Source organism: Streptomyces albus subsp. albus (assembly GCF_000719865.1).
GTDB lineage: Bacteria > Actinomycetota > Actinomycetes > Streptomycetales > Streptomycetaceae > Streptomyces > Streptomyces albus_E.
Genome location: NZ_JOID01000035.1, coordinates 1 through 54741, shown reverse-complemented (window position 1 = coordinate 54741; position 54741 = coordinate 1). Strand labels below are relative to the sequence as shown.

At 73.7% G+C, this 54741-nt stretch carries 41 protein-coding genes; 15 read left to right on the top strand and 26 right to left on the bottom strand.

The window, feature by feature from the left end; all coding sequences use genetic code 11:
* Positions 1-251 precede the first annotated feature (251 nt).
* Positions 252-1391, bottom strand: a complete 1140-nt coding sequence (locus IF83_RS0126750) for a PP2C family protein-serine/threonine phosphatase (protein WP_030548468.1) — start codon at positions 1389-1391, stop codon at positions 252-254.
* Positions 1392-1541: 150 nt separating this feature from the next.
* On the opposite strand from IF83_RS0126750, the gene IF83_RS0126745 reads away from it, so the two are divergent.
* On the top strand, positions 1542-2771 hold the full coding sequence (locus tag IF83_RS0126745; RefSeq protein WP_030548467.1) for a GNAT family N-acetyltransferase: 1230 nt from the start codon (positions 1542-1544) through the stop codon (positions 2769-2771).
* Between the two features lie 112 nt (positions 2772-2883).
* Here the strand turns inward: IF83_RS0126745 and IF83_RS0126740 are convergent, their stop codons facing one another.
* From IF83_RS0126740 to IF83_RS0126730, 3 genes are all read right to left on the bottom strand, one after another.
* A complete protein-coding gene (locus tag IF83_RS0126740; RefSeq protein ID WP_030548465.1) occupies positions 2884-3693 on the bottom strand; it encodes an Fpg/Nei family DNA glycosylase in 810 nt (269 codons plus the stop codon).
* A 19-nt stretch (positions 3694-3712) separates the two neighbouring features.
* Positions 3713-4201, bottom strand: coding sequence for a ribose-5-phosphate isomerase (locus IF83_RS0126735; RefSeq protein ID WP_030548463.1), 489 nt, complete (start codon positions 4199-4201; stop codon positions 3713-3715).
* A gap of 194 nt (positions 4202-4395) precedes the next feature.
* Positions 4396-4992, bottom strand: coding sequence for a biotin transporter BioY (locus IF83_RS0126730; RefSeq protein WP_030548461.1), 597 nt, complete (start codon positions 4990-4992; stop codon positions 4396-4398).
* A gap of 460 nt (positions 4993-5452) precedes the next feature.
* Between IF83_RS0126730 and IF83_RS0126725 the strand changes: the two genes are divergently transcribed.
* Positions 5453-6883, top strand: a complete 1431-nt coding sequence (locus tag IF83_RS0126725; protein WP_030548460.1) for an amino acid permease — start codon at positions 5453-5455, stop codon at positions 6881-6883.
* Positions 6884-7033: 150 nt separating this feature from the next.
* On the opposite strand, the gene IF83_RS0126720 is transcribed toward IF83_RS0126725, so the two are convergent.
* Positions 7034-7672 (bottom strand): mycothiol-dependent nitroreductase Rv2466c family protein, encoded by a 639-nt coding sequence (locus IF83_RS0126720; RefSeq protein WP_030548458.1) that lies wholly within the window; start codon positions 7670-7672, stop codon positions 7034-7036.
* A gap of 185 nt (positions 7673-7857) precedes the next feature.
* Between IF83_RS0126720 and pepN (IF83_RS0126715) the strand changes: the two genes are divergently transcribed.
* A complete protein-coding gene (pepN, locus tag IF83_RS0126715) occupies positions 7858-10458 on the top strand; it encodes an aminopeptidase N (protein WP_030548456.1) in 2601 nt (866 codons plus the stop codon).
* An 83-nt stretch (positions 10459-10541) separates the two neighbouring features.
* Here the strand turns inward: pepN (IF83_RS0126715) and IF83_RS0126710 are convergent, their stop codons facing one another.
* Both IF83_RS0126710 and IF83_RS0126705 read right to left on the bottom strand, forming a co-directional pair.
* Positions 10542-11759, bottom strand: coding sequence for a serine hydrolase domain-containing protein (locus IF83_RS0126710; protein ID WP_030548454.1), 1218 nt, complete (start codon positions 11757-11759; stop codon positions 10542-10544).
* Between the two features lie 202 nt (positions 11760-11961).
* Positions 11962-13710: a TIGR03767 family metallophosphoesterase gene (locus IF83_RS0126705; protein WP_030548452.1), complete on the bottom strand. Its 1749-nt coding sequence runs from the start codon at positions 13708-13710 to the stop codon at positions 11962-11964.
* 450 nt (positions 13711-14160) lie between these two features.
* On the opposite strand from IF83_RS0126705, the gene IF83_RS0126700 reads away from it, so the two are divergent.
* From IF83_RS0126700 to IF83_RS0126690, 3 genes are all read left to right on the top strand, one after another.
* Positions 14161-17469: a S8 family serine peptidase gene (locus tag IF83_RS0126700; protein ID WP_030548450.1), complete on the top strand. Its 3309-nt coding sequence runs from the start codon at positions 14161-14163 to the stop codon at positions 17467-17469.
* A gap of 89 nt (positions 17470-17558) precedes the next feature.
* Positions 17559-18584: an aspartate-semialdehyde dehydrogenase gene (locus IF83_RS0126695; protein WP_030548448.1), complete on the top strand. Its 1026-nt coding sequence runs from the start codon at positions 17559-17561 to the stop codon at positions 18582-18584.
* 191 nt (positions 18585-18775) lie between these two features.
* Entirely contained in the window at positions 18776-19960 is a 1185-nt protein-coding gene (locus IF83_RS0126690; RefSeq protein ID WP_051723449.1) for a UDP-N-acetylglucosamine--N-acetylmuramyl-(pentapeptide) pyrophosphoryl-undecaprenol N-acetylglucosamine transferase, read from the top strand.
* 3 nt (positions 19961-19963) lie between these two features.
* Here IF83_RS0126690 and IF83_RS0126685 read toward each other — a convergent pair whose 3' ends face one another.
* From IF83_RS0126685 to IF83_RS0126655, 8 genes are all read right to left on the bottom strand, one after another.
* Positions 19964-20407, bottom strand: a complete 444-nt coding sequence (locus IF83_RS0126685) for an arsenate reductase/protein-tyrosine-phosphatase family protein (protein ID WP_030548445.1) — start codon at positions 20405-20407, stop codon at positions 19964-19966.
* On the bottom strand, positions 20404-21543 hold the full coding sequence (locus IF83_RS0126680; protein ID WP_030548444.1) for a DegT/DnrJ/EryC1/StrS family aminotransferase: 1140 nt from the start codon (positions 21541-21543) through the stop codon (positions 20404-20406). Before IF83_RS0126680 ends, IF83_RS0126685 begins: the two co-directional genes overlap by 4 nt.
* Positions 21540-22562 (bottom strand): ATP-grasp domain-containing protein, encoded by a 1023-nt coding sequence (locus IF83_RS0126675; protein ID WP_078843906.1) that lies wholly within the window; start codon positions 22560-22562, stop codon positions 21540-21542. The genes IF83_RS0126680 and IF83_RS0126675 overlap by 4 nt, the downstream gene beginning before the upstream one ends.
* The gene (rfbB, locus tag IF83_RS0126670; RefSeq protein WP_030548440.1) at positions 22562-23578 is read right to left on the bottom strand and encodes a dTDP-glucose 4,6-dehydratase; all 1017 of its coding nucleotides are present in this window, start codon (positions 23576-23578) and stop codon (positions 22562-22564) included. Before rfbB ends, IF83_RS0126675 begins: the two co-directional genes overlap by 1 nt.
* Positions 23579-23700: 122 nt before the next feature.
* Positions 23701-24021 carry a hypothetical protein gene (locus tag IF83_RS32585; RefSeq protein WP_158711111.1) on the bottom strand — a complete coding sequence of 107 codons (321 nt, stop codon included), beginning with the start codon at positions 24019-24021 and terminating at the stop codon, positions 23701-23703.
* A gap of 89 nt (positions 24022-24110) precedes the next feature.
* Positions 24111-24557 carry a hypothetical protein gene (locus IF83_RS31395; protein WP_051723448.1) on the bottom strand — a complete coding sequence of 149 codons (447 nt, stop codon included), beginning with the start codon at positions 24555-24557 and terminating at the stop codon, positions 24111-24113.
* A 120-nt stretch (positions 24558-24677) separates the two neighbouring features.
* Positions 24678-25073 (bottom strand): ATP-binding protein, encoded by a 396-nt coding sequence (locus IF83_RS33895; protein WP_051723447.1) that lies wholly within the window; start codon positions 25071-25073, stop codon positions 24678-24680.
* Positions 25074-25463: 390 nt separating this feature from the next.
* Positions 25464-26687: a helix-turn-helix domain-containing protein gene (locus tag IF83_RS0126655; RefSeq protein WP_030548434.1), complete on the bottom strand. Its 1224-nt coding sequence runs from the start codon at positions 26685-26687 to the stop codon at positions 25464-25466.
* Positions 26688-27010: 323 nt separating this feature from the next.
* Between IF83_RS0126655 and pepN (IF83_RS0126650) the strand changes: the two genes are divergently transcribed.
* Entirely contained in the window at positions 27011-29623 is a 2613-nt protein-coding gene (gene pepN / locus IF83_RS0126650) for an aminopeptidase N (RefSeq protein WP_030548432.1), read from the top strand.
* 262 nt (positions 29624-29885) lie between these two features.
* Here pepN (IF83_RS0126650) and IF83_RS0126645 read toward each other — a convergent pair whose 3' ends face one another.
* From IF83_RS0126645 to IF83_RS0126630, 4 genes are all read right to left on the bottom strand, one after another.
* The gene (locus IF83_RS0126645) at positions 29886-30128 is read right to left on the bottom strand and encodes a hypothetical protein (RefSeq protein WP_030548430.1); all 243 of its coding nucleotides are present in this window, start codon (positions 30126-30128) and stop codon (positions 29886-29888) included.
* A 49-nt stretch (positions 30129-30177) separates the two neighbouring features.
* Positions 30178-32424 (bottom strand): 4-alpha-glucanotransferase, encoded by a 2247-nt coding sequence (malQ, locus tag IF83_RS0126640; RefSeq protein WP_051723446.1) that lies wholly within the window; start codon positions 32422-32424, stop codon positions 30178-30180.
* Positions 32425-32700 carry a hypothetical protein gene (locus IF83_RS0126635; RefSeq protein WP_030548427.1) on the bottom strand — a complete coding sequence of 92 codons (276 nt, stop codon included), beginning with the start codon at positions 32698-32700 and terminating at the stop codon, positions 32425-32427.
* A 263-nt stretch (positions 32701-32963) separates the two neighbouring features.
* Entirely contained in the window at positions 32964-34433 is a 1470-nt protein-coding gene (locus tag IF83_RS0126630; protein WP_030548419.1) for an amidase, read from the bottom strand.
* Between the two features lie 404 nt (positions 34434-34837).
* Between IF83_RS0126630 and IF83_RS0126625 the strand changes: the two genes are divergently transcribed.
* Positions 34838-37789 carry a beta-N-acetylglucosaminidase domain-containing protein gene (locus IF83_RS0126625; RefSeq protein WP_051723451.1) on the top strand — a complete coding sequence of 984 codons (2952 nt, stop codon included), beginning with the start codon at positions 34838-34840 and terminating at the stop codon, positions 37787-37789.
* A 68-nt stretch (positions 37790-37857) separates the two neighbouring features.
* Here the strand turns inward: IF83_RS0126625 and IF83_RS0126620 are convergent, their stop codons facing one another.
* Positions 37858-38394: an HNH endonuclease gene (locus IF83_RS0126620; RefSeq protein WP_030548415.1), complete on the bottom strand. Its 537-nt coding sequence runs from the start codon at positions 38392-38394 to the stop codon at positions 37858-37860.
* A 269-nt stretch (positions 38395-38663) separates the two neighbouring features.
* Between IF83_RS0126620 and IF83_RS0126615 the strand changes: the two genes are divergently transcribed.
* The 7 genes from IF83_RS0126615 to IF83_RS0126585 all read left to right on the top strand — a co-directional run bounded on the left by IF83_RS0126615 (position 38664) and on the right by IF83_RS0126585 (position 47476).
* On the top strand, positions 38664-39761 hold the full coding sequence (locus tag IF83_RS0126615) for a mechanosensitive ion channel family protein (RefSeq protein ID WP_394297384.1): 1098 nt from the start codon (positions 38664-38666) through the stop codon (positions 39759-39761).
* A 61-nt stretch (positions 39762-39822) separates the two neighbouring features.
* Entirely contained in the window at positions 39823-41118 is a 1296-nt protein-coding gene (locus IF83_RS0126610) for a 6-phospho-beta-glucosidase (RefSeq protein WP_030548412.1), read from the top strand.
* A gap of 155 nt (positions 41119-41273) precedes the next feature.
* A complete protein-coding gene (locus IF83_RS0126605) occupies positions 41274-42215 on the top strand; it encodes an N-acetylglucosamine kinase (protein ID WP_051723450.1) in 942 nt (313 codons plus the stop codon).
* A gap of 200 nt (positions 42216-42415) precedes the next feature.
* Complete coding sequence (locus IF83_RS0126600; protein WP_030548409.1) at positions 42416-43726, top strand: coiled-coil domain-containing protein; 1311 nt, start codon at positions 42416-42418, stop codon at positions 43724-43726.
* A gap of 101 nt (positions 43727-43827) precedes the next feature.
* Positions 43828-45120 (top strand): PP2C family protein-serine/threonine phosphatase, encoded by a 1293-nt coding sequence (locus tag IF83_RS0126595; protein ID WP_347877127.1) that lies wholly within the window; start codon positions 43828-43830, stop codon positions 45118-45120.
* A gap of 800 nt (positions 45121-45920) precedes the next feature.
* Entirely contained in the window at positions 45921-46985 is a 1065-nt protein-coding gene (locus tag IF83_RS0126590) for an FHA domain-containing protein (protein WP_347877126.1), read from the top strand.
* A gap of 80 nt (positions 46986-47065) precedes the next feature.
* Positions 47066-47476 (top strand): globin, encoded by a 411-nt coding sequence (locus tag IF83_RS0126585; RefSeq protein WP_030548405.1) that lies wholly within the window; start codon positions 47066-47068, stop codon positions 47474-47476.
* A 58-nt stretch (positions 47477-47534) separates the two neighbouring features.
* Here the strand turns inward: IF83_RS0126585 and IF83_RS0126580 are convergent, their stop codons facing one another.
* The 6 genes from IF83_RS0126580 to IF83_RS0126555 all read right to left on the bottom strand — a co-directional run bounded on the left by IF83_RS0126580 (position 47535) and on the right by IF83_RS0126555 (position 54323).
* Positions 47535-48191 (bottom strand): response regulator transcription factor, encoded by a 657-nt coding sequence (locus tag IF83_RS0126580; RefSeq protein WP_030548404.1) that lies wholly within the window; start codon positions 48189-48191, stop codon positions 47535-47537.
* Positions 48143-49516, bottom strand: a complete 1374-nt coding sequence (locus tag IF83_RS0126575; RefSeq protein ID WP_051723444.1) for a sensor histidine kinase — start codon at positions 49514-49516, stop codon at positions 48143-48145. The genes IF83_RS0126580 and IF83_RS0126575 overlap by 49 nt, the downstream gene beginning before the upstream one ends.
* Positions 49517-49660: 144 nt before the next feature.
* Positions 49661-50497, bottom strand: a complete 837-nt coding sequence (locus tag IF83_RS0126570) for a hypothetical protein (protein WP_030548402.1) — start codon at positions 50495-50497, stop codon at positions 49661-49663.
* Positions 50494-50964 (bottom strand): thioesterase family protein, encoded by a 471-nt coding sequence (locus IF83_RS0126565; RefSeq protein WP_030548401.1) that lies wholly within the window; start codon positions 50962-50964, stop codon positions 50494-50496. The genes IF83_RS0126570 and IF83_RS0126565 overlap by 4 nt, the downstream gene beginning before the upstream one ends.
* Before the next feature lie 2 nt (positions 50965-50966).
* A complete protein-coding gene (gene ettA / locus IF83_RS0126560; protein WP_030548400.1) occupies positions 50967-52631 on the bottom strand; it encodes an energy-dependent translational throttle protein EttA in 1665 nt (554 codons plus the stop codon).
* A gap of 276 nt (positions 52632-52907) precedes the next feature.
* Complete coding sequence (locus tag IF83_RS0126555; protein ID WP_030548399.1) at positions 52908-54323, bottom strand: Cys-Gln thioester bond-forming surface protein; 1416 nt, start codon at positions 54321-54323, stop codon at positions 52908-52910.
* Positions 54324-54741 lie beyond the last annotated feature (418 nt).

The following is a 54741-nucleotide window of genomic DNA, read 5'->3' as shown; positions in this document are numbered from 1 at the left end:
GGATCAAACCACCCAGATCATCCGAAGACCCCTGCGTATTCGACACCAGAGACGACAGCGCCGTGCTGCCCATATCGAACTTCACCAGCTCACCCCCGTGGATCGGCACTCGACACGACTACGTCTACATGTACTACCACGTCCAGAGGGGCACAACTGGTTCCCGAATCGGGTGGCCTGACGGGCACTCGCGTAGCGTCCGGGCGGCCCCCGGCGTCCCGCGGCCGGAGCCCGGGGGCCGGAGAACGGGGTCAGTCGCGGCAGATCATCAGCAGGGCGCGGTCGTCGTTGACGTCCTTCGCCACCGCCTCGATCAGATGCCACGCGGCGCCGTGGAAGCCGGAGGCGACATAGCGGTCGGCCTCGCCGGTCAGCCGGTCGAGCCCTTCGCTGAGTTCGCGCTCCGAGGACTCCACCAGGCCGTCCGTGAAGAGCATCAGGACGTCGCCCGGGCACAGGGTGCCCTTCACCGGCTCGAACTCCGCTCCGTCGTACACGCCGAGCAGCGGGCCCTCGGCGCCCTTCTGCTCCCAGCGTCCCGTCCCGGCGCAGAAGTGCAGGCCCGGTGGATGGCCCGCCGAGATGAGTTCGTAGTCGCCGCTGTCGAGGTCCAGGACGAGGTGGATGGAGGTGGCGAAGCCCTCGGTCCAGTCCTGGCGGAGCAGATAGCCGTTGGCGGCCGGGAGGAACTGGTGCGGCGGGAGCGAGCCGAGCAGGCCGCCGAAGGCGCCGGAGAGCAGCAGGGCGCGCGAGGCGGCGTCCATGCCCTTGCCGGACACGTCGGTGAGGACGACCTCCAGGGTGCGGCCGCCGTTCGTGCGGGCCGCGACGACGAAGTCGCCGGAGAAGGACTGGCCGCCGGCCGGGCGGAGCGCCATCTCCCGGTGCCAGCCCCGCGGCAGACCGGGCAGCTTGCTCTGGACGCGGATGCGTTCGCGCAGGTCGAAGAGCATGGTTCCGCCGCGTCTCCAGGGCACGCCGACCCGGCTGCGGAACTGGGCGATGATCAGCCCGGAGAAGCCGACCGCGCCGACGACGAGGATGTCTCCGGGAGTGACCACGGGGACGTTCGCGTACTCCTCGATCACCGAGGCCTCGACGATGAGCGCCGCGGCCGCCGCCGCGTACATCACCAGCACGCTGGACGGCCGCAGCAGCAGCCCGGCGGCGACGATCGGGAGCACCAGGGCGGAGGGCGGGCACCACAGGGGCGCCGCCATGGTCCCGGCCGCGATGGCGGGGACGCTGAGCAGCAGGGCGACGAGGGCGATCCAGTCGGAGCCGTCGCCGCGGAAGTAGTCCACGGCGGCCTTGCGCAGCCCGATCCGGACCCGGTGCGTCCTTCTGCGCGTGCGGGCCGTGAACGTCTCCACTCTCACCTCGTGTGCCATTTCACCGGGACCTTATCCACCCGTTCGGCGGCGCGTCGATTCACGGCGCGTCGGAATCCGAGGATCGTTGCGCCCACCCCGCCTCCGTGCGCTCCCGACGCACCCGAAACCCGCTCGCCCGTTCGGAACCCCGCTGGTAGTGATGGGCTCATGACCACAGAGACGCGGGTACTGCGACCCGCGGAATGGGATGAATGGTACGGGCGGCTCGAACTCGCGTTCGGTGGCGTCCCCGATGCTCCGAAGGAACGTGAGCTCTGGCGCGAGCTCACCGAGTGCGACCGTTCGATCGGCGTCTGGGAGAACGGCAGTTGTGTCGGCACGGCCGGCGCCTTCAGTTTCCGGATGACGGTGCCGGGCGGGGCCCTGGTACCGACGGCCGGGGTGACCATGGTGAGCGTCCTGTCGACGCACCGCCGCCGGGGGATGCTCACGGGCATGATGCGGCGCGTGCTGGACGACGTGCGCGGCCTCGGTGAGCCGCTCGCCGTACTCACCGCGTCCGAGCCGGGCATCTACGGACGGTTCGGCTACGGCGTGGCGTCCCAGGAGCTCGCCCTGGAGATCGACACGGAACGGGCCGGACTGCGGGTGCCGGACCACACGGATGACGTAACGCTGCGGCTGGCCGCGCCCGGTGACGTCCAGGACGCGTGCGAGGCGGTCTACGCCCGGCGGGTGCCGGCCCGGCCCGGGATGCTCGCCCGGTCCCCGGGGTGGGAGCGGCTGCCGCTGCTCGACCCGCCGGTGAACCGGGCGGGTGGCTCGCCGCTGCAGTGCGTGCTGGCCGAACGGGACGGCAAGACGGCCGGCTACGCGCGCTACGCCCTCAAGCCCGAGTGGGGACCACAGGGCGCGGACGGCACCGTCGTCCTGCGCGATCTGGAAGCGCTGGACCCGGAGGCCTCCGCGGCCCTCTGGCGCTTCCTCTTCGGCATCGACCTGACCACGCGGCTGCGGGCGCGGAACCGGCCGGTCGACGAACCGCTGCTGCACCTGGTGTCCGACGTCCGGCGCTGCTCGCCGCGGCTCCGTGACGGACTGCATCTGCGCGTGGTGGACGTGGGCGCGGCCCTGGAGGCGCGGACCTACGCCTGTCCGGTGGACGTCGTGCTGGAGATCACCGACGCCTTCTGCCCCTGGAACGAGGGGCGCTGGCGGCTGTGCGGCGACGCCAAGGGCGCCACCTGCGCCCGCACCTCGGACCCGGCGGAACTCTCGCTCTCCGTACAGGACCTGGGGTCGGCCTATCTGGGCGGCGTCTCGCTGGCGGCGCTGGCGGGCACCGGGCGGGTGCGCGAGCTGCGCCGGGAGGCCCTCGGCCGCACGGCGCGCGCCTTTCTCGGCGAGGTCGCGCCCTGGCTGCCGCACGGCTTCTGAGCGGAAGGGCGCGACGGTGCCGGTGCCGGCGCGGACGTGCGGCGGAAGCCGTGCCGGGCCGGCGCGGCGCGGGGCGGACCGTCCCGCCTGCCCGCCGCGGCCCGGCGCGGGCTCAGCCGGGCTGGCAGCCGGGGCACCAGAAGAGGTTGCGCGCGGCCAGTTCGGCCGTGCGGACCTCGCCGCCGCAGATGTGGCAGGGCATACCGGTGCGGCGGTAGACGTAGACCTCGCCGCCGTGGTCGTCGACGCGGGGCGGGCGGCCCATCGCCTCGGGGGTGTGTTCGGGGCGGACGGTGTCGATGCGGTTGTTCCTGACACCCTCGCGCATCAGCATGACCAGATCCGCCCAGATCGCGTCCCATTCGGCACGGGTCAGATCGCGGCCCGCGCGGTACGGGTCGATGCCGTGCCGGAAGAGGACTTCGGCGCGGTAGACGTTGCCGACGCCGGCCACGACCTTCTGGTCCATCAGCAGGGCGGCGACGCTGCTGCGGCTGCGGCTGACGCGCAGCCAGGCCCGTTCTCCGTCGTCGCCCGGGCGCAGGGGGTCCGGGCCGAGCCGGTCGTGTATCGCCCGCTTGTCACCGTCGGTGAGCAGGGCGCAGGTGGTGGGGCCGCGCAGGTCCGCGTACGCCTCGGGGGTCGCCAGGCGCAGCCGTACGGTCTCCGCGGGCGGCGGCGCGGGGGCCGTCCCGAAGCCGAGTTTGCCGAAGAGGCCGAGATGGATGTGGATCCAGGTGGCGCCGGGGAAGCCCAGGAACAGATGCTTGCCGTGGGCCTCGGCGGTCTCCATCACCTGGCCGTCGACGAGGGCGGCCCCGTCGGCGAACTTGCCCTGCGGGCTGGTGGCGCGCACGGCGCGGCCGCCGAACCTGGAGAGGTGGTCGGCGGCCAGCCGGTGGATGGTGTGCCCTTCGGGCATGTGCTGCTCGGTTCCCCGCTCAGTCCTGCCGCGGGTGGTGGGCCGGGATGTCGGGGAGCTTCCCGGTGGTCTCGTAGGCGCTGAGCATCTCGATGCGGCGGGTGTGCCGCTCCTCGCCCGAGTACGGGGTGTTGAGGAAGGTCTCGACGAACTTCACGGCCTCGTCCCGGCTGTGCATGCGGCCGCCGACGCTGATGACGTTCGCGTTGTTGTGCTCCCGGGCCAGCTCGGCGGTCTGCTCGCTCCAGACGAGCGCGGCGCGGACGCCCTTGACCTTGTTGGCGGCCATCTGCTCGCCGTTGCCGGAGCCGCCGATGACGATGCCCAGGCTCTCGGCGTCGGCGGCGGTCCGCTCGGCGGCGCGGAGGCAGAACGGCGGGTAGTCGTCCTGGGCGTCGTAGATGTGCGGGCCGCAGTCGACGGGCTCGTGGCCGCCTGCCCTGAGCCACTCCACGAGGTGGTTCTTGAGTTCGAAACCGGCATGATCGGAGCCGAGGTACACGCGCATGGGAAGCAGTGTGGCACGGCCGCGCCGAAGCGTCGTCGAGGGGTGGGCCGAGGGGGTGCCGCCCCGGTGCCGGGGCGCGGCCCGGCGGGGGACGGCGGGGGACGGCGGTACGGACGCGGCGGTACGCGGACGGGCCGGGCCCGCGGCCGCGGTGAGGCGGCGCGGGCCCGGCCCGGCTCCGTACGGGACGCGGGTCAGCCGCGGCGGCCGGCGAGCTTCCAGGCGGCCGGCAGGGCGCCCATGGCGAGGGCCGCCTTCAGTGCGTCCCCGATGAGGAAGGGCAGCATGCCGACGGCGACGGCCTTGCCGAAGGAGAGGTCCGCGGCCAGGGCGAGGTAGGGCACACCGACGGCGTAGATGATGAGCGAGCCGAGGGCCATGGTGCCCGCGGTGCGCAGCACGCCGCGGTCGCCGCCGCGCCGGGCCAGCGCGCCGACGACGGTCGCGGCGAGCAGCATGCCCAGGACGTAGCCGAAGGTGGCCGAGCCGGCGCCGCCCGCGAACCACGGCATGCCGGCCATGCCGACGAGCGTGTAGAGGGCGAGCGAGAGGAAGCCGCGGCCGGCGCCGAGCGAGGCGCCGACGAGCAGCGCGGCGAAGGTCTGGCCGGTCACCGGGACCGGGGAACCGGGCACCGGGACGACGAGCTGGGCCGCGGCGCCGGTGAGCGCGGCGCCGCCCACGACGAGGGCCGCGTCGCGCAGCCGGGCGCGGGTGGCGGTGGCCGCGGGCAGCAGGTCGGCGAGGACCGCGCCGGGGCGGCGGGTGCGGGTGACGGCGGCAGTGCTCATGGGTGCTCCGCGGGGTGAGGACGGCGGTGGGACAGGGTGACGCTAGCCGACGGGTCAACGATCGTTCACCATGAGCCGCCGACAAAGGCGGGACGGGAGGCTTGGTAGGTTTCCCATAACGGGCCGGTGACGCCTGGCCCGAGGGATCGCGGGCCCCGCGGGGCGCGTCCGTGACGCTCGTCACGCGGACCCGCCGGAGAGAGCGGTGTCCGGCGTGGGTCGCCCGCGGAGGGCGGAGGCGCGGGAGGCCGGACGGACCTGTGGGGATCCGCCAAAACGGTCCCGTCCGGGCCGGGGGCACGGCCCCCTGCCGAACGGCTCCGCGGCGGAGCGGCGGCACCACGGAGGGTCAAGTCGGCGTCCGGATATCGGTATGTGACCGGCGTGATTTTGTGCTGAGCGGATCACGCCAGGACACTGAGGCCGCCCCCGACCCCTCGCGTACTGGACATCACGGCCCATGAACCGGACCTCCCTGCCCTCCGCGCCCGCCGGCGCCGGGGCGGCCGGGGCCACGGAGCGCGGCACCCCGCTCTCCGGCGGCCTCAAGCAGCGCCATCTGTCGATGATCGCCCTGGGCGGGGTGATCGGAGCCGGGCTGTTCGTCGGCTCGGGCGCCGGCATCGCCGCCGCGGGCCCCTCGATCGTCCTCGCCTACGCGCTGTCCGGCACGCTGGTGCTGCTGGTCATGCGGATGCTGGGCGAGATGTCCGCCGCCCACCCGGCCTCCGGCTCCTTCTCCGTGCACGCGGAACGGGCCATCGGCCGCTGGGCGGGCTTCACCGCGGGCTGGATGTTCTGGACGCTGCTGTGCGTGGCGGTCGCGGCCGAGGCGATCGGCGCGGCCGCGATCATGACGGGCTGGCTGCCGGGGACCGAGTCCTGGATGTGGGTGGCCGTCTTCATGGCGCTGTTCTGCGGCACCAATCTGGCGGCGGTCGGCAACTTCGGCGAACTGGAGTTCTGGTTCGCCGCGCTGAAGGTGCTCGCCATCGCCGCCTTCCTGGTCCTCGGCACGCTGGCGATCCTGGGCCTCCTCCCGGGCACGGACGCCCCCGGCACGGCGCATCTCACCGGCGACGGCGGCTGGTTGCCGAACGGCGTGGACGGCTTCCTGGTCGGCCTGCTCGCCTCGGTGTTCGCCTACGGCGGGCTGGAGACGGTGACCATCGCCGCAGCCGAGTCGGAGCGGCCCCGGCAGGGTGTCGCCCGTGCCGTGCGCACGGCGATGTGGCGGATCGCCCTCTTCTACGTCGGCTCCATGGCCGTGATCGTCACGCTGATCCCGTGGAACGACGCCTCGGTCGTCAGGCCGGGCCCGTATGTGGCCGTGCTCGACTTCCTGGCGGTGCCGGCCGCAGGGCAGATCATGAACGCCGTGATCCTCGCGGCCCTGCTGTCCGCGATGAACGCCAACATCTACGGAGCCTCCCGCATGGCGTACTCGCTGACCGCCCGGGGCGACGGCCCGGCGGCCCTGGGCCGGGTCTCCGGTGGTGTGCCGCGCCGCGCGGTGGCGGCCTCCTCCGCCTTCGGCTTCCTGGCGGTGCTGCTGAGCTTCTGGTGGCCGGACACCGTCTTCGCCTGGCTGCTCAACATGGTGGGCGCCGCCGTGCTGGTGGTGTGGGGGTTCATCGCGGCGGCCCAACTGCGGGCCCGGCGGCGGCTGGAGCGCGAGGCGCCAGAGCGGCTGACCGTGCGCATGTGGTGGTTCCCCTACCTGACCTGGGTGGCGCTGGCGGGCATCGCGGCCGTCCTGCTGCTGATGCTGCGGGACGGCGAGACCCGGACGCAGCTCTGCTTCACCGCCGGGCTGACGCTCGTGCTGGCCGCCACGGGCCTGCTGCGGCAGCGGCGGGCCGGCCGGCTCACCGGAGGCGCCGCGCGCTGACCCGCGCGGAACGCCGCCGCGCGGAAGCGCGCCCCGCCCGGCGCGGCGGGAAGGGGAACGACGGCCCCGCGCGCACGGGGGCACGGGGCCGTCGTCCGGGGCCGCGAAGGCGGAGCCGCGGCAGCCGCAGTAACCGCAGCCGCAGCCGGATCAGTCGAAGACCGGCCCCTGGACGCGGGTCCGCTTGATCTCGTAGAAGCCGGGCGTGGAGGCGACCATCAGCGTGCCGTCCCACAGCTTCGCCGCGGCCTCGCCCTTGGGGGCGGGGGTGACGACGGGGCCGAAGAAGGCACAGGGCTCGCCGTCCGGGCCGGGCACGGCGATCACCGGGGTGCCCACCTCCTCGCCGACCAGTTCGATGCCCTGCTTGTGCGAGGCGCGCAGCTCCGTGTCGTAGGCGTCGGTGTCCGCGGCGTCGACCAGCTCCGCCGGCAGCCCGGCGTCCCGGAGCGCGGCGGCCATGGACTCGCGCGTGACGCCCTCGCCGCCGTTGTGGAAGCGGGTGCCGAACGCCGTGTAGAGCGGCCCGAGCACGTCGCTGCCGTGCTCCCGCTCGGCCGCGATGGCGACCCGCACCGGGCCCCAGGCCGTCTTCTCCAGCAGCTCGCGGTACTCCTCCGGAAGCTGGTCCAGCTTCGGCTCGTTGAGGACCGCCAGGCTCATCACGTGCCAGCGCACCTCCACCGGGCGCACCTTCTCGACCTCCAGCATCCAGCGCGAGGTCAGCCAGGCCCACGGACAGACCGGGTCGAACCAGAAGTCGACGGGCGTCTTCTCGGGTGCGGTCACAGGGTTCTCCTCATCAAACGGCTCGGTCCGCTGCGCGGGCTGCTCACGTGCTCCCACGGTGAACCATTGGCCCTGTGTGACGCATTCCCACCCGCCGGTGAGCGCGTGACACTATGGCGACTGTTCGCACTGTGAGACCGCGGTGCGTGACGCGTGTGAGTGACAGACGAGGCAAAGGAGCCGTCGTGCCCGGTGAGAACCTGACCCGTGACGAAGCCCGTGAACGGGCAGGGCTGCTGACCGCCCACGGGTACGAGGTGGCGCTGGACCTGCGGTCGGCGACGGCCCCGGACGCCTCCGAGCCGCGCACCTTCCGCTCCGTCACCACGATCCGCTTCGGCTGCGCCCGGCCCGGTGCGGCGAGCTTCGCCGATCTGCTGGCCCCGTCCGTCACCTCGGTCGTCCTCAACGGCCGCACACTGGACCCGGCCGCGGTGTTCGACGGCACGCGGATCGCGCTGGAGGACCTCCGTGAGGAGAACGTCCTCACCGTCGACGCGCAGTGCGCCTACAGCCGCACCGGCGAGGGCATGCACCGCTTCGCCGACCCCGAGGACGGCGAGGTCTACCTCTACACCCAGTACGAGCCCGCCGACGCGCGCCGGGTCTTCGCGAACTTCGAACAGCCCGATCTGAAGGCCCCGTTCACCTTCACCGTCACCGCCCCCGAGGGCTGGACGGTGCTGGGCAACGGCGCGGCCGACGGCGAGCCCGTCCCCGCGGAGGGCGGCGGCGCCGTCTGGCGCTTCCTGCCGACGAAGCCCATCTCGACGTACATCACGGCCGTCGTCGCCGGGCCGTACCACATGGTCCGCGACACCTATCGGCGCACGCTGGACGACGGCGGCGTCCTGGAGATCCCGCTCGGCGCGCTCTGCCGCAAGGGGCTCGCCCGCTACTTCGACGCGGACGACGTCTTCACCGTCACCAAGCAGGGCCTGGACTTCTTCCACGACAACTTCGGTTTCCCGTACCCGTTCGGCAAGTACGACCAGGCGTTCGTCCCGGAGTACAACCTCGGCGCCATGGAGAACCCGGGCCTGGTCACCTTCCGCGAGGAGTACGTCTTCCGCGGCAAGGTCACCGAGGCCTCGTACGAGAGCCGGGCCAACGTCATCCTGCACGAGATGGCGCACATGTGGTTCGGCGATCTCGTCACCATGGAGTGGTGGGACGACCTGTGGCTCAAGGAGTCCTTCGCCGACTTCATGGGCTCCTTCTCCCTGGTGGAGGCCACCCGCTTCGAGAACGGCTGGATCACCTTCGCCAACCGCCGCAAGGCGTGGGCGTACCGCGCCGACCAGCTGCCCTCCACGCACCCCGTCACCGCCGACATCCGCGACCTCGAGGACGCCAAGCTCAACTTCGACGGCATCACCTACGCCAAGGGCGCCTCGGTGCTCAAGCAGCTCGTCGCCTACGCCGGCCGGGACGCCTTCCTGGAGGGCGCCCGCCGCTACTTCCAGCGGCACGCGTACGGCAACACCCGCCTCGAACACCTGCTGTCCGTGCTGGAGGAGACCTCCGGGCGCGACATGGCCGAGTGGTCCCGCGCCTGGCTGCAGACCGCGGGCGTCAACGTCCTGACACCGGACGTCGTGTACGACGCCGAGGGCCGGATCACCGAGCTGGCCGTCCTGCAGGAGGCGGCCCCCTCCCACCCGGAGCTGCGCCCGCACCGGGTCGCCATCGGCCTCTACCGGCGCGAGGGCGAGAAGCTGGTGCGCTACCGCCGCGCCGAGACGGACGTCGCCGGGCCCCGCACGGTCGTCGCGGAGCTGGCCGGGGCCGAGCGGCCCGATCTGATCCTCGTCAACGACGACGACCTCACCTACTGCAAGACGCGTTTCGACGCGCACTCCCTCGACACGCTGCGCGGGCACCTGGGCGAGATCACCGACCCGCTCGCCCGCGCGCTGTGCTGGTCGGCTCTGTGGGGACTCACGCGGGACGGGCTGATGCCCGCCCGGGACTTCCTCGACCTGGTGCTGCGCTTCGCCGGCCGCGAGAGCGACATCGGCGTGCTGCAGATGCTGCACGCCTGGGCGCACTCCGCCCTCGTCCACTACACCGCCCCGGACCGGCGCGAGCAGAGCGGCCGGGCGCTGGCCGCGGGCACGCTCGCCGAGCTGCGGCTGGCCGAGCCGGGCAGCGGCCACCAGCTGGCCTGGGCGCGGTTCTTCGCGCTGACGGCGGGCAGCGCGGCCGATCTGCAGCTGCTGCAGGGGCTGCTGGCGGGCACTGCCGAGATCGACGGGCTGGAGGTGGACCAGGAACTGCGCTGGGCCTTCCTCGAACCGCTCGCCGCCCACGGGGCCGCCGGGGCGGCCGAGATCAACGCCGAACTGGCGCGCGACGACACCGCCTCCGGCAAGCGCCACCAGACGCGCTGCCTCGCCGCCCGGCCCTCCGCCGAGGTCAAGGAGCAGGCCTGGGCGGATGTGGTGGAGTCGGACAAGCTGTCGAACGCCCTGGTCGAGGCCACCATCGCCGGCTTCGACCAGCCCGGTCAGCGGGAACTGCTGGCGCCGTACGTCCCGCGCTACTTCGCCGTGATCGAGCGGGTGTGGGAGGAGCGGTCCATCGAGATCGCGATGTCCGTCGTGCGGGGCCTGTTCCCCATGCTGCAGGGCAACCAGGAGACGCTGGACGCGGCGCAGACGTGGCTGGACGAGCACCGGGACGCGCCCCCGGCGCTGCGGCGGCTGGCGCTGGAGGCGCACTCCGACCTGGCCCGCGCCCTGCGGGGCCAGGACTGCGACAGGGCGGCGGACTTCACGGGCTGAGAACGCCCGGCGGAACGGCCGGCCGTCCGCTCCCCGGATACGGGAACGGGCGGCCGGCCCGTGTGCGGCGGCATGCTTCCGGGTCAGGACCTGCCGCAGAACTCCGCCTCGAGGACGGCCCGTCCGTCACCGGCCCAGTCGCCGTTGACGTTGAAGGCCGCCGCGTGGTCCCCGGTCCGGGTGACGGTCGCCGCGGATGACGAGCCGTGAATGCCGCCGGTGTGCCCCCAGATGGTGACGTCACAGGAGAGGGTCTGCGGGGAGATACCCAGACCGTAGTGCTTCATGCCCTCTTCGCCGGTCTCCACGGTGGTCAGCATGGCCTTCAACTGGCGTTCCGGCAGCAGCTTGCCGCGCACCAGGGCCCGGTAGAAGCGGTTGAGGTCGCCCGTGGTGGAGATCATCTCGCCGGCCGCTCCGGCGATGGAGGGGTTGAGCTCGGTGGTGTCGTGGATCTTCTCCTCCGGGTCACCGCCGAGCGTGGAGTAGGCGCGGCCGTGCGGGCGGGGCACGTCCGGGTCGGTGCCGGGCACCGTGGTGGCGCGCAGCCGGAGCGGGCGGAGGATGCGGCGCTCGATCTCCTCGGCGTACTCCGCGCCGGTCACCCGCTCGATGACCATGCCGGCCAGGACGTAGTTGGTGTTGGAGTAGTTCCAGTCGGTGCCGGGCGCGAAGTCCGGCTCGTGGGCGGTCGCGATGTCCACGAGCTGCTCCGGCGTCCAGGTGTCGTAGCGGTGCTCCTGGAAGCCGGGGCCGAACATCTTCTCGGCGAACGCGGTGTCGGAGGTGTAGTCGAAGATGCCGCTGGTGTGGTTGAGGAGCTGCCGGACGGTGATCTTCCGGCCGTCGTGGCCGTTGCCGCGTACGACGCCCGGAAGCCACTTCTCGACGGTGTCGTCCAGGTCGATCCGCCGCTCCGACTCCAGTTGGAGGAGGACGGTGGCCACGAAGGTCTTGGTGATGCTGCCGACGCGGAAGCGGTCCTGCGGCAGCCGGGGCCGCTCGGTCTCCAGGTCGGCGACGCCGGAGGAGCCGTTCCAGACCCCGTGGCGGCCGGCGGCCTGGAACAGCACGCCGGGGAGGCCCAGTTCGACCTGGGCGTCCAGGGCCTTCTGCGTCGCCTCGTGGCCGTGCCCGTGTCCCTGCCCGTGCCCGCGGTCCGTGTCCGCCTTCGCCGCCGCTCCGGCCGCCGGGCCGGCCGCCGCCGCGACCGGGGTGCTCAGCGCGCCGGCCGCCAGGGCCGCCGCCGTCAGGGCCGCGATGAGTGTGCCGCGCCGTCCTCTGCCTGTGCGTGTCGCCATGAGAGTCCCGTTCCCTCCGTTGCCTGCTTCCGACGGACCGCGCCGTGCTGCGGCCCCGCCGCGCCGGGAAGGACTCCTTCGCCGGTCCGCGAGTTGATCCCGTGGCGGCCGCGGGTTCCGGAGGGGCCGATTCCGGCCGCCTGGCGACGCGTTCCGGCCGGAGGCGCGGTCGGCCGCGCCCCGCCCCGCCCGGCGGCACAGGTCAGCGGCGGGCGAGCAGCAGTTCGGTGTTGCGGTCCCCGGGCTCGCCCGAGAGCGTGGTGCGGGCGCCGGGGGTGTTGAGGGACAGCTCGCGGTAGAGGGAGGCCAGTCCGGTCTGGGAGAGGTCGGAGTGGTCCGCGCGGTACGGAGCGGCCGATTCCACCAGCGTGGTGAAGAGGGAGAGCGTGCCGTCGTGGTTGTCCGCCAGTTCGATCACCCGGGCGAGCTGGGGGAAGTCGACGTGCGAGGCGGTGGAGATCTCCCAGAAGCCGTCGCGCGGGGTGATGTTGTTCTTGTGGCTGTGGCCGTTGATCCAGGCCAGGACGTTGCGGTGGCGGCCGAGCAGGGCGAGCAGCTCCTCGCCGCCGTGCCGCTTCTCGTCCGGCCGGGCCGGGTCGGGGCGCAGATTGCGCATGGTGGCGCCGGTGTGGTGGCTGAAGACCAGGACGTGCTCGTCGCGGTGTTCGGTGAGGGTCCGCTCCAGCCAGCGGAGCTGGGCGGTGCCGAGGGAGCCCTCGTAGTGGCCGCCGTTGTCGGTGCTGTCGAGGCTGATGCCGAGGACGCCGTCGGCGATGCGGAAGGAGTAGTACAGGCGTTCCTCGGCGAGGTTGGCGGCGGTGTAGCCGTGGCCGCGCGGGCCGGGCCCGGTGTGCCACGGGTCCAGGTGCGCGGTGACGTATTCGAGCGGCGTGAAGGGGGCGCGGCGCTCGTCGGGGGTGACCCGGCGCATACCGCGGGTGCGGGAGCGCAGCAGTTCCTCGAAGCGGCGGCCCTCCGGGTCACCGGCCTTCCTGACGTTGGCCCAGAGGGCGGCGCCCTCGGCCGGGGACAGGCTCTCCAGCTTGCGGCCGCCGACGGCGAACTCGGCGAAGAAGCCGCCGCGGGCGTAGGCGCCGCCGGGCAGGGTGTCGTGGTTGCCGACCGTGGAGTACCAGGGCATGCGCAGACCGGGGCTGCGGACCTCGCGGATCGCGGCGTGGAGGAAGCCGTCGATCCGGGGGAAGCCGAGCTGCTTGTCGCTGTCGCGCAGGGCGTCCTCCGGCTGCCAGTAGAGCGGCAGGCCGCTGTTCTGCACGCCCTCGTAGCGGCGTTCGTCACCGGTGTTGGGGATGATCCGGCCGCCGCTCATGGCGGTGAGGAACCACTGCAGTTCGGCGCGGGAGTTGTTGTCGGTGTTGTCCCCGGTGGTCATGACGAAGGCGATCGGGCTGCCGGTGGCGGGGCCGCCCGGGAGTGCGTTGACGCGTTCGATGAGCGAGACGGTGCCGGCGACGGAGAGCGCCTCCTGCGGGCGCCAGGCGCTGGCGGTCGAGGCGCGCAGATACTCGTAGCGCAGCGGGTGCTGGACGTCGACGATGTGCAGATCCGTGAACTGGACGAAGCAGGCGAGCGCGGTGCGCCGTTCCGCTCTGCCGTTCCCGGCGGACGCCAGTTCGGTACGGAGGACGCGCGGCCAGCCCGGGCCCTCCCCCAGCCGCCGGTAGCCCGTGGCGCCGCGCGGGGTGGCGACCGTGTCGAGCGTGGTGCCGTGCCGTGCGGAGGTGCCGCGGGCGCGGACCGGCGGAGCGGTGGACGGTGCGGCGGCGGGCCCGGCGGAGCGGGCGCGCGGCGGCGCGGTCGCGGCCTCCGCCGGCCCGCCGCCGGAGCCGAGGGCCGCGCCGAGGCCGGCGGAGACGCCGACGGCGCCGACGGTGGCGAGCAGGGCACGGCGGTGGAGGGCTGCTGGGTCGGTCGATCCGGTGCGGGACATGGGGGCTCCCCGGGTGCTGCGCGCGGACACGGCGGGAGCGGGGGCGCGCCCCCGCTCCCTCGGATGCTTGGCACCGGGGGTGGCCTGCGTTTGAACGAGACCGGAACGCCGGGCACCCATCGCCGCACATCGATCACCGGTAGGGGAACCGGTCATCCGCCTCGGCCCCGGGGGTTCCCGGCCGCTCACCGGGCGTTCACCGACGCGGGTGGGGCGGGCCGGCGAACGGCGCGGAAGGGCAGCCTCCGCGGTGGTCGCCGAACGGTGTTCATCCGGTCGTCAACAAACATCCGGGGCCGGCGAATTGAGACGTCGGACCCGCTTCGTCCCCGAATCACCGGTGGCGGAAATACGCCACCGTCCGCTCAGCGGTCGCTCAACCCTCCCCAAACTCCTCGCACTTACATATAAGTGCGGTCAACCGGATCCGATTTCCGAACAAGGGTGGCCATGCCTTCTTCTCCCATACCCGAGCCGCCGTCCGGCCCGAGACGCGCGGCCCGCGCGGCGATCACCGCGGGCCTGGTGGCCGCGCTCGCCGCGGCCGGCCCCGTCCCGGCCTTCGCGGCGGACGGCGACCCGGGCTCCTCCCCCGCCCCGGCGAAGTCCTCGGCGGACAAGCTCGGCTCGGCCGACGCCGAACTGCTCGCCGAGGCCAAGTCCGACGGCGACAAGAACATCACGATGATGCTCGCCACCGCCCCCGGGGCGACCGAGCGGGCCGTGGACGAACTGGAGTCCGTCAAGGGCACCTCCGTCGGCCGCACCTACGACAAGCTCGGCTATGTGCGGGCCACCGTGCCCACCGGCCGCGCCGACGCCGCCATCGCCAAGGCCGCGAAGCTCTCCTCCGTGCACGGCATCGACCTCCGCCAGGAGATCAAGCTGCCGGACCCGACGCCGAAGGGCGACCGCGCGAAGGGCGCCAAAACCGGCCCCACCGGCTCGTACGACGGCCCGGACGAGAACACCCCGGCGAAGAACCCGTACCAGCCGTCCCACGAGACGGGCGCCGTCGACTTCGTGAAGAAGAACCCGAAGGCGGACGGCCGGGGCATCACCATCGGCATCCTCGACTCCGGCGTGGACCTCGGGCACTCAGCCCTGCAGAAGACCACCACCGGCGAGCGCAAGATCACCGACTGGGTGACGGCGACCGACCCGATCGTGGACGGCGACGGCACCTGGCGCCCCATGGTCCAGGACGTCTCCGGGCCGACCTTCGCCTACGCCGGCCGCACCTGGACCGCGCCCGAGGGCTCGTACCGCGTCAGCCGCTTCGCCGAGTCCGCCACCACCGGCGGTGACATGGCGGGCGACCTCAACCGGGACGGCGACACCACCGACACCTGGGGCGTGCTGTACGACCCGGCCGACGGCACCGTCCGCGTCGACCTCGACGACGACGGCGACTTCGGCGACCAGGAGGCGATGAAGCCGTACAAGGACGGCTTCGACGTCGGCTACTTCGGCACCGACGACCCGGACACGGCGATCGCCGAGCGGATCCCCTTCGTGGTGGAGATCCGCAAGGACGTGCCGATGGACCCGTACGGCGGCGACTGGACCGGCAAGACGGCCGACTTCGTCAACATCGGTGTCGTCGAGGGCTCCCACGGCACGCACGTCGCGGGCATCACCGCCGCCAACGGCCTCTTCGGCGGGAAGATGGACGGCGCCGCCCCCGGCGCGAAGCTCGTCTCCTCGCGCGCCTGCACCTGGTCCGGCGGCTGCACCAACGTCGCGCTCACCGAGGGCATGATCGACCTCGTCGTCAACCGCGGCGTCGACATCGTCAACATGTCCATCGGCGGTCTGCCCCCGCTGAACGACGGCAACAACGCCCGTTCCGAGCTGTACACCCGGCTCATCGACACCTACGGCGTGCAGCTCGTCATCTCCGCCGGCAACAGCGGGCCGGGCGCCAACACCATCGGCGACCCCTCGCTCGCCGACAAGGTGATCAGCGTCGGCGCCTCCGCCTCCCGCGAGACCTGGGCGGCGAACTACGGCTCCGTCATGCGGACCCGCTACTCGATGATGCCGTTCTCCTCCCGCGGCCCGCGCGAGGACGGCGGCTTCACCCCGACCCTCGCCGCGCCCGGCGCCTCCATCAACACCGTCCCGAGCTGGCAGCCCGGCCAGCCGGTCGCCGAGGCCGGCTACGAGCTGCCGCCCGGCTACGGCATGCTGCAGGGCACGTCGATGGCCTCCCCGCAGGCCGCCGGCGCCTCCGCGCTGCTGCTGTCCGCCGCGAAGCAGAAGAAGATCGACCTCACCCCGGCGAAGTTGCGCACCGCGCTGACCAGCACGGCCCACCGCATCAAGGGCTTCCAGGCGTACGAGCAGGGCGCCGGGCTCATGGACGTGGTGGACGCCTGGTCGGCGATCCGCAACGGCGCCGGCGCCCACGCGTACACGGTCTCCGCCCCGGTGGACACCGCGCTCTCCGGCTACCTGAAGACCCCGCACCGCGGCACCGGCGTCTACGACCGCGAGGGCGGCCTCAAGGTCCGCCAGTCCCGGACGTACGACGTCACGATCACCCGCACCAGCGGTCCGTCCGGCCCCGTCCGGCACGAGCTGAACTGGGCGAACAACGACGGCACCTTCTCCCTCGCGGGCTATGACACCGTCAACCTGCCGCTCAACAAGCCGGTCACCGTCAAGGTCCGGGCGAAGGCCCGTACCGCCGGCTTCCACAGCGCCGTCCTGGAGCTGGACGACCGGCGCACCAGGGGCACCGACCACCAGATCATGACGAGCGTCGTGGTCGCCGATGAGCTGGCCGCCCCGTCGTACGCGGTGAAGAAGTCCGGCACCGCCGAGCGGAACCGGAACACCTCGTACTTCGTCACCGTGCCGGAGGGCGCCAAGAGCCTCGAGGTCCGGATGGACGGACTGAAGGACGGCAGCCAGACCCGGTGGATCGCCATCAACCCGTACGGCGTGCCGGTCGACCCGAGCAGCACCATCAACTGCTACCCGGACTACAACAACCCCAACAACACCTGTGACCCGGAGCGGCGCGGCTACGCCGACCCGATGCCGGGTGTGTGGGAGATCGAGGTCGAGTCGCGGCGCACGTCGCCGCTGCTGGACAACCCGTACACGGTGACGACGACGGCGCTCGGCACCGTCTTCGACCCGGCCGTGCGGACCATCGACGAGGCCGAGACCGGCACCCCGGCCGCGGTGGACTGGAAGGTCACCAACGGCTTCGCCGCCATCGAGGGCAAGCTGAGGGGCGGCGAGCTGGGCTCGGCCAAGAGCGCGCGCCCGTCCATCGGCGACGGCGCCTCGCAGGAGACCACCGTCGAGGTGCCCGAGGGCGTCTCCCGGCTGGACGTGAGCATCGGCTCGCCCTCCGACAACGGTGCCGACCTGGACCTCTCGGTCTACAAGGACGGCGCGCTCGTGGACTCCGACGCGGACGGCGACTCCGAGGAGTCGGTGTCGCTGGTCGAGCCGGCCGCCGGCACGTACACCGTGGTGGTGGACGGTTACTCGGTGCCCGCGGGCACCACCGAGTACGACTACCTCGATGTGTTCTACGCCTCCTCGCTCGGCGAGGTGACCGTGGACGAATCGGCGGTCGTCAAGCTCGGCAACGGCGCATCCGGGCAGGTGGGAGCCGAGGTCGTGGTGAACGGCGCGGCTCCGGAGGGCCGTGAGTTCTTCGGCGAGGTCAGCCTGCTGAACGCCCACGGCACGGTCACCGGCAAGGGCAGCGTCAAGATCGGAAAGGTCCTTCCGTAGCGGCCTGAGACACTGGACGGCGGGGCGGGCGCTCTCGGAGCACCCGCCCCGTCGGCAGTACGGCACCAGGCAACAGAGGAAGGCGTCCCATGAGGATCGGAATCGTCGGAGCCACCGGACAGGTCGGCGGCGTGATGCGGAAGATGCTGGCCGAACGCTCGTTCCCGGTGGAACGGCTGCGGCTCTTCGCATCGGCCCGCTCGGCCGGGAAGACCCTGGACTGGCAGGGCGAGCAGATCACCGTCGAGGACGCGACCACGGCCGACTACTCCGGCCTGGACGTGGTGCTCTTCTCCGCGGGCGGCGCCACCTCGCGCGCCCTGGCCGAGAAGGTCGCCTCCGCCGGCCCCGTGGTGATCGACAACTCCTCGGCCTGGCGGCTGGACCCCGATGTCCCGCTGGTCGTCGCCGAGGTCAACCCGCACGCCGCCATGCGGCGCCCCAAGGGGATCATCGCCAACCCGAACTGCACCACCATGGCGGCCATGCCCGTGCTGCGCCCGCTGCACGCCGAGGCCGGGCTGGCGTCCCTGGTCGTCTCGACGTACCAGGCGGTGTCCGGCAGCGGGCTGGGCGGGGTCCAGGAGCTGGACGAGCAGATCCGCGAGGCGGCGGGGTCGGCGACGGCGCTGACCCACGACGGATCGGCCGTGAAGTTCCCCGAGCCGCAGAAGTACGTGCGGCCGATCGCGTTCAACGTGCTGCCGATGGCCGGATCGGTCGTGGACGACGGGTCCTCCGAGACCGACGAGGAGCAGAAGCTCCGCAACGAGAGCCGGAAGATCCTGGAGATCCCCGGGCTGAAGGTCTCCGGCACCTGTGTCCGGGTCCCCGTCTTCACCGGCCACTCGCTCCAGATCAACGCCCGCTTCGAACGCCCGATCAGCCCCGAGCGCGCCAAGGAGCTCCTCGCGGGCGCCCCGGGCGTGACCCTGTCGGACGTCCCCACCCCGCTGCAGGCCGCCGGCCAGGACCCGACCTTCGTCGGCCGCATCCGGGCGGACGAGACGGTGGAGCACGGGCTGGCGCTCTTCTGCTCCAGCGACAACCTGCGCAAGGGCGCGGCGCTCAACGCCGTGCAGATCGCCGAACTGGTCGTCGCCCAGGCGGGCTGATCCCGGCGAGCTGATCCCGGCGGGTGACCCCTGCTGGGCCGGTCCCGGTCCCTTTCGGGCCGGGACCGGTCCTTTGGCGGCGAAGTAGTGAAACGCACCGGAGCCGGGCGGGGGCGGCTACTGTGACTCACATCGCACGGCACCTCACCTCGGCGCCGCGCCGAGGGCGTTCGAGAAGCGGGAGCTTGTTCGTGAGCAGTGACGTCAACCCTCCGCTCAGCGCGGGGCGGCCGTTCCGGCTGATCGTCACCGGCGGCGGGACGGGTGGTCACACCTATCCCGCGCTGACCGCGGTCCGGAGCCTGCGGGCGAGGCTGGCGGCCGGCGGAAGGGCGTTGGAAGTGCTGTGGGTGGGCACGGCCGGCGGTCTGGAGGAGCGTGTCGCGGTGAGTGAGGGGATCGAGTTCCGGGCGGTGGCCACCGGTAAGGTGCGCCGCTCCAGCAACCCGCTCAAGCTCGTCTCGCCGGCGAACATGAAGGACATGGGCCGGGTGCCGCTGGGCGTCGCCCAAGCCCGCGCGATTGTCTCCGAATTCCGCCCGGACGTGGTGCTGGCCACCGGCGGCTACGTCGCCGTGCCGCTGGGCTTGGCGGCAAAGATGTGCCGGCGTCCGCTGGTGGTCCACGAGCAGACGGTCCGGCTGGGCCTGGCCAACCGGGCGCTTGCCCGGGCCGCGACCCGGTTCGCCGTCTCCTCGGAGTCGACGCTGGCGCTCCTGCCGGAGCCTGCCCGCTCCGCTGCGGTGGTCACAGGCAACCCGGTGCGGCCCGAAGTGCTGGCCGGGCAGCCCGACAAAGCGGTTGAGACCCTGGGGCTGCACGGATTCGACCGCGCGCTGCCGACCGTCTACGTCACCGGCGGCGCGCAGGGCTCCCAGCAGATCAACGGAGTGGTCGGCGGCGTACTGCCGTGGCTGCTGACGCAGGCGAATGTGATCCACCAGTGCGGGCCGGCCAACGTGGAGCCGCTGCGCGAGGCCGCCGCCGGCCTCCCCGAAGAGTTGGCGGCCCGGTACCTGCTGGCCGGGTTCGTCGGGTCGGAGTTGCCGGACGTGCTCGCGCTGGCGGACGTGGTGGTCTCCCGCAGCGGCGCGGGCACCCTGGCGGAGTTGACGGCGCTGGGCAAGGCCGCTGTCCTGATCCCGCTGGCGTCCTCCGCGGGCGGCGAGCAGGCGCACAACGCCCGGCACTTGGCTGAGGCCGGGGCCGCGGTCGCCCTGCTCGGTGAGGTGAGCGCGCAGGGCCTGCAGGGCGCGCTCGGACCGCTGCTCGCCAACCGGGCGGAGCGGACGGCCATGGCCCGGGCTGCGCGGGCGCATGGCTGTCCGGACGCGGCCGAGCGGCTGGTGGACGTCGTCCTGGAAGCCGCCGCGTAGCGCTCAGGGAAGGTGCCGTGCGGCCCCGGCCTCGATGATCCCTGCGCAGGCGGCGAACGCCGCCTCATCCTGCCCGAAGGGGTCGGGGACGTCGCGGTTGCCGAGGTAGAGCGCCACCTTGCGGAAGGCGCGAAGGTCGGCGAGTTGGTGCAGCGACGCGTGGTTGGCGTGGTCCATCGCCAGGACCACGTCCGCCCAGTCCAGCATGTCGGGGCTCAGGTGGACGCCGCGGTGGCCGGTGAGGTCGTAGCCGCGTGCGGCCGCCGCCGCGATCATCGCGGGGTGGGCGGGCCGGCCCGCCCACTTGTCGCGGATGCCGGCCGAACGCGCCTCGACCGCGCTACCACCAAGGCGGGCCAGGACGGCGGCAGCGAGCGGGGACCGGCAGTGATTGCCCAGGCAGACCGCCAGAATCCGCCTCGGCCGGGCGGTGCCGGGGCCGGTCACGGCCGTCCCCCGGCGGCGAGGGCCTGCCCGAGCAGCGCGGCGACGTGCCGCACGTGCTGCTCGGTGAGGTGCGGGTGGAAGGGCAGGGTGAGGATCTGGCCGCCGAGCGCCTCGGTCACGGGAAGGTCGCGGTGCCAGCGTGCGAAGGCGGGCTGCAGGTGGTTGGGCGGGTAGTGCACCCCGACGCCGACGCCCCGGGCGCGCAGGAACGCGAAAACGCGGTCGCGGGCCGGGACGCGGACCACGCACAGGGACGGCACGCACTGTTCAGCGTCCACGTCCACCAGGGTGACGCCGTCCAGGCCCGCCAGGGCGGCCTGGTAGGCGGCCCACAGTTTCTTGCGGACACTTTCCGCGGTGGCGAAGTGGGCGAGCTGGACCCGCCCGATCGCCGCGTTGATCGCGGGCATCTGGTAGCGCAGGCCGAAGCCGGCCACAGTGTAGGAGGTGGCGGCGGCGCGCTCGGCCGCCGTCTGGGCCACCCCGAGCATGCGCAGGGTACGGGCTGTCTCGGCTTCTTCCGGGGTGCGCGGAATGATCATGCCGCCCTGGCCGCAGGTGAGGTTTTTGATCGGGCCGAAGCTGAAACACGTGGTGGCCCGCTGGTCCGCGCCGACCCGCCCGGCGCCGGCGCGGGAGCCGAAGGCGTGCGCGGCGTCCTGGACGACCTGGATGCCACGCCCGGCGAGCTCGGTGTGGATGCCGGACAGATTGACGGTGCGGCCGCCGTAAAGCACGGGCACGACCGCGCGCGTGGCCGGGGTGAGTGCGTCCCTCATGTGCCCGGCGGTGACGCACAGCGTGGCGGGGTCGACGTCGACGAAGCGGGGATGGGCGCCGCATGCGGTGATCGCCTGGACGGTCGCGCAGAACGTCATCGACGGCACGATCACCTCGTCGCCCGGGCCGATCCCGGCGGCCAGGAGAGCGATGTGCAGCGCGGCCGTGCCGGAGGCGACCGCGACCGCGTCGGGCACGCCGAGGAAGCGGGCAATCTCGTGTTCGAAGTGCTCGGTGACCTCGGTGTGCCCGTACTGGCCGCTGTGCAGCACGTGGGCGACCGCGTCGGCCTCCGGCCCGTACAGCATCGGGCTGGCGTTGCGGCTCGCGTCCGGGAGTGTGGCGGGGATGGTCATAGCGGATGGTCCCTCTCCTCGACGGGGACGGGGAAGTGCAGGGCACCGCCCGCGGCGCCGGGCTGGCCGGCGGCGAGCGTCTCGCTGTACTTGGTCAGGTAGACCCCGGGGGCGTAGGTGAGCCGGTCGTGGTTCACGGGCTGGTCGAGCAGGCCGCCCAAGGCCTGCTGGACGAGGTCGGCGCCGGCCGCCTCGGCGAGCGGGAAGCCCCCGGCGACGCGGGCGTTCACCTCCGTCATCACCGCGTGGTCGCCGGTGAGGAAGCCCTGGGCGCAGCACAGCCCTTGCGCCCCGAGCGCGTCCAGTGTCGCGGCGACCAGGGCGGCGGTGGCCTCGTCGTGGAAGGTGCGGGAGACCACCGCCAGGCCGCCCTTGACCAGAAGCCGGTGCCGCAGGATCACCGATGCCCGGCCGTGCCGGTCGACCAGGCAGTCCGCGGTGAACTCCCGGCCGGTGACCCGCTGCTGAATCAGCGGGTCGGGCACGATCTCGCACAGGACCCGCGCCTGCGCCCGGCTGCCGCAGAAGGCGACGTCCCGGGCGCCCTGCCCGTAGCGGGGTTTGACCACCAGCGGCAGCTTGTCGGGGACCTGGTCGATCTCGTGCGGCAGCCAGGTGTGCGGGGTGGGCAGGTGGTGCTCGCGCAGCACCGCGGCGAACGCGGCCTTGTCGACGCATGCCCGCACCGCCTGCTCGGGCGGCAGCCAGGTCCGCACACCGAGCTCGTTCAACGGCTCGCGCACTGCGAGAAGGTCGGGCAGTTCCCGCTCCACTGTGGAGATCAGCGCGTCGGGCTGCAGGTTGCGGCACAGGCGCAGCAGGTCGGCGCGCCAGTGCGGGGTGCCGGCCGGTGCCATGGTGGCGGCGGTGGCGGCGGGCAGGAGCAGCCCGGGCGCGAGCGGGTCGGCGTCCACGGCGATGACCTGGCAGCCCAGCCGCATCAGGGCCCGGGCCAGGTCGAAGCCGCCGGCGCCGCCCACACCGGTGACCAAGACGCGCCGCGGCCGTGCGGCGGTCATCAGCAGCCCGCCGGGGCGGTGATGCTGCTCTGTGACTGTGGGGCGGCCGGGGTGCGCAGCAGCGGCGCCCACCGGCCGGGGTTGGCGTGGTACCAGGCCACGGTCTCGGCGACCCCGGTCTCGAAGTCGCGCTGCGGCTGGTAGCCGAGATCGTGGGCAATCTTGCTCCAGTCCATCGCGTAGCGGATGTCATTGGACCTGCGGTCCGGCACGTAGGTGACCGCGTCCCAGTCGGCGCCGCACGCGGTGAGGATCCGACCGGTCAGCTCCCGGTTCGTCAGGTCCGTGCCGCCGCCGATGTTGTAGGCCTCCCCGGGCGTCCCGCCGCGCAGGACCAGCTCGATCCCGGCGCAGTTGTCCTCGACGTGGAGCCAGTTGCGCACGTGCCGACCATCGCCGTGCAGGGTGAGCGGCCTGCTCTTGAGGAGGTTGGTCACGAACAGCGGGATGATCTTCTCTGGGTGCTGGCAGGGGCCGTAGTTGTTCGATGAGCGGGTCACGCAGACGGGCACGCCGTAGGTGTGGAAGTACGACAGCGCCACCAGGTCGCTGGCCGCCTTGGATGCCGCGTACGGGACGGTCGGCCGCAGCGGGAAGTCCTCCGTAGCCGCTCCGGTCTCCAGCGGCCCGTACACCTCGTCCGTGGAGACGTGTACGAACTTGTCCACGCCGAAGCGCGCGGCGGCGTCCAGCAGGGTGTGGGTGCCCAGCACGTTGGCGGCCAGGAAGTTCCCGGCCTCGTAGAAGGAGCGGTCTACGTGCGACTCGGCGGCGAAGTGCACCACTGCGGTGTGCCGCTGGACGAGCTCGTCGACCAGGATGGCGTCGAGGATGCTGCCCTGGACGAAGGCCAGCTTCGGGGACAGAAAAGCTTCGCCCAGGTTCTCGATGTGCCCGGCGTAGGTAAGTGCGTCCAGCACGGTGACCCGCGCGACGTCCTCGCGGCGCAGCAGCCGCTTGACGAAGTGCGAGCCAATGAACCCCGCACCACCGGTGACCAGCGTTGTCTCTTCCATGAACAGGTCCTGCCAATCTGGGGTGACGGGTTGGTGAAGCACTCGGGGCCGACGGTGCGGGGTGGTCCTCACCGTCGCTTCGGGCGCTCCTTCGGTTGTCACAGCATGTGCTCCAGGGGTGCTCAGGACGGGCGGCCGGCGCGGTGCCGACCTCGTTGGCGGGGGCGGTTCCGGCGCAGTCGGTACGGGAAACGCGCGAGGGCGGTCTCGCCCGTGGGGGCGGGGTCGCCGGTGGGACTGTCCGCGCGTGCGGTCTCTCTCCACGCCAGGGCGGCCAGACGCCGTATGCACTGGGCGCAGGCGTACATGGGCGCTATCAGCCCGTCCACGCGGGCCGGGCCGATCCACATGACGAGTGCCTTCTCCGCGCGGCAGTACAGCCAGCACGGTCCGCGCATCCACACGTTGGCGGGCGGGGAGAGGGGAAGGGGCCCGTCTCCCACGGGGGGAGGAGACGAGCGGGGCCCCGGCTGGGCCCGCCCCGGGCGAGACAGGGTGTTGACGGCCGCATCCGGCCCAGGGCGTGGGTCCATCAGCGGCGGGCCTCGGGAATGGACTGGCGGGTGTCCTCGATCACCTCACGGAGCACGTCGCGGGTCGGCTCCAGCTTGGTGTGGAGCCGGGCGCAGGGCCACGTCGGCCAGACAGGGGCGAGACCGTGGGTGCGGCCGGGCGGCGGAATTTCCACGTCGCACCCGCCGCCGTAGACGGTCACGCCGTCGATCGGGGTCCAGCCCTCGGTGCAACGGGGCGGCACCAGCCAGTACAGGTAATGCGTGTAGTGGTCGCGGATGATCGCGGGCTCTTCCTCGCCCTCGTCCGCGAGGAGACGGCGGGCCCGGTCACCAAGATCGCTGAGGGCTCGGACAGCGTCACAGTGGATCCCGGCGGGAAGAAACTGGTACCCGGCCTCGGGCGGTACCCATAACTGGGCCGGCTGGCCATCAAGTGCGTGGTGGCACAGGGCGGTGGTGAGCACGGAACAACTCCCAGGTCGTCGGTGGTCGGGCCCCAGGCAGCCGGAAGCCTCCCCGGGGGATGGTTGGGATCCCCGCCCCAACCCGGGCTCGCGGCCGCAGGCGGGGGCGCGGAAGTCTGATCAGTCGGCGGGCGCCGCGTGCCTCGGCTGCGCCGCGGTGTCGAACCAGGCCCATACGGTGCCGTCGGGAGCGACGCCCCAGTCATCGGAGCAGCCCGCCACGAGGAGGAGACCGCGGCCGCTCTCCTGGTCCGGGCCGGCATCGCGCGGGATCGGCAGCACGGGGGATTCGTCGGCCACGGTGACGCGGAGGCCTGCGCCGCCGGTGGTCAGGCGCAGGGTGACGCGGCCCTCCCCGTGGGAAACGCCGTTGGTGACCAGCTCGGACACGACCAGCTCCACGCGGTCGCGGAGGTCGTCCGGCGTCCCCCACTGCGTGAGCTGTTCGACGGCGACGACTCGGGCCCGCCGCGGCCAGAGTCGGCGCTCGCCGTCCGCGCCGGGGGCGAAAACCAACGTCAGTGCACGCCGGCCGGGGTGCCCCGCTCCCGAGGACCGGCCGCCGGGATTGCGGCCGGGGAGGGTCCCCGGGACGGGGCGTACGGTGCCCGCCGTTTCCGGCGTAACGGGGTGTGCACCGCGGCTTGGTGTGCCAGCTGGGAGGCGGTGAGGACCTGGCGCCGAAACCGCCGTCCCGGTGCTGCGTACGGTTATGGCGTCCTCTTGACGTGTACCGGGCCTGTCGGCGATGACTGCGGCCGACTTGCATGACTCGTCAGATGTCCTGGCGTGCACGGGAAAACCCCCGACATCAGCAGTGATCGGTGAGTCACTGACGGTATGCGTGCCGGGGGTTCCCAATATGAGTACGCGGAATAACCGCAGTTCAGAGCCGCGAATTTTCTTCTAGTCGTCCAGATGGAAGCGGGCGGACATGCGGCGCAGCCGCTCGCGGAGCGCGGCCCGCTCCTGGTGCACGATCCGCCGCAGCGTCGCGCGCGCGATGGGATGGTTCCGGATCAACTGGGGCGCGGTGCTCTCCGCCTTCTCCAGTTCACTCACGGCCCGCCCCCGGTCTCCGCCCCAGAGGTAGGCGCGGGCCAAGTCCATCCGGTAGTAGCCCTGCCGGGACTTGGGCAGCGTTGCCAGCGCGGTGTCCGTGACCTTCTCGTGGCGCACCAGGGCCTCGTGGTGGTCACCTACCTCCAATGCCACGTTGACGTTGTGGATCCCGACGTTGCCGGGGGAGAAGGTCAGCGAGTGCCGGTCACGCTTCGGCACCTGCGCGGCCGCCCGCTTTGCCGCTTCCCGCGCCAGGCCGATCCGGTGATCAGCTTCCTCACGGTTACGGCCCCGGGCGGCGGAGACGGCAGCGCGCAACTGCAGCGAGCCCCACACTCTCAGTGCCAGCGGGTCGCCCTGCCCGTACGCGGGTTCGATGCCTCGCAGGGCCTTGTCCGACAGGGCGATGGCGTCGGCCCAATCAGCGGTGGCCCACATGTCCCATACGCGCATCCAGTCGGCGACGGCCGGCATCAGCTCGTCCCCGGACCGCTGCGCCGCCCACCCGGCCCGCTCGCAGGCCATCGTGACCAGTTCCGGGTGACCCAGGGCATGGGCGGCGGTGTGCGCGAATTTGCAGCCGATTCCGTAGATGGCGAAGGCCTCTTCCTGCTCCCGGCCCTGGGACACTTCGACCAGGGCGCGGGCTTCACGCAGCAGGTCGGGGAGTTCCTGGAGGATCTTCGTGTTCGCCGCGGCGTCACGCAGTTTGTGCAGCTTCTCCAGCTTCACCCACAGCGCCTCGGATGGCGGAGGGGTACCGTCGAAGACCGGCGTCAGGTCGTAGCGGCGTAGTTCTCGGAGGATCGCCCTGGCCGACGCCTCCCACTGGTGCGAGGCTGCTGACCCGGAGTAGGGGCGCTCTATCAGGTCGTTCGGGTGCAGGTGGAGCGCGTTGGCGACCTCGTTGATCACGCTGGTCCGGTCCAGTTCGTGCTGGCCTCTCTCAAGCCGGGACACCCAGCCCTGCGAGCAGTGCAGCTCTGCGGCCAAGTCCGCCTGAGTGAGTCCCAGGCGGAGGCGTGCGCGGCGAATCCGCTGACCGATGCTCTCCGTCTCTTCCAGCACCTCACACCACCGCCTGTCCGGATGCGGCAATGGGCAAAGGAATGGTCTCGGGCATACTGGTCTCCGTTCTGACTCAGACACTCAGAACGGTACGCCCGGTCTCCGGCTGGGCGGTAGCGATCAGCCCTCACCTGGTTACCCACGGTGGGGGCTTCGCTGTTTCTGGCGGAAATCGCTCGCCGGCTCACTCAGGGCCCCGGCGTAATGCGCTACCGGGTGGACCCGGCAGAACAGGGCCCGGCGGCTCCGCGAAACCTGCTGCGATCATGGGGGCGCCCCGTGCGAGGATGGCCGTTCCGTCCGACGAATGGGAGATGCCTACCGTGCCTGGCACGAACCTCACACGGGAGGAGGCGCAGCAGCGGGCGCGCCTTCTGACCACCCACGGTTACGAGATCGAGCTGGACCTGAGCAACGCGCAGGAGCCGGAGGGGGGCGTCTTCCGTTCGGTCACCACGGTCCGTTTCGACGCGGCCGAGGAAGGGGCCTCCACCTTCATCGACCTGGTGGCGCCGGCGGTGCGCGAGGTGGTGCTGAACGGCGAGGCGCTCGACCCGGCGGAGGTCTTCGCCGACTCGCGGATCGCGCTGCCGTCCCTGGCGGCCGGGCCGAACGAGCTGACGGTGGTCGCCGACTGCGCGTACACCAACACCGGTGAGGGCCTGCACCGCTTCGTCGACCCGGTGGACCAGCAGGCTTACCTCTACACACAGTTCGAGGTGCCGGACGCCCGGCGGGTCTTCGCCTGCTTCGAACAGCCGGACCTCAAGGCTGCGTTCACCTTCACCGTGACGGCGCCGGAGGGCTGGACGGTCATCTCGGGCGCGCCGCTCGCGGACGGCGCGGAGAAGCCGGCGGACGGTGTCTGGCGGTTCGCGCCGACCCCGCCGCTCTCCACCTACGTCACGGCGCTGATCGCGGGCCCGTACCACAGCGTGCACAGCACCTGGGAGGGCGAGGGCCGTTCGGTGCCGCTGGGCCTGTACTGCCGTCCCTCGCTGGCCGAGCACCTGGACGCGGAGGCGATCTTCGAGGTCACCCGGCAGGGCTTCGACTGGTTCCAGGAGAAGTTCGACTACCCGTACCCGTTCGAGAAGTACGACCAGTTGTTCGTCCCGGAGTTCAACGCGGGCGCGATGGAGAACGCCGGCGCGGTCACCATCCGCGACCAGTACGTCTTCCGCTCCAAGGTGACCGACGCGGCGTACGAGACGCGCGCCGAGACCATCCTGCACGAGCTGGCCCACATGTGGTTCGGCGATCTCGTCACCATGGAGTGGTGGAACGACCTCTGGCTGAACGAGTCGTTCGCCACCTACACCTCCGTCGCCTGCCAGGCGCACGCCCCCGGCTCGAAGTGGCCGCACTCCTGGACCACTTTCGCCAACTCCATGAAGACCTGGGCGTACCGGCAGGACCAGCTGCCGTCCACTCACCCGATCATGGCGGAGATCCGGGACCTCGACGACGTCCTGGTCAACTTCGACGGCATCACCTACGCCAAGGGCGCCTCGGTGCTCAAGCAGCTCGTCGCCTACGTCGGCATGGACGCCTTCTTCCGCGGCGTGCAGACGTACTTCAAGCGGCACGAGTGGGGCAACACCCGGCTCTCCGACCTGCTGGGCGCGCTGGAGGAGACCTCCGGCCGCGATCTGAAGGCCTGGTCGCAGGCGTGGCTGCAGACCGCGGGCATCAACGTCCTCCGCCCCGAGATCGCGGCCGACGGCTCGGTGATCACCTCCTTCGCCGTGCGGCAGGAGGCCCCGGCGCTGCCGCTGGGCGCCAAGACGTCCGTCTCCGGCGAGGCCGGCCCGCCGCTGGGCACGCTGCGACCGCACCGGATCGCCATCGGCTGCTACGACCTGCGGGACGGCAAGCTGGTCCGCACCGAGCGGATCGAACTGGACATCGACGGCGAGCTGACCGAGGTGCCGCAGCTGGCGGGGAAGGAGCGCCCCGCGGTGATCCTCCTCAACGACGACGACCTGTCGTACGCCAAGGTGCGGCTCGACCCGGCGTCGCTGGCCGTGATCACCCAGCACCTCGGGGACTTCACCGAGTCCCTGCCGCGGGCCCTGTGCTGGGCCTCGGCCTGGGACATGACCCGGGACGGCGAACTGGCCACCCGCGACTACCTGGAGCTGGTCCTGTCCGGGATCGGCAAGGAGTCGGACATCGGCGTCGTCCAGTCGCTGCACCGGCAGGTGAAGCTGGCCCTGGCCCTGTACGCGGCGCCGTCCTGGCGCGAGCTGGGCCAGGCGCGCTGGAGCGAGGCGGCCCTGGAGCATCTGCGGGCGGCCGAGCCGGGCAGCGACCATCAGCTGGCCTGGGCCCGCGCCTTCGCCGCCACGGCCCGCACGGAGTCCCAGCTCGACCTGGTGCGAGCGCTGCTGGACGGCACGGAGACGGTCGAAGGGCTCGCCGTCGACACCGAGCTGCGCTGGACGCTGCTGGAGCGGCTGGCGGCCACCGGCCGGGCGGACGAACCCGAGATCGCGGCCGAGCTGGAGCGCGACCGCACCTCGGCGGGCGAGCAGCACGCGGCGACGGCGCGGGCGGCCCGGCCGACGGAGGAGGCCAAGGCGGAGGCGTGGGCGTCCGTGGTCGAGTCGGACAAGCTGCCGAACGCCCTGCAGGGCGCGATCATCGGCGGCTTCGTCCAGACCGACCAGCAGGAACTGCTCGCCCCGTACGCGGCGAAGTACTTCGCCTCGGTGAAGGACGTCTGGGAGTCGCGCAGCCACGAGATGGCGCAGCAGATCGCGGTCGGCCTCTACCCGGCGCTCCAGATCTCGCAGGCGACGCTGGACGCCACGGACGCCTGGCTGGACTCCGCGGAGCCGACGCCGGCCCTGCGCCGGCTGGTCACCGAGTCGCGGGCCGGTGTCGAACGGGCGCTCAAGGCGCAGGCCGCGGACGCGGCGGCCGCTGTCTGACCCGGTGAGCCGGTGAGCCGGCCGGTCCCCGGCGGCTCGGAGAACGGCGGGTCCGGGCGGTACGTCACGGCGTACGGCCCGGCGCCCGCCGTTCCGCGTTTGCGGCGGGCCGTGCGGTCGGGCGGGCCCGCGGGTCGCGGGCGCGGAGGGCGGCTCGGACGGCCGACGCGGAGCGGGCTCGGGCGGCGGACGCAAGGCAGCCCCCGGACCGCGGGGGTTCCGGGGGCGGCGCGCGCCGGGGCGCGCGGAATGCGGCGGTGGCTCAGACCTGCCGCTTCTCCTGCTTGCGCGACTTGTCCAGCACCATCACCAGTCCGGCGATGACGAGGAAGGAGATGACCGGAAGCGCGACGTAGAGACCCAGGGTCTCGCCGACACTCAGGCCCGGACCCGGGTCGTCACCGTCGTCGCGAATCAGTGCGAACGCGGGGGACGACATCAGCAGCATCATCAGCGTCGAACCGGCCATGACGGCACCGGTGCGCAGCACGTTCTTGTTGTCCACGGTGCCAACGTAGCGAATGCCCGGCGGGCCCGCGCGACCGGGGTGCCCCTTATGGCCGGTCGGCCGCCCCCGCACCGGCCGCCGGGGCGGCGGCCAGGTGCTCGGCGAGGTCGGTCATCAGGGCGTGCAGACGCGGTGACGCCGCGAGCTGTTCCAGGGTGACCGGGCGGCCGGTGGCGTCGGCGACCGGCAGCCGCCAGTTGGGGTACTCGTCCCAGGTCCCGGGCAGGTTCTGCGGCCGCCGGTCGCCCACGCAGTCCGGCAGCCAGACGCCGATCATGCGGGCCGGGGTGCGGCACAGGAAGCGGTGGACGGCACGGACGGCCGCCTCCTCGTCGCCCCGCCCTCCGGACAGCAGTCCGAGCTCGCTGAGCAGCGCCAGCCACTCGGCGATCTCCACCGCGTCCTCGGCCTGCTCCTCGGCGAGCGGCCGGGTCAGCAGGCCCAGCTCGTGCCGCAGTTCGACGTGTTCGCCCGTCAGCCGGGCGGCCGTGCTCGGGAGGTCGTGGGTGGTGGCGGTCGCCAGGCAGTGCTCCCGCCAGCGCTCGGGCGGCAGGGGTCGCGGCCGCTGCCGGGCGGCGGGCGCGGAGAGCTCGGCGGAGAGGTCGGTGGTGGGCTCGGCGGAGGGGCCGGTGGCGGGCTCCGCGAAGGGGCCGGTGGCGGGCTCGGCCGCGGTTCCGGGGGTGGCCCCGGCGGGGGCCCCGGCAGAGGCGGGAGCCTCGTAATCCCGCTCGAACCAGAGCACCGACGTGCCGAGTACCCCGCGCTCCGCGAGGGCGTCCCGCATCCCCGGCTCCACCGTGCCCAGGTCCTCCCCCACGACGAGAGCCCCGGCCCGGTGCGCCTCCAGGGCGAGCACCCCGAGCATGGCCTCGGTGTCGTAGCGGACGTAGGCGCCCTCGGTCGGCGGGCGGCCCTCGGGGACCCACCAGAGCCGGGAGAGCCCCATGACGTGATCGACGCGCAGCCCTCCCGCGTGCCGCAGCAGCCCGCGCAGCAGGTCCCGGTAGGGGGCGTAGCCGGTGGCGGCGAGGGCGTCGGGGCGCCAGGGCGGCAGGCCCCAGTCCTGCCCGCGCGGGTTGAAGGCGTCGGGGGGCGCGCCGACGGACATGCCGGCGGCGTAGACGTCCTGCCGCGCCCAGACGTCGGCGCCGGAGGGGTGCACGCCGACCGCGAGGTCGTGCACCAGTCCGATGGGCATGCCGGCGTCGAGGGCGGAGCGCTGCGCGGTGGCGAGCTGGCTGTCGGTGAGCCAGGCGAGCCAGCAGTGGAAGTCGACGCGGTCCAGGATCTCGCCGCGGGCACGGACCGCCTGCGGGGAGCGCGGATCGCTCAGGCCGCCGGGCCAGCGCCGCCAGTCGGGGCCGTGGAGTTCGGCGAGGGCGCACCAGGTGGCGTGGTCGTCGAGGGCCTGTCCCTGTTCGGCGAGGAAGGCGCAGTAGGCGGCGCGGCGGCCGGGACCGAGCGGCACGGCGCGCACGAGTTCGAGGGCCTCGCGCTTGAGGCGCCAGACGGCGTCGCGGTCGATGAGCGCCCCGCGGCGCAGGACGCCCTCGCTGAGCGCCTCGGCGCGGGCGGCGACGGCGGCGGCGCGCTCGCGCTCCGGGGCGGGCAGCCGGACGTACTCGGGGACGTCCTCGACGCGTAGATGCACGGGGTCGGGGAAGCGGCGGGAGGAGGGCCGGTACGGCGAGGGGTCCGTGGGGCTTCCGGGCACGGCGGCGTGCAGCGGGTTGAGCTGGAGGAAGCCGGTGCCGAGCTCCCGGCCGGACCAGGCCGCGAGCTCGGCCAGGTCGCCGAGGTCGCCCATGCCCCAGGAGCGGGACGAGAGCAGGGAGTAGAGCTGTACGAGGAAGCCGTGGGTGCGGCCGGGCGGTTCGGACACCCGTTCGGGTGCGACGATCAGGACGGCCCGGCCGGACCGGCCGCCGGGTGCCTCCGCGTGGAGCGTGTGGCAGCCGGGCGGCAGGGTCACGGCCGGGCCGGGGTCCCAGTCCAGGCTCTCGCCGGACTCGGTGCGGACGCGCAGGACGGCGTCCTCCGGGAGGCCGGGCAGCGTTCCGGCCCGCGGCGGCCGGCCCGTCGTCAGGACGACGGCCGGCGGCAGCAGCCGTTCACGCCCGTCCCGCTCCCGCCGCTCCAGGGCGGCGCGCACGGCCTGCGGGGTCGAGGCGTCGACCCCCAGCGCTGCCAGCACGGCGACGACGGTGTCCTCGGGGACGTGGAGCGTACGGCCCGGCGAGGGCTCGTACGACGTCGCGACCCCGTGCAGTGCTGCGAGCCGCGCGCGGCCCATTCAGACCTCCGTGCACTCCAGACCGGCGCCCATGCCGGTGGCCGTGGGTTCACTGGTCAGGGGAAGTTCGGTGGCGAGCGCGGGCTCGCTGGTGAGGGGGGTGCGGTCGGGCAGCGGTGGTTCGCTGGTGAGCGGGGGCTCGGAGTATTCGCCGGAGCTGGCGCCGTCGAGACCCGAGTCGATGTCCGTCAGTCCGTCGAGGTCCAGCGGATTGAACGGTTCGACCGGGTCGCCGGGTTTGGAGAGGGTCGCGAGGAGAAGAGCGGATGTGGCCACCTGGGCCTCCGTAGATCGTGGTCGGTACGACACAGCAGCCCTACCCCGCTGGAGCCGGGGCAGACCCAAACGCGGGGCGAACGTGGCTCTCGTCACAATCGCTCCCCGGTGGGTTGATTTCGCGGCCGGAAGCGGCTTCCGGCGCAGGGCTTGAAGCCGAAAGGGTAGTCAAGGCGGTGGATTTATTGCGAGAGCAACGAGGGGGGCAGTGGCGGAACCAACGAAAAAACCGGGACAGGGCGGGAGGAATCCCCCCGAGGGGCTCACCAGACGCGCGGCCGCGGCCCCCAGCCCCACGGCTGCGGACGGGGCACGGCGGCCGCCTCGACCTGCGCGGCCAGCGCCAGCAGCGGCCCCTCCGCCCCGTGCGCGGCGCCGAGCATCATCCCGACGGGCAGCCCGTCCTCCGTCCACTCCACGGGCAGCGAGACCGCGGGCAGACCGGCGATGTTCCACGGCCCGGTGAACGGAGTGAAGGCCACCTGGGCGGCGAAGTCGGCCGCCGGGTCCTCGTCGTTCCGCAGCGCGCCCACGGGCGCCGGCAACCGGGCGAGCGTGGGGGTGAGCACGGCGTCACAGTCCGCGACGGCCGCGGCCAGCCGCCGCCCGACGCGCTGCATGGCCTCCAGGGCCCGCGCGTAGTCCAGCCCGGTGGCGGCCCGGCCGTGCTCCCGCAGCCAGCGCGTCAGCGGCAGCAGCTCCGCCTCCCGGTCCGCGGGGACGGGCGCGAGCGCGGACATCACCGCCCAGACGGGCGTGAAGGCGTCCCGGTCCCCCGGCCGCAACGGCTGCTCCAGGTCGACCACCTCGTGCCCCAGCCCGGCCAGCAGCGCGGACGTCCGCTCGTACGCGGCGAGCACCTCCGGCGCGACGGTCACGCCGGGCACGTCCGGGCGCGCCCAGCGGCCGATCCGCAGCCGGCCGGGGGTCCGGTCGCACCAGCGGAGGAACGGCGTCTCCGGCGCGGCCAGCGGCATGGGGTCGCCGGGCGCGGGGGCCGCCATCGCGTCGAGCAGCGCGGCGGCGTCCCGGACGGTGCGGGCGAGCGGCCCGGCCGTCGCCAGACCGCTGATGTCGCCGCCGGGAGCGGGGCTGACCCGGCCCCGGCTCGGCTTGACGCCGACGATGCCGCAGCAGCTCGCGGGGATGCGGATGGAGCCGCCGCCGTCACTGCCCTGCGCGGCCGGCGCCAGCCCGGCGGCCACGGCCGCGGCCGCGCCCCCGCTGGAGCCCCCCGCGCCCCGGGAGAGGTCGTACGGCGAGCGGGCGGGCGGCCCGACCAGGCTTTCGGTGTAGGCGGGCAGCCCGAACTCCGGGGTGTTGGTCTTGCCCAGCAGGACGGTGCCGGCCTCCCGGAGCAGCGCGACGAGCCGGGACTCCCCGTCCTCCTCGGGGGCCGTGTGCCCGGCGAAGACGGCGGAGCCGTAGGTGCAGCGGACGCCCGGCACGGCGTCGAGGTCCTTGACCGGCAAGGGCACCCCCAGCAGCGGCGGCAGTCCGTCACCGCCGCCCTCGGTGCCCCCGCCGCCCGCCGCGCGCCGCGCGAGGAGGCGCTCGGCCCGCCGCGCGCCGTCCAGCGCGCGGTCGGCGGTGACGGTCAGATAGGCGCCCACGGAAGCGTCCAGCCGCTCGATGCGGCGCAGGTAGTGCTCGGTGAGTTCGACCGGGGACAGCGCTCCGGTGCGGACGGCAGTGGCCTGGTCGAGCATCGTCAACTCATGGGGATCCGCCATCCGTCCACTCTAGGACCGGAGCCGCCGGCAACCGGCGGACGGCGTCCGGCGGAAGCCCCCGTGTACCCGCCCGGCTCCCGCCAACACCCCTGCCATACCTCGCCAATCGGGACATGCCGGGGCGTGCACGTTGACACTTCTCCCGGGGCGGTGGTGGGCTCGTTCCGGTTGCCCGGGGTTCCGCCCCCGAGGGGCGGGCGACCGGCAGGTCTGGACAGGGCGAGGAGACGACCGTGCAGTTCCGGTTCACCGGCCCGCCCGGTGGCGGCGCAGACGACGGGCAGGACGAGGCGCGGACGGCGGGCGGGCCCGCCGGGCCGGGCATCGCGGCGGGCCGGCGCCGGAGCCGCCCCGCCGGCGGGCTGCGGCCCCGCGTCGCCGGAGCCACCGCGCTGGCCGCCGCGATGATCGGCGGACTCGTCGGAACGGCGCCCGGAGCGGCCGCGGCACCCGCCCCCGCGGGAGACACGGCCCCCACCGCCGAGGACCGCAAGGACGACGCCTCCGTACCGTCCGTCTGGCCCCGCCCGCAGGATCTGAGCGCCCGCGGGAAGGCCGTCCGCGTGACCGAACGGGTCGCGCTGGTGTCCGACGAGAACACCGACCCGTACGCGCTCGACGCGCTCCACGCCCTGCTGCGCTCGGCCGGCGCCCGCGAGGTGCTCGACGTCCGCCCGGACGCCGAACTGCCCCCGGACGCCCTGGTGGTGCGCGCGGACGCCCGGAGCGCGGCGGAGGCGCTGCGCGCCCTGCGCGCGCCCTCGGCCGCCGATCTGCCGTCCGGCGGCTACCGGCTGGCGGTCGGCCGGACCGGCGGACGGGACACCGTCGCGCTCGCCGGCCGGGGTACCGACGGCCTCTTCCACGCCGTGCAGACGCTGCGTCAGCTCGTCATCTCCCCCGGCGGCCGCGACGACGGCGGCGACCGCGACACGGCGGACCGGGCCGGCCACTCCTTCGCCGGCGTCATCGTCCGCGACTGGCCGGGCACCGCCGTGCGCGGCATCGCCGAAAGCTTCTACGGCACCCCGTGGACCCGCGGGCAGCGGCTGGAGCAGATCGACTTCCTCGGCCGCACCAAGCAGAACCGCTACCTCTACGCGGCCGGCGACGACCCCTACCGGCAGACCCGCTGGCGCGACCCGTACCCGGCCGGGCAGCGCGGCGAGTTCCGCGCGCTCGCCGAACGGGCCCGCGCCAACCATGTGACCCTCGGCTGGGCGGTGGCCCCCGGCCAGGCGCTCTGCTTCTCCTCCGACGACGACCTCAAGGCGCTCACCCGCAAGATCGACGCCATGTGGGCGCTGGGCGTCCGCGCGTTCCAGCTCCAGTTCCAGGACGTCAGCTACAGCGAGTGGCACTGCGACGCGGACGCCCGGCGCTTCGGCTCCGGTCCGGAGGCGGCCGCGCGCGCCCAGGCGCGGGTCGCGAACGCCGTCGCCGAGCATCTCGCCGAGCGCCACCCCGGCGCCGTCCCGCTGTCCGTGATGCCCACCGAGTACTACCAGAAGGGCGCCACCGCCTACCGCGGCGCCCTCGCGGGGGCGCTGCGCCGGGAGGTGGAGGTCGTCTGGACGGGCGTCGGTGTCGTGCCGAAGACCATCACCGGCGGTGAACTGGCCGATGCCCGCGAGGCGTTCCGGCACCCGATCGTCACCCTGGACAACTATCCGGTCAACGACTTCGCGCAGGACCGGCTCTTCCTCGGCCCGTACCGGGGCCGGGAGCCGGGCGTCGCCGTCGGCTCCGCCGCGCTGCTGGCCAATGCCATGGCGCAGCCGGCCGCCTCCCGTGTCCCGCTGTTCACGGCGGCGGACTTCTCCTGGAACCCGCGCGGCTACCGGCCCCAGGAGTCCTGGCAGGCGGCCGTCGACGCCCTCGCGGGCCCGGACGCCCGGTCCCGGCAGGCGCTGGGCGTGCTCGCGGCCCACGGCTCCTCCTCCGGGCTCGGCGGCAAGGAGTCGGCGTATCTGCGGCCGCTGATCGACGCGCTGTGGACCGCGCACAGCGGCGGTGACCGCGAGGAGCTGGAGACGGCGGGCGAACGGCTGCGCGAGGCGTTCCGGGTCATGGGCCGGGCCCCGGACCACCTCTCCGGGCCGGCCGGCGAGGAACTGGCGGCGGACGGCGAGGCCGGTCCGTGGCTGGCGCAGCTGGCGCGGTACGGCCGCGCCGGCGAGCGCGCCGTGGAAATGCTGCTCGCGCAGGCCCGCGGGAACGGCGCGGCGGCCTGGCGGGCACAGCTGGAGCTGCGGGAGCTCCGGAAGGAGATCGCCGCCTCGCCGGCGACCGTCGGCGAGGGCGTGCTGGACCCGTTCCTGAAGAAGGCCGCCGGGCGCGCGGACGCCTGGACGGGCGCCGACCGGGCCCGTCCCCGCGAGGCCCACACGGAACGTCCCGGGGAGCTCCGCGTGGATCTGGGCGGCACCCGCCCGCTGGCCGCGGTGACCGTCCTGTCCGAGCCGGACCGGGGCGCCGGCGCGGTCGTCGAGGCGCATGTGCCCGGGGAGGGCTGGCGGAGCCTGGGCCGGCTGTCCGGGGAGGGCTGGACGCAGCTGGGCGGGGAGGACGTGCGCGCCGACACCGTGCGGCTGACCTGGGAGCGCGGCGAACCGGCGCCGGAGGTGCGCGGCGTCGTGCCGTGGTTCGCCGACCTGCCGGACGCCCGGCTGGACCTGGCGCGCGGGGAGACGGACGTCACGATCGGCGGGGAGGAGCGGATCCCGGTCGAACTGACGGCGGAACGCCCCGCGGACGTGCGCGGCCGGCTGGTCGCCGTGTCCCCCGAGGGCATCGACGTGAAGGTCCCGCAGGGCGTCACCGTGCGGCGGGGCACGAAGACCGAGGTGCCGGTGACGGTCTCCGTCCCCGAGGGCACCCCCGCCGGTTCGTACGAGGTGCCGTTCGACTTCGCCGGTGAGAAGCGGACGCTGACCGTACGGGCGTTCCCCGGAACCGGCGGCCCGGATCTGGCGCGCGGCGCCACGGCCCGCTCCTCGGGCGACGAGACCCCCGATTTCCCCGCGTCCGCGGCGGTGGACGGCGACCCGGCGACCCGCTGGTCCTCCCCGGCCGAGGACAACGCCTGGTTCCAGATCGAGCTGGCCCGCCCGGCCCGGGTCGGCCGGGTGGTGCTGCACTGGCAGGACGCCTACGCGGCCCGCTACCGCGTCCAGGTCTCGTCCGACGGGCGCGTGTGGCGGGACGCGGCCGCCGTGGGGGACGGCCGGGGCGGCCGGGAGGAGGTGCGGATGGACGCGCCGGAGACCCGGTTCATCCGCGTCCAGGGCGAGAAGCGGGCCACCCGGTACGGCTACTCGCTGTTCTCCGTGGAGGCGTACGCGGTCGCCCGCTGAGCCCGCCGCGCCCCCGCCCGCCCAGGCGGCACGGAGGCGCGGGAGGGCGGGCACAAGAGGGCCCGGATCTAGGCGGATATGCCGTCGATCCGGGCCATGGCGTCCTCGGCGCCGTAGGGCTGCAAGTAGGGCAGCCAGCGTGGGTCCCGATGCCCGGTGCCGATGATGCGCCAGGCCAGCCCGGAGGGTGGCGCGGGCTGATGCCGGAGCCGCCAGCCCAGCTCGGAGACGTGCCGGTCCGCCTTGACGTGGTTGCAGCGCCGGCAGGCGGCGACCACGTTCTCCCAGGAGTGCTGGCCGCCGCGGCTGCGCGGGATGACGTGGTCGACGCTCGTCGCGGTGGCGCCGCAGTAGGCGCAGCGCCCGCCGTCCCGGGCGAACAGGGCCCGCCGGGTCAGCGGGACGGGCCCCCGGTAGGGCACCCGTACGAAGCGCTTCAGGCGGACGACGCTGGGGGCGGGGACCGCCTGGGTGGCGCTGTGCATCAGGGCGCCGGAGTCCTCGAGGCTGACCGCCTTGCCGTTGAGGACGAGCACGAGGGCGCGGCGGAGCGGTACGACGCCGAGCGGCTCGTACGACGCGTTGAGGACCAGGACATGCGGCACGGGTGCCTCCTTGTACGCCGGCGGCGCGTGGCTCGCGCCGGGACGATCTGCAGACAGTTTCCCCTCAGCCCAGGTGATGGCGCCACCAGGTCCGCGTAACGCATCAGGAGTGTTTTCGACCACACGGTGTTCTTCCCCCGCAGGACGGCGTCTCTCCCTCGAACAGAACGAACGGGCGGACCGTCCCGTCCCGTTAGTCTGGTTGGTCTGCCGGCCGGACCATCCGGTGCCACCGGACGGCCGGGCCGTTCACGGAGGGTTTCGCTGTGTTGTCCTGGTTTCTCGCCGATGCCACACCTCCCGCCACGCCGACGCTCCGGGAGGCACAGGAGAACGCCACCCAGGCGGCCGGATGGGTGGAGGAGAACTGGTCCGTCTGGCTGGGCGCGGGGCTGCGCATCCTGCTGATCATCGTGATCGCCTTCGCGCTGCGGTCCGTCGTCCGGCGCACCATCACCAAGTTCATCGCCCGGATGAACCGCGCCTCCCAGGCCACCGAGGGTCTTCCGCTGCGCGGTCTGCTGGTGAACGCCGAGCGGCGCCGGCAGCGCTCGGAGGCGATCGGCTCGGTGCTGCGCAGCGTCACCTCGTTCGTCATCCTCGGCACGGCGGCGCTGACCGTGCTGTCCGTGCTGAGCATCAACCTGGCGCCGCTGCTCGCCAGCGCCGGCGTGGCCGGCATCGCGCTGGGCTTCGGCGCGCGCAACCTCGTCACCGACTTCCTCTCCGGCGTGTTCATGATCCTGGAGGACCAGTACGGAGTGGGCGACGTGGTCGACGCGGGGGTGGCGAGCGGCGAGGTCATCGAGGTCGGGCTGCGCGTGACCAAGCTGCGCGGCGACGAGGGCGAGATCTGGTACGTCCGCAACGGCGAGATCAAGCGGATCGGCAACAAGAGCCAGGGCTGGGCGACCGCCTCCGTGGACATCCACCTGCGCCCCGACGAGGACCTGGAGAAGGCCCGCAGGACGATCGCGGAGGCCGGCGAGCGGATGGCCGCGGAGGAGCCGTGGAACGAGCGGCTGTGGGGCCCCGTCGAGGTGCTGGGCCTGGAGGCGATGACGCTGGAGTCGGTCGTGATCCGCACGTCGGCCCGGACCATGCCGGGCAAGCGGCTCGGGGTGGAGCGGGAGCTGCGCTGGCGCATCAAGCAGGCATTCGACGGCGCGGGCATCCGGATCGTCGGCGCCGAGCCCGAACCGGCGGTCGAGGCCGCGCGGCCGGACCCGCTGGCGGGTGTGGCGCCCCCGTCCGCCCTGGCCAGCTCCACCTCGCCGCAGTCGGTCAGCGCCTCGCCCCTGCCGCAGAACCCGGCCTCCCCGCCCTCCCCGGCGTCCGGCCCGAACGTCCCCAACCTGTCCAAGTAGCGGTTCACCCAGCGGCCCGGCCGCCGGTTCTCCGGACCGGCCGGGGAGAGGATGGCCGGTCATGCGGCTCGCGGTCGTCGGCGGAGGCTCCACCTACACCCCGGAACTCATCGACGGCTTCGCACGGCTGCGCGATGTCCTGCCGGTGGACGAACTGGTGCTGATCGATCCCGCGGCGGACCGGCTGGAGCTGGTCGGCGGCCTGGCACGGCGCATCTTCGCCCGGCAGGGCCACCCCGGCCGGATCCTGCTCACCGGCGAGCTGGACGCCGGGGTGGAGGGTGCGGACGCGGTCCTGCTCCAGCTGCGCGTCGGCGGGCAGTCCACGCGCCGGGAGGACGAGACCTGGCCGCTGGAGTGCGGCTGCGTCGGCCAGGAGACCACCGGTGCGGGCGGCCTGGCCAAGGCGCTGCGCACCGTGCCCGTCGTCCTGGACGTCGCCGAGCGGGTGCGGCGGCGCAGCCCGGGCGCCTGGATCGTCGACTTCACGAATCCGGTCGGCATCGTCACCCGCGCGCTGCTCACCGCCGGCCACCGGGCCGTCGGCCTGTGCAACGTGGCCATCGGCTTGCAGCGGCGGTTCGCCGCGCTGCTGGGCGCGGACCCCGCGGACCTCTTCCTGGAGCACGTGGGCCTGAACCATCTGACGTGGGAGCGCGGGGTGCGTCTGCGCGGCACGGACGTCCTGCCGGAGCTGATCGCCGGACACGGCGACGCCCTGGCGGACGCCCTGCGCCTGCCGCGTCCGCTCCTCGAACGGCTCGGCGTCGTCCCCTCGTACTACCTGCGCTACTACTACCGGCACGACGAGGTGGTACGGGAACAGCGGGAGGGTCCTTCGCGCGCCGCCGAGGTGGCCGGAATCGAGCGCCGGCTGCTGGAGATGTACGCCGACCCGGCCCTCGACCAGAAGCCGGAGCTGCTGTCCCGGCGGGGCGGGGCCCATTACTCGGAGGCGGCGGTGGCGCTCACCGCCGCGCTGCTGCGGCCCCGCACGGGCGCCGGTGCCCGGAGCGACGGGAGCGCGGGCGGCGCGGAGGACGTACAGGTGGTGAACGTGCGCAACGGCGGCACCCTGCCGTTCCTGCCCGAGGACGCCGTCATCGAGGTCCCGGCGGCGGTCGGCCCGGAGGGCGCCCGCCCGCTGCCGGTGCGCCCGCTGGAGCCGCTGTACGCCGGACTGGTCGCCCAGGTGAGCGCGTACGAGCACCTCGCCCTGGAAGCGGCTCTCAAGGGCGGCCGCGACCGGGTGTTCGAAGCGCTGCTCTGCCACCCCCTCATCGGGCAGATCGACCAAGCCGAACGTCTGACCGATTCCCTGCTCGCGCACAACCGGCACCACCTGGCGTGGGCGTGAACACCGGCCCCGCGGCACGGAATCCGGACGGCGGCGGCGCGGACGGCGGCGGGCGGGGGCGCGAGGCGCGGCGGCCGCGCCCCGCCTCGCCGGCCGCGCCGCTCCCGGCGGCCGTTCTCGCGTTCGACGCGGGCAACAGCAAGACCGACGCGGCCCTGGTCGCCGCCGACGGCCGTGTCCTCGGCACCGGCCGGACCGGGGGCTTCCGGCCGTCCGTCACCGGGACCGGCGCGGCCGTGGACGTCCTCGCCCGCGCGGCCGCCGGGGCGGTAGAGGCGGCGGGGCTGCCGTTCGGGGCCGGGCCGGTCGCCGAACGGGTGTCGGCCTGCCTGGCAGGCGCCGATCTGCCCGTGGAGGAGCGGCAGTTGCGGGACGCCGTGGCGGCGCGCGGCTGGGGCCGTGCCACCGAGGTCGCGAACGACACCTTCGCCGTCCTGCGCGCCGGAGCGGACGAGCCCCGGGGCGTCGCCGTGGTGTGCGGGGCCGGCATCAACTGCGCCGGGATGACACCGGACGGGCGGACGGCCCGGTTCCCGGCCCTCGGCCCGCTCTCCGGGGACCTGGGCGGCGGCAGATGGCTCGCCGATCAGGCGGTCTGGTTCGCCGCGCGGGCCGAGGACGGGCGGGGCGAGGCGACGGCGCTGGCCCGCGCCCTCCCCGCGCATTTCGGGCTGACCACCATGGCGGAGCTGATCGAGGCCGTGCACCTGGGCGGCATCGGCGCCGGACGCCTGCACGACCTGGTGCCCGTGCTCTTCGCCGTGGCCGGCGCCGGCGACCCCGTGGCCCGGTCGGTGGTCCACCGCCAGGCCGAGGAGATCGTCACCCTGGCCGGCGTGGTGCTGGACCGGCTCGGCCTGCTCGGCGAGGAGACCCCGGTCCTGCTCGGCGGCGGTGTGCTCGCCGCCCGCCACCCGCTTCTGCACGACGCGATCGTCCGGATGCTGGCCGTGCGCGCGCCGAAGGCCGTCCCCCGGGTGGTCACGGCTCCCCCGGTGCTGGGCGCCGCCCTGCTCGGCCTGGACCGCGCGGGGGCGCGGGCCGGCGCCCACGCCCGCCTGCGCGACCACTACGGATACCGCACCGCCCGCGGGTGAACCCCCCTCCGGCGCCCCGGCGATGACCGGGAACGGGCCGCAACACGGCGCGCACCGCCGCGAATCGGCGCGCACCTGGCAGGATCGGCACGGCGGGGCGCGTAAGGCGGACGAGACCGGGGAGTATGACAGCGCGTCGCGGAAGGTGATCGGGGACGGCGACGCCACGGCGGCCGCCACGCACACAGGAGAGGTGATCAATGGGGGTCCCGGGATCCAACCCCGGCGCCACGGGGGAACCTCAGGGTCCGGCCATGGACGTGGACGAGGCGGACCGCGCACTGGCGCGGTTCCGTGCGGAGCACGAGGCGATCGAGACCTCGCTGCTCGCCCTCCAGGACCACGCGGGCCGCCGTCTGCTGGAGGGCGCCGAGCTGACCGGTGTCACCAAGAGCCGCTGGGCGGCCACCGAGGAGGTCATCGGCTTCCTCTGGGCCTGCTTCGACGCCTGCACCGCCACGCTCGACCGGGCCCGGGAACTGCGCTCCCGGCGGCGCTGGCCGACGGACGGCGAACTGGCCGAACTGACCGCCCTGCTGCGGGACGCCCGCGTCGTCCTGCCGCCCTCCGGGGACCCGGCCCTCGCCGGTGACGCGCCGGAGCCCGGTGAGCGGATGGCGCTGCGGACCGCCATCCACCGGATGAACAGCGGCTACGCGCAGGCCCTGGAGGTCGTGGTGGCCGCCGAGGCCGTCTGGTCGGCGCTCCCCGCACGGATCGACATGCTCTCCGCCGAACTCCGGCGGACCCGCTCCCTGGCGCACTCCGTCGGCGTCCGCCCCGGCGAACACCCGGCGGGGGACCGCCTGGAGCGGATCACCGACGAGCTGACCGCGCTCCGGGCCGAGGTGGTCTCCGACCCGCTCGCCTACTGGACGCCCGCGCGCGGCAGTTCGGCGCCCGGCGGAGGCCGCCCCGACACCACCCGCTACGACCGCGAGGCCCGCGCCCTGGAGGACGTCCGGCGCGAGATCGAGGCGGTGCTCGACGTCCGGCAGGACGCCGAGCAGCGGCTGCACCGGCTCCGGGACGTCCTCTCCCGCGCGGACCGCACCCTCACCGAGGCCCGGGAGGCACGCGGCGAGGTACTCGCCAAGATCGCCGCATCGGAGGTGCCCGCCGTGAGCGGCCCGCCGACCGCCCTGCACGAACAACTGTCCACCGCCGCCGGCTACCGCCGGCACGGTCAGTGGCACCGCCTGTCGCCGCTGCTGGACAGTCTCGAACAGCGCGCCGAGGACGAGCTGTTGCGGGCCCGGGAGTCGCTGACGGCGGTGACCGCCCCGCTGGCCGTACGGGCCGAGCTGCGCGGGCGCCTCGACGCCTGCAAGGCGCGCCTCGGCCGGCACGGCCTGGCCGGTGACCCGCTGCTGGCCGAGCGGTACGACATCGCCCGCCGCATGCTGTGGAGCGCCCCGTGCGATCTGCGGGCGGCCGAGCGCGCGGTGCTGCGCTACCAGGAGGCGGCGGCGGAGGCCCTGATCCCGCGCCGGCGGAGGCCGGAGGAATGAGCCACCGCCCGCACCCCGGCCGCACGGCCGGCCACGAACCCCCCGGCGCGCCGGTGCCGCCGGCAGACGACCCGCCCCTCACACCCTCGGTACGGAGCTTCATGGAACCGGACGACTACCCGCTGGCGGCGCCGCGTTCGGCCCCGGCGGCCGACCCGCGCGACCCCCGGACCGCCGTCGCCCACCACGCCGCCGACGGCCACGGGACCGGCACGCCCGGAGCGGAGCAGCCGGACCACCCGGCGGACACCCCCGGGACGCGTCCCGGGGGGACTCCGGCTCCAGCGCCCGCCCCGGCGCCGGCGCCGGCGCCGGAAGAGACGAGCACCGACACGGCCGGCGCAGCCGCAACGGCCGACGGCGGTGCGGCCGGCGGCACGGCCGGGCCCGCGGCGGACGCGGCAACGGCCGCCGGCACCGCGCTCTGCGTCGCCTGCCGCAAGGGCCCGGTGGCCCCGGACGGCCACTGCGAGCACTGCGGTCACGCGCAGCCCCGGGAACGCGACCACCTGGAGGACGAACTGGCCGGCGCCGTCGCCGCGGTGACCGACCGCGGCCTGCGCCATCACCGCAACGAGGACGCCTTCGCGCTCTGCGAGACCGCGCTGCCCGACGGCGCACCGGCGGTCGCGGCCGTGGTCTGCGACGGCGTCTCCTCGGCCACCCGCCCGGACGAGGCCTCGGCCGCCGCGGCCGGGGCGGCCCGGGAGTCCCTGTCCGCCGCGCTGCGGTCCGGTACCCCTGCCCGGCAGGCCCTGCACGACGCGCTGGTCGCCGCCGGAACGGCCGTCACCACGCTGTCCGGCGTGGACGGCACCGGCTACCGCTACGGCGAGCCGCGCCCCCATCAGAACGCCCCGGCCTGCACGATCGTCTCCGCTCTCCTCAGCGGCGACGTGCTGACCGTCGGCTGGATCGGCGACAGCCGGGCGTACTGGGTGCCCGACGACCGTGCCACGCCGGCCCGGCTCACCGAGGACGACTCCTGGGCGGCGCAGATGGTCGCGGGCGGACTGCTGACGGAGCGCGAGGCCCACGCCGACCCCCGCGCGCACGCGATCACCGGCTGGCTGGGCGCCGACGCCTACGAACTGGCGCCGCACATCGTCACGTTCGCGCCGGACCGGCCTGGTGTCGTGATCGTGTGCACGGACGGCCTGTGGAACTACGCCGAGAGCGCCGGGGAGATGGCCCTGGCCGTACCGGCCGACGCCCGCGCCCGTCCCCTGCACGGCGCCCGGGCCCTCGTCGGGTACGCGCTGGACGGCGGCGGTCACGACAACGTCACCGTGGCCGTTCTCCCCTGCTCCGGCCCACGGTCCGGCGCGGCGGCCCCGGACGGCGGCGCGGACGCGGACGGCGGCGCGGACGCGGACGGCCCGGCGGCCGTCTGACCCCGGCTCCGCGCCGAACCGCCCCGGCCGGGTCACCGGCAGCCCGGCCGCTCCCGGAGCTCCGGACTGCCGGTGACCCGACCGCCGTCGACCGGACGGGTACATGAGCCGATGCGACGGTTGACCACCACCGCTCGGTGGGGAGGCGACGGCCCTCCGCCGGGCGTCCCGCGGACCCGTCCGCGCGCGAGCCGCCGTCGCGCACGCCCGCGGGCCATGCCCGTCGGCCGCCACCAGCGGCCCCACCCGGAAGCGGAGCGAACCGTTCAGCCACGGGGCACCTCCTGGAACAAGAGGACCGTCACAGCGCCCCGTGGTGGTGGGCGCTCTGTCCGCGACGACCGGTACTGTGCGACTGAAGACGAGCACCGCGGAAACCGACGAGATGACGCTCCGATCCGCGCGCCTCCAGGACGGAGCGCGTCAGGCAGTGACACACCCGACGGGCCCTGAAGGGGGCCCGGGGGAAAGGGGGAAGCACCGACATGCCGACCTGTCCGAACGGTCACCAGTCGGGGTCCGACAACTGGTGCGAGGTCTGCGGACTTCTCATGCCCGGCGCCGGCGCGCCCGCGGGTTCCGCTCCGCACACGTCCCCGCACGCACCCCCGCCCCCACCGCCTCCCGCGCCGGGCACCGCCCCGGCCGGTCCGCCGCCCGGTCCCGCCGGGGCGCCGGGCCCGCAGGGTCCGCACGGCGCCCCGGGGCCGCAGGGCTCCCCCGGCGGCTACGGCTACCCTGCTCCGCCGCCGCAGCCGCAGCGGCCCGGCCCGCCGCCTCCGGGACCGGGCCCGTACGGCATGCCGCCCGGCGCGCCCGGCGCTCCGCCGGAGCAGTGCCCGCGCTGCCGCAAGCCGCGTGAAGCGCGGGCGTCCTTCTGCACCGAGTGCGGCCACGCCTTCGACGCCCCGCCGCAGGGCGGCTTCCCGCCGCCTCCGCAGCAGCCGGGCCAGAGCCTGCTCCCGCCGGCCTTCCAGCAGCCGCCACCGTCACAGCAGCAGAACCGGCAGCACCAGAACCAGCCGCCGCAGCCGGGCCGGCCCCCGCAGGACCCCGGCTACCGGGGCGGACAGCCCCAGCAGTCCCAGCAGCCCGGCCACCCCGGCGGACCGGTCCCCGGCCGGGACCCGCACCCGCAGCAGGCCGCTCCTCACCAGTCGGCGCCGTACCAGACACCGCCGGCACCTCCCCGGGACGTCGGCCCGCCCGGCGGGTTCCCGCCACCCCCGGCGCCGCCCGGGCAGGGCTTCCCCGAGAGCGACTGGACCCTGCCCCCGCCCGGCCCGGCGGCACAGCAGCACCAGCCGCCGCAGCCGCCGCCCGCCCCGCCGTTCGGCGGCAACCCGGCCCCGGGTGACAACCCCGGCTACGGGGGCGGCCCCGGCTACGGCGGCCCGCCGCCCGGGCCCGAGGCACCGCCGCGCGCCGAGTCCCAGCCTCCCCGGCCGCCCGCGGCCGAGCGGGAGTGGGTCGCCGTCATCGCCCCGGACCGCGAGTACTTCACGGCGATGCTGGCCCGCAGCGGCCCCGAGGCGGCCCAGCTGAACCTGCCCGCGTACTCGCCCGAACAGCGCCTGCCGCTGGACGGCGCGCAGATCACCATCGGGCGGCGCCGGCACAGCACGGGCGAGGCACCGGACATCGACCTCTCCCAGTCCCCGGAGGACCCCGGCGTCTCCCACCAGCACGCGATGCTGGTGCGGCAGCCCGACGGGGACTGGGCGGTCGTGGACCAGGACTCCACCAACGGGACCACGATCAACGGCGGCGAGGAACCGATCCAGCCGTATGTGCCCGTCCCGCTGCGCGAGGGCGACCGGGTCCATGTCGGCGCCTGGACCACCATCACGGTCCGCCGCGGCTGACGTGGGTCCCGCCCGCCGGGGCCCGGCGGGCGGGACCTACGTCCCCGGACTTCGTCCGGTGCGTCTGAGAGCATGGAGGGGTGAAAAGGATTCCGCGCGGCACGCTTCAGGAGCAGACCTTCTACGAGCAGATCGGCGGGGAGCCGACCTTCCGGCGGCTGGTGCACCGCTTCTACGAGGGAGTCGCCGAGGACCCCCTGCTGCGGCCGATGTACCCGGAGGAGGATCTCGGCCCGGCCGAGGACCGGCTCGCCCTGTTCCTCATGCAGTACTGGGGCGGCCCCACCACCTACAGCGACAACCGCGGCCATCCCCGGCTGCGGATGCGGCACGCCCCCTTCACCGTGGACCGGGCGGCTCACGACGCCTGGCTGCGTCATATGCGCACGGCGCTGGAGGAGCTGGAGCTCTCCCCGGAGCACGAGGAGCAGTTCTGGCACTACCTGACCTACGCCGCCGCCACCTTGATCAACACGGACGACGACGCCTGACGACGCCTGAGAACGCCTGACGGCAGGCGCTGAGCCGGGGCCGGCCGCCGGCCCCGGCTCAGAGCCGCCGCTTGCCGCTCAGATAGGCGAGGACCGCCCGCACCCGGCGGTTGTCGTCCTCCGACGGCGCCAGGTCCAGCTTGGCGAAGATGCTGGTGGTGTACTTGCTGACCGCCCCGTCGCTGAGGACCAGCTCCCGGGCGATGGCGGCGTTCGACCGGCCCTCGGCCATCAGTTCCAGCACCTGCTGCTCGCGCGGGGTGAGCCGGGCGAGCGGCTCGTCGCGGGCGTTGCTGGCCAGGAGCTTGGCGATCACCTCCGGGTCCATGGCCGTCCCGCCCTCGGCCACCCGGCGCACCCCGTCCACGAACTGCGCCGAGTTGAAGACCCGGTCCTTCAGCAGATAGCCCACCCCGCCCCGGCCGTCGGCCAGCAGCTCGCGGGCGTACAGCTGCACGATGTGCTGGGAGAGGACGAGCACCGGCAGCCCGGGCTGTTCCCGGCGGGCCGCCAGGGAGACCTGCAGCCCTTCGTCGGTCTGCGTGGGCGGCAGACGGACGTCCACCACCGCGACGTCCGGCCGCTCCTCGCGCAGCGCCCGGGCCAGCTCCGGGCCGCTGGCCACGGCGGCCGCGATCTCGAAGCCATGGGCCTCCAGCAGCCGGATCAGGCCTTCTCGGAGGAGGTAGAGGTCCTCGGCGAGGACAACGCGCACGGTATCTCCAGGGTCAGCATCGTGGGTCCGCCACGCGGACTGCTCAGGGCGAGGACGCCGTCGAAGCCGGCGAGCCGGCGCTCGATCCCGCGCAGCCCGCCCCCGTCGGTGAGTTCGGCGCCCCCGTGCCCGTCGTCGGTCACCGAGACGCGCAGCGCCTCGCGGGGGGTTCCCGGTTCCGCGGTGTGGAGGTCGATCCACACCCGTCCGGCTCCGGAGTGGCGGGCGGCGTTGGCGACCAGCTCGCACACGGCGAAGTAGACGGCGGACTGCAGCGCGGCCGGCACCTCGCCCGCCAGGTCGGCCGTGACCTCGGCGTCGAGCGGGCTGTCCACGGCCACCGCCCGCACGGCGTCGACCAGTCCGCGTTCGGCCAGGACGGGCGGGTGGATGCCGCGCACCAGTCCGCGCAGTTCGGCCAGGGCCCGCTCGGAGGACTCCCGGGCCTGGGCGGCCATCATCCGGGCGGCGGCCGGGTCGCTCTCCGTGAGCTGCTCGATCGCGCCGAGGTTGAGCCCGACGGCGATCAGCCGGGCCTGCACCCCGTCGTGCAGGTCCCGTTCGATCCGCCGCAGTTCCGCGGCCTGGGCATCGACCGCCTCGGTGCGGGTCTCGGACAACTCCCGTACCCGCAGGGCGAGACCGGCCTTCCGGGTCGGACGGAGCAGGGCCTCGGAGACCCGGTCGTGGAGCCGCAGAACCGGCGGCGCCGCCCAGAACCCCAGCGCGACGGAGAGCAGTCCGAGCACGATGCCGGAAGCGCGGGCGCCGAGGAACGAGCCGAGCCAGTCCGAGGCGCCGTGCGGATCGCCCAGCGCGCCCGGCAGCAGCAGGCCGAGAGCCCCGTAGAGCACGGCCGCGGCGGGCAGCAGGGCCAGCAGCGCGAAGGCCGGGCTCAGCACCGCCCACTGCAGATCCCGCCAGGTCGCGGGGTCGGTGAGGTAGCCCTGGAAGCGGCTCTCCACCGCGCGGTACCGCGGGCCGCGCCACCCCATGGCCAGGCCCCAGCCGCCTCCTTTCCCCTCCTCCTTCTCCCCGCCGGGCGCGGGCAGCGGCGCGTACGGGCTCGGGACCGGTGTGCCGGTCCGTGCGCCGAGCCGGAGCCGTTCCGCGTCGGCCGCCCTGCGCAGCCGCTCGACGGCGGGCGGCCAGGCGGTGATCAGCCCGAGCCCGAAGGTGAGCACCAGCGCGACGGCCGCCACGGCCGCGGCCAGCGCCGCGTCCGCCGCCCGGTGCGCCGCGGCCGCCCCCTGCCCCATCGCCTGCCATCGCTCTGCCAGCCACTCGGCGGCCTGCCCGCGTCCCCGTTTCACGTTCTTCACCATGCCTTGATTCTGGGCGCGGCGGGAGGAGGTGGGCATGCCCCGCAGACCCCCGGCCGGGGTGGGCCTGGGCCCACCCCGGAGGGCCGGTGCGGTGACGCGGGCGCCCGCGTCCGGTCGGAGGCGGTCCGGTGGGAGCCGGTCCGGTCAGACCGGGGTGAGGGGCAGCCCCGGCAGCGTGCTGCCACGCACGGCGATCGAGCCGTACGGGGTGCGGAGGCGGAGCCAGTTGCCCGCGGCGAGGAGCGCCAGGGGCTGTTCCGGGGTGGTGCGCGGGGCGACGGCGGTCGCCGTGCCCGCCGCGCTCACCGTCACCGCCGCGCCTCCGCCGGCGGGCGCGACCGGCGCACCGGCCCGGCTCGGGGCCGGGCGGAGGAAGCCGAGGGACTGCGCGGCGTGCGCGGCACGCAGCGGAAGCCCGGTGCCGTCCAGTGTGCGGGACCAGATCTCGCGGCCGATGCGGTCGCGCTCGGCGCGGGTGCGGCGCGCCTCGGGGAGCGCGGCGTCGCGGGAGCGGAACTCGGCCACGGCGGCGGCCAGCGCCGCGTGGATCTCCTCCGGTCCGGGCAGCCCCGGCAGGTGCCGCCAGCCGCCGCGCGGCGGCAGCACCCCGGCCCAGGGCGGGCCGGTGACGCTGCCGGGGACGCGGACGTGCGCCCCGCCGGCCGCGTCACCGGACGCCGCGCCGGCCGGGGCCGCCGCGTCCAGCGCGTCGGCCAGCTGACCGGCCGACACGGTCAGATCGAGCCCGGCCGGACCCGCGGGCGCCGGTGCGCCCTCCCCGGCCGGACCGCCGGGTCCGTCCGCGAGGCGCGCGGTGCGGATGGCCAGCACCTCGAAGGGCGCCGGGCGGCCGAAGACGGCGAGCACGCCGCCCCCGGTCTGCAGGCGCACGGCGGCCGCCCGGTCGTAGTGGATCAGCCGGGCCAGGAAGGCGGCGAGGTCCGCCGCCTCCCCGGCGTCCGCGAGGCGCAGTGCGGTCATGCCGCGACGGCCTCCCCGGCGGGGCCGCCGGCCTCCGGCTTCCCGGTGTCGGGACCGCCGGCGGCGTCGTCCGTGTACGCCTCCAGGAAGGCGCGCTCCTCGGCGGTGATCCGGCGCGGCCGGCCCTCGGCGAGGTTGTACGGGACGACGATGGTCGAGGCCCGGACGTACACCTGGTCCCGGTCCTTGACCTCGTAGGCGACCGTCAGCGAGGCCGCCCCGATCTTCGTCACCCAGGTCTCGACGGTGACCGGTTCGTGGCGGTGGACCAGCGGCCGCAGATAGTCGATCTCGTGCCGGGCGACCACCGAGCCGCCGGTGAAGGACTCACTGCCCTCCCCCGGCGCCAGCCGGAACATGAAGTCGATCCGCGCCTCCTCCAGATAGCGGAGGAAGACCACGTTGTTCACATGGCCGAAGGCGTCCATGTCCGACCAGCGCAGGGGGCAGGAGTAGACGTGTCGCACGCTCAGCCCCGGGTCAGCTTCTTGTGCGTGGCACGGTGCGGACGGGCCGCCTCCGGGCCGAGCCGCTCGATCTTGTTCTTCTCGTACGACTCGAAGTTGCCCTCGAACCAGAACCACTTGGAGTCGCCCTCGTAGGCGAGGATGTGCGTCGCCACGCGGTCGAGGAACCAGCGGTCGTGGGAGACGACCACGGCGCAGCCGGGGAACTCCAGCAGCGCGTTCTCCAGCGAGGAGAGGGTCTCCACGTCCAGGTCGTTGGTCGGCTCGTCGAGGAGCAGCAGGTTGCCGCCCTGCTTGAGGGTGAGCGCCAGGTTGAGGCGGTTGCGCTCCCCGCCGGAGAGGACGCCGGCCGGCTTCTGCTGGTCCGGGCCCTTGAAGCCGAAGGCGGAGACATACGCCCGGGAGGGCATCTCGACCTGGCCGACGTTGATGTAGTCCAGTTCGTCGGAGACGACGGCCCAGAGGGTCTTCTTCGGGTCGATGTTGGCGCGGTTCTGGTCGACGTAGGAGATCTTGACCGTCTCGCCGACCTTGATCGAGCCCGAGTCCGGGGTCTCGATGCCCTGGATCATCTTGAACAGGGTCGTCTTGCCGGCGCCGTTGGGGCCGATCACGCCGACGATGCCGTTGCGCGGCAGGGTGAAGGAGAGGTCCTCGATGAGGACCTTGTCGCCGAAGGCCTTGTTGAGCTTCTCGACCTCGACGACGACATTGCCCAGGCGCGGGCCCGGCGGGATCTGGATCTCCTCGAAGTCCAGCTTCCGGGTCTTCTCGGCCTCGGCGGCCATCTCCTCGTAACGGGTGAGGCGGGCCTTGGACTTGGCCTGCCGGCCCTTGGCGTTGGAGCGGACCCAGTCCAGCTCCTCCTTGAGCCGCTTGGCGCGCTTGGCGTCCTTCTGGCCCTCGACCTTCAGGCGGGCCGCCTTCTTGTCGAGGTAGGTGGAGTAGTTGCCCTCGTAGGCGATGGCGCGGCCGCGGTCGAGCTCCAGGATCCACTCGGCGACGTTGTCCAGGAAGTACCGGTCGTGGGTGACGGCCACGACGGTGCCCTTGTACTTGGCGAGGTGCTGCTCCAGCCACTGCACGGACTCGGCGTCCAAGTGGTTGGTGGGCTCGTCGAGCAGCAGCAGGTCGGGGGCCTCCAGCAGCAGCTTGCAGAGGGCGACGCGGCGGCGCTCACCACCGGAGAGGTTGGTCACGGGCCAGTCGCCGGGCGGGCAGCCGAGGGCGTCCATGGCCTGCTCCAGCTGGCTGTCCAGCTCCCAGGCGTTCGCGTGGTCCAGCTTCTCCTGGAGCTTGCCCATCTCCTCGAGCAGCGCGTCGGAGTAGTCGGTGGCCATCTGCTCGGCGATCTCGTTGAACCGCTGGAGCTGGTCGATGGTCTCGCGCACGCCGTCCTGGACGTTCTCCAGCACGGTCTTGGTCTCGTCCAGCGGGGGCTCCTGGAGGAGCATGCCGACGCTGTAGCCGGGGGTGAGGAAGGCATCGCCGTTGGACGGCTGCTCCAGCCCCGCCATGATCTTGAGAACCGTCGACTTGCCGGCGCCGTTCGGGCCGACGACGCCGATCTTCGCGCCGGGCAGGAAGCTCAGCGTGACGTCGTCGAGGATCACCTTGTCGCCGTGCGCTTTGCGCGTCTTGCGCATGGTGTAGATGAACTCAGCCAAGAGAAACCGTCCGGCAATCGATGGGTGGGTGGATACACCCATCTTGCCGTACCGCCGCTCCGGACCGGAAACCCGTTGTCCGCGTCGCGGACGTGCCGCGTCCCGGGGGCCCGAGCGGGCTCCCGGGCGGGCCGGGGAACAGGGCCCGGCCGGCCAGGGCCGGGCACGGTGAAGGGCCGGAATCCGGGAGGATTCCGGCCCTTCACTCGGGATTTCACAGGTCACCGCGGAGGGTGCGCACCACACCGGCCCGGTCCGGGGCCGGTGCGCCCGGGGTCACTCACCCGCGACGGCGGCCTTCTTCCGGCGGAGGAAGAAGATGGTGGCGCCACCGGCCAGCACCAGGGCGAACGCGACACCGGCGATCACCGGGGTGGCGCTGCTGCTGCCGGTCTCGGCGAGGTCGCCCTCACCGGCCGGGGCGTCGGAGTCGTCGCCGGCCTCGTCACCCGAACCGCCGGCCGTGGCCGGGCTCGGCTCCGAGGACGGCACGGGGCCCTCGTCGGTGCCGGTGGTCTCGCAGTCGAGCACGCCCTCGAAGGTCTTCTCGAAGCCGTTCGGACCGGTGATGGTGAACTTGTAGGCCTGGTCCTCCTTCACCGGAAGGGTGACGGTCTCGGACTTGCCGGCCTCGATGGTGTGCTTCTCGCCGCCCAGCTCGAAGGTGAACGGCTCGTCACCCTCGTTGGCCGCGGTCACGTCCACGCCGCCCTTGGCGCAGTTCTCCTTGGCGGAGACGGCCGGGACGGGGCCGGCCTTGGCCCACTCCGCCGTGGCGGTGGCGGTCACGGTGCTCTCGCTGGAGCCGGCCAGGATCTGGGTCTGGCTCTTGGTCGGGCTGGTGAAGGCGCGGCCGACCTCGACCTTGGTGGTGGCCTTGACGTTCAGCGAGGTGGAGCCGGCCGGGGTGTCGGTCGGCACGTCGAAGAACAGCTCACCGCCGTTGGCGACGCTGGTCACCGGCTGGCCGTTCTTGTCGACGACCTTGACGTCGGCCGCCGCGGCACCGGGCTCGACGGTGGCCGACTCGGCGTTCGTCTGCACCTTGATCGGACCGAGCCGGTCACCGGGCTTACCGGAAACGGCCGGCGGGTCCAGGATGAGCGACGCCTTCGGCTCCGCCAGGTTCTGCGCCGACTTCTCCAGGTAGTCCGCGAGCTTCTCGGCCTCGGGGTTCTTGGCCTCGACGTCCGCCTGGTCCGAGAAGCGCCAGATGGCGACCTGGGTGCCGGCCGCGGCGGTCTTCTCCGTCAGGCTGCCCGCACCGGCGCTCTTGGCCAGCGCGGCCAGGTCGTTCACCTGCGGGTAGGAATTCTGCAGGATCCAGAGGATCTTGCCCGCGTCCGCGTTGTTGTGCAGAGAGGTCTGGTCCCAGGACTTCTCCTCGTACTGGGCCTTCTTCTGCGTCGGGTTGGCGATGTCGATGCAGTAGGTCTGCAGGCTGCCGCCACCGTTGACGGTCATACCGAAGAGACCGGCGCCGACCTCCTGCTTCTTGCCGTTCCCGAGGGTGATGACCGCGCTGTCGGACACCTCGAGGCCGTTGAGGGTGGCGGTCACACCGCCCTCGAACGGAACGGCGTCGTCCGCGACAGCCGGTGCGGCGGTGGCTATCGCACCCGCCGCGACGAGGCCGGAGGCCAGAACCGCGGCGGCAAGGCGGGCAGAGCCCCGCCTGCGTACAGAGATCATGAAGTTTCCCCTCCGAGCGAGGCGGCCTTGGGAGCGCCTCGCGGTCAAACCTGTAAGCCCCCGTGGCTACGCAGGGGATCTTAGGAAGGAAGTGTGACCGGATGACCGGCCAGTTCATCGGATAAGCGTTCCGAAGCGGAATCGTTATACGGAGAAGCGTTTCCGACCTGGGATTATCGACAAATCCGCACGCCAACCCCGGCGCATCCAGGGCGGATTGGGAGCACATCCTCACGATCGGAACAGCTCACCGGAAGCCTCCGGATAGACCATCAAATCCGGATGTCCAGCCTGATCTTGCAAGGAACCCCGCCCCTTCAGGACTCCGTTGGGGAATACGCAAACCGGCTGATCAGGTCATGCCACAAGGGCAAGGCGTGCGAGGTGGGAGATGCGGGTGGTGCCGAGTGGGGTGCCG

What these genes read in the sequence shown, in the direction of transcription:
- IF83_RS0126730 (WP_030548461.1), bottom strand. Translation starts at nt 4,992, where the DNA reads ATGAGCACTGCCGCCGTCACCCGCACCCGCCGCCCCGGCGCGGTCCTC.
- IF83_RS0126735 (WP_030548463.1), bottom strand. Translation starts at nt 4,201, where the DNA reads ATGCGCGTGTACCTCGGCTCCGATCATGCCGGTTTCGAACTCAAGAAC.
- IF83_RS0126575 (WP_051723444.1), bottom strand. Translation starts at nt 49,516, where the DNA reads ATGGTGAAGAACGTGAAACGGGGACGCGGGCAGGCCGCCGAGTGGCTG.
- IF83_RS0126590 (WP_347877126.1), top strand. Translation starts at nt 45,921, where the DNA reads ATGCCGCCCGGCGCGCCCGGCGCTCCGCCGGAGCAGTGCCCGCGCTGC.
- IF83_RS0126700 (WP_030548450.1), top strand. Translation starts at nt 14,161, where the DNA reads ATGCCTTCTTCTCCCATACCCGAGCCGCCGTCCGGCCCGAGACGCGCG.
- rfbB (WP_030548440.1), bottom strand. Translation starts at nt 23,578, where the DNA reads ATGGAAGAGACAACGCTGGTCACCGGTGGTGCGGGGTTCATTGGCTCG.
- IF83_RS0126600 (WP_030548409.1), top strand. Translation starts at nt 42,416, where the DNA reads ATGGGGGTCCCGGGATCCAACCCCGGCGCCACGGGGGAACCTCAGGGT.
- IF83_RS0126695 (WP_030548448.1), top strand. Translation starts at nt 17,559, where the DNA reads ATGAGGATCGGAATCGTCGGAGCCACCGGACAGGTCGGCGGCGTGATG.
- IF83_RS0126680 (WP_030548444.1), bottom strand. Translation starts at nt 21,543, where the DNA reads ATGACCATCCCCGCCACACTCCCGGACGCGAGCCGCAACGCCAGCCCG.
- IF83_RS0126625 (WP_051723451.1), top strand. Translation starts at nt 34,838, where the DNA reads ATGATCGGCGGACTCGTCGGAACGGCGCCCGGAGCGGCCGCGGCACCC.
- IF83_RS0126705 (WP_030548452.1), bottom strand. Translation starts at nt 13,710, where the DNA reads ATGTCCCGCACCGGATCGACCGACCCAGCAGCCCTCCACCGCCGTGCC.
- IF83_RS0126745 (WP_030548467.1), top strand. Translation starts at nt 1,542, where the DNA reads ATGACCACAGAGACGCGGGTACTGCGACCCGCGGAATGGGATGAATGG.
- IF83_RS0126595 (WP_347877127.1), top strand. Translation starts at nt 43,828, where the DNA reads ATGGAACCGGACGACTACCCGCTGGCGGCGCCGCGTTCGGCCCCGGCG.
- IF83_RS0126740 (WP_030548465.1), bottom strand. Translation starts at nt 3,693, where the DNA reads ATGCCCGAAGGGCACACCATCCACCGGCTGGCCGCCGACCACCTCTCC.
- IF83_RS0126725 (WP_030548460.1), top strand. Translation starts at nt 5,453, where the DNA reads ATGAACCGGACCTCCCTGCCCTCCGCGCCCGCCGGCGCCGGGGCGGCC.
- IF83_RS0126675 (WP_078843906.1), bottom strand. Translation starts at nt 22,562, where the DNA reads ATGACCGCCGCACGGCCGCGGCGCGTCTTGGTCACCGGTGTGGGCGGC.
- IF83_RS0126610 (WP_030548412.1), top strand. Translation starts at nt 39,823, where the DNA reads ATGCGGCTCGCGGTCGTCGGCGGAGGCTCCACCTACACCCCGGAACTC.
- IF83_RS0126570 (WP_030548402.1), bottom strand. Translation starts at nt 50,497, where the DNA reads ATGACCGCACTGCGCCTCGCGGACGCCGGGGAGGCGGCGGACCTCGCC.
- IF83_RS0126555 (WP_030548399.1), bottom strand. Translation starts at nt 54,323, where the DNA reads ATGATCTCTGTACGCAGGCGGGGCTCTGCCCGCCTTGCCGCCGCGGTT.
- IF83_RS0126750 (WP_030548468.1), bottom strand. Translation starts at nt 1,391, where the DNA reads ATGGCACACGAGGTGAGAGTGGAGACGTTCACGGCCCGCACGCGCAGA.
- malQ (WP_051723446.1), bottom strand. Translation starts at nt 32,424, where the DNA reads ATGGGCCGCGCGCGGCTCGCAGCACTGCACGGGGTCGCGACGTCGTAC.
- IF83_RS0126710 (WP_030548454.1), bottom strand. Translation starts at nt 11,759, where the DNA reads ATGGCGACACGCACAGGCAGAGGACGGCGCGGCACACTCATCGCGGCC.
- IF83_RS0126630 (WP_030548419.1), bottom strand. Translation starts at nt 34,433, where the DNA reads ATGGCGGATCCCCATGAGTTGACGATGCTCGACCAGGCCACTGCCGTC.